Raw genomic sequence first — 57,236 nt, forward strand, 5'->3', positions numbered from 1 at the left:
GCCGGCCGCCCGCACGATCTGCGGCAGCGCCGCGGAGTAGCCGAAGGAATCGGGCAGCCAGACCTCGAGCGGTTCGACCCCAAACTCCTCGATGAAGAACCTCTTGCCGGCCACGAACTGCCGGGCCAGTGCCTCGCCGCCGGGCATGTTGGTGTCAGATTCGACCCACATGCCACCGACCGGCACGAAATTGCCGGCCGCGACGGCCCGCCGTACCCGCTCGAACAGGTCCGGGTAGAACTGCGCCAGCCAGGCGTACTGCTGCGCCGACGAGGCCGCGAACACAAAATCGGGGTGCCGATCGATCAGGTCGAGCGCGTTGGAGAAGGTGCGTGCGACCTTGCGCACGGTTTCCCGCACCGGCCACAGCCAGGCGCTGTCGATGTGCGCGTGCCCGACCGCGTGCACCCGATGGGCGCTCGCGTTGGCCGGGCTCGCGAGTACGTCGGCGAGGGCAGCCCGACCGGCCAGCGCCGTGCCGGCCACGTCGTCGGGGTCGAGCAGGTCGAGGCAGCGTTCGAGCGCGCGCAGAATGTTCGCCCGGCGCGGTTGGGCGGCAGGCAGCTCGCGGCGCAGGCTGTCGAGCGTGACGATATCTTGCGCGAGGTGCCAGACCTGCGTGTCGCGGACCGCGACATCCGCTTGTCGCAGCAGGTAGAGCGGTGCGCTGCCAGCCGTGGCGAGGTCGCCGAGCGGAGTGGGGCTGAAGCTGAAGTCGCCGGCGATGTTGGGGTTGGCGGCAGCCTCGATGTAGAGGTCGATCCGAGTATCGGTCACCGCGACCGTGCGGTTCAACGACTCGATTCCCTTGAGCAGGCGACCGGCGGGGCTGTAGGCGGTTCCCTCGGCCTGAAACCCCGGCACCGCGATCGTGAACCCCAGGTCGATGACGACCTCGATGCGAGTCTCGGCCAGGCCGGCCCACTTCGGCGGCACCAGCCCGCTGAGGTGAAACCAGACGGTGCCCCACGGCCGCCCCCACGGCGAGCCCACGGCGAATGGCGTGAACGGATGCGAGACCGCCTCGGCAAACGAGACCGGCTCCCCCGGCGCCGCCCAGGCGGTGACCGTGAGCGGGGAGGTGGCCCGATAGATCGCCGGCTGCAGCCGCTCGCGAACGAACCGGTTCAGCCGAGCCTCGACGAGTGCGCTGTCGTCATGCATGCTGGCATCCTACGACCGGCGCGCCCCCGCCGCGCTGCCGGTTCACAGCGGATGCCCGTGCGACCCCGGTCAACCGCACGAGCGGGGCGCCGGGCCCACCTTGCGACACCGGGCCCACGATAGATCATGGGCCCGCTTTCCGGGCCCGGGCCCGGAAAGCAGTGGGGGTTTCTGGTGGACACGCACATGGCCCCGTCACCGGAAGTGACGGGGCCATTCGTGCTGCGGAAGCTAGTCCTTGAGGTGGTAGCGCACGCTAGCGAGCTCGGCGCGCAGTGCCGGCGGCACCTTGTCGCCGAACTTGTCGAAGTATTCCTCGGTGAGGTCGCACTCGGCGAGCCAGCTGTTCTGGTCGATCGCGAACAGCTGGTCGACGGCTTCCTTCGACAGGTCGAGACCGTCGAGGTTCAAGCCGTCCTCGGCCGGGAGCAGGCCGATCGGGGTGTCGACGGCGTCGGCGGTGCCCTCGATGCGGCGAATCATCCACTCGAGAACCCGCGAGTTCTCGCCGAATCCAGGCCAGATGAAGTTGCCGTCAGGGCCCTTGCGGAACCAGTTCACCTGGAAGATGGCCGGAGCGTTGGTGCCGAGCTCCTTGCCGACCTTGAGCCAGTGGCCCCAGTAGTCGGCCATGTTGTAGCCGCAGAAGGGGAGCATCGCAAACGGGTCACGACGCAGCTCGCCGACGATGCCGTCAGCGGCCGCGGTCTTCTCGGACGAGATCGTGGCGCCCATGAATACGCCGTGCTTCCAGCTGCGCGCCTGAGCGACCAGCGGGACGTTGGTCGCCCGACGGCCACCGAAGACGATGGCGTCGATCGGCACGCCGCCGGCAGCTTCCCAGTCGTCAGCGATCGACGGGCACTGGGCGGCCGCAACGGTGAAGCGCGAGTTCGGGTGGGCGGCGGTGCGGCCGGACCCGGGAGTCCAGTCCTTGCCCTGCCAGTCGATCAGGTGCTCGGGAGCCTTGTCGGTGAGGCCTTCCCACCAGACATCTCCGTCGTCGCGCAGGGCGACGTTAGTGAAAATGGTGTTGCCCCACATGGTGGAGACGGCCGTGGGGTTGGTGGTTTCACCGGTTCCGGGGGCGACTCCGAAGAAGCCGGCCTCGGGGTTGATCGCCCAGAGACGGCCATCTTCACCCTGGCGCAGCCAGGCGATATCGTCGCCGATGGTCTCGACCTGCCAGCCGGGAATGGTCGGGCGCAGCATCGACAGGTTCGTCTTGCCACACGCCGACGGGAACGCGGCAGCGACGTGGAACACGCCGCCCTCCGGGGAGATCAGCTTGATGAGCAGCATGTGCTCGGCGAGCCAGCCCTCGTCCCGGCCCATCACCGACGCGATGCGCAGGGCGAAGGACTTCTTGGAGAGCAGGGCGTTTCCGCCGTAGCCGGAGCCGTAGGACCACACCTCGCGGGTGTCGGGGAACTGCACGATGTACTTGTCGTCGTTGCAGGGCCATTCCACGTCGGGGCGGGTGATGCCCGACTGGTCGACGAGCGGGTAACCGACGCTGTGCACGGTGTGCACCCACGGGTCGCCGGCCTCGATCATGGTCAGCACGGTCTCGCCCATGCGGGTCATGATGCCCATGTTGAGCACGACGTAGGGGGAATCGGTGATCTCGACGCCGAGCTGCGAGATGGGGCCGCCGAGCGGGCCCATCGAGAACGGCACGATGTACATGGTGCGGCCGCGCATGCTGCCGGCGAAGACGCCGCGCAGTTCGGCGCGCATCGCGGACGGTTCGGCCCAGTTGTTGGTGGGGCCGGCATCCGCTTCATCGGTGGAGCAGATGAACGTGCGGCCCTCGACGCGGGCGACGTCCTTCGGGTCGGTGCGGGCGAGGAAGCTGTTGGGGCGCCATTCCGGGTTGAGGCGGATGAGCTGGCCGGAGGCGACGAGCAGTTTGGAGAGCTCGTTGGCTTCACGCTTGGAACCGTCGCACCAGACGATCGCGTCGGGTTCGGTCAGGCGGGCGATCTCATCGACCCAGGCCTGCAGGTTGGGGTCCGTGCTGCCCGTTCGCTTCGAGTCGGCATCCCCATTGGTCTGGAGGGACGAGTTGGTGAGGGTCATTTTCTGGCCTTTCCGTACGGCTCGGGTAGGTGCAAATTTGTGGAACGTCGGGCTGCGTTGCTGTGTGACGTTGCGTGCGGCCGTAAATTTCGGCTACAAATCAAGGATGGCCCCCTTTGAGAGGCAGAACCTGCGATATTGCTGGTTAAGAATTCGCGTTCTTTAGATATTGTTAAGGAATGTCACCTCAGCCTTCGGATCTGATCACCCTCGGCCATCGCATCCGCCATTTTCGGGGCGAGCGCGGTCTCACCCTCGACCAGCTCGGTGCACGCGTCAGCCTGGCTGGCAGCCAGCTCTCGCTGATCGAGAACGGCCGCCGCGAACCGAAACTCTCCACCCTGCAGGACCTCGCGACCGCGCTGTCGGTCGACCTGACCGAACTCCTGCGCCGGGAGGCACCGAACAATCGAGCGGCGCTCGAGATCGAACTTGATCGGGCCCAAAAAAATCCGCTCTATGGGGCCCTCGGCCTGCCCCTGGTGAAGGTGACCAAGGGGATGCCGCTGCCCGCCATCGAATCACTGCTCGGCCTGCACCGCGAACTGTCCCGCCGGGCCAGCGAGGCCATCGCGACCCCGGAGGAAGCCCGTCGTGCCAATACCGAATTGCGTGAGCGGATGCGTGAACAGGGCAACTACATGCCCGAGATCGAGGAACTGGTCGAGGAACGGGTGCGCGCGAGCGGGCACGTGTCGGGCGCTCTCACGCACCGCGAGGTCAGTGTCATGGCCGATCAGCTCGGTTTCAGCCTCATCTACGTGAACGATCTGCCCAACTCCACCCGGTCGGTCACCGACCTCGCCAACGGACGTATCTACCTGCCGCCGGCCTCGATTCCCGGCGGGCACGGTCTGCGGTCGATGGCGTTGCAGGCGATGGGCCACCGTCTGCTCGGGCACGAACGACCCGCCAGCTACGCCGAGTTTCTCTGGCAGCGGCTCGAGATCAACTATTTCGCGGCGGCCTGTTTGATGCCGCGCGAGGCATCCGTTGCCTTTCTGTCCAACGCGAAGCAGGAACGCGAGCTAGCCGTGGAGGATTTTCGTGATGCCTTCGGCGTAACCCATGAGGCGGCAGCACTGCGGCTGACCAACCTGGCCACCTCGCACCTCGATATGACGCTGCATTTTCTGCGGGTCAACGGCGACGGCGCCCTGCAGAAGGGGTATGAGAACGACGACCTGCCGTTTCCGGTGGACGTCACGGGCTCGATCGAGGGCCAGTATGTCTGCAAGCAGTGGAGCGCGCGCAGCGCCTTCACCCACACCAACCGCACCACCGAGTTCTACCAGTACACCGACACCCCGGCCGGCACGTACTGGTCGGCGACGCAGACCGGTTCAACGGATGCCGGCGAGTTCTCGATCAGCGTCGGAGTCCCGTTCGCGCAGGCAAAGTGGTTTCGTGGGCGGGAGACCACGCAGCGCACGGTGTCGCGTTGCCCCGATGAGTCGTGCTGTCGCCGGCCGAACGCGGACGCGGCCGCGCGCTGGGCCGGACGAGCCTGGCCGAGCGCCCGGCTGCACGCGCACGTGCTGTCACCGCTGCCGTCCGGCACCTTTCCGGGCGTGGACGACTCCGAGGTGTACGCGTTTTTGGAGGCGCACGCGGCGGAGTAACTGGTGGCGCGGCGTTCGGCCCGCCTGGCGCTGACGTTTGTTGCAGCCGCGGCCCGGACTGCTGGCGCGCGTGGCAGGCCAGCCGCGCGCGCAGGTTTCAGGCGCGCAGGCTGCATCCGCTCGTGGTGCGCGCAGGTTGTGGGCGCGCGACCAGAGTTCGCGGAGGTCAGGGCGCCAGGGTGCCGGCCGGCAGGGCGAGTTCGTGCTCGACGATCGTGCGGACGAGGGGCCGCTGGGTGCGGGCGTCGCCGTAGCGCACTGTGGCGTGGGCGGTGAGTCCATCGATGATCCCGAGCAACTGCCAGGCCAGGGCGGGCGCGTCATCGACCGCGTATTCGTCGCGGGTCACGCCCTCCTCGAGCAGGTCGACCAGAAATTTCTGCCAGGCATCCATTTGGCGACCTACCTCGGCGGCGAGCGCCGGGTTTCGCCGACCGAGGCTCCAGGCGTCGAGCCAGACTGCGGTGACCGTGCTGCGCTCAGGGCCGAGCAGGGTATCGATCAGGGCGGCGAGGGCGTGCACCGATGTGCGGCAGGCGCCCAGCTCAGTGGCCACCTCGTCGATCTCGGCCGCAACGATCGCGCCGAAAGTGCTGGCAACCAGCACATTCATGCTGGGCTGGTAGTGCGCGACCAGGGCGGGCGCCACCCCGACGCGAGCGGCGACCGCGCGCACCGTGACGGCGGCAAGCCCCTCGGTCAGGGCGATCTGGCGGGCGGCCAGAGCGATCTCCGCGGCCCGCTCGGCGGGAGTCTTGCGCCGGTTGCGGGCGGAAAGTGTTGACATGGGACCCCAGTGTATATAGTTTGGGACCCAGTTGTTGATCACTTGGTCAATAAGAGCCCCAGGAGAACAAGATGCGCCTGATCGAGGCCCCAGCCAACCCCGCCTCGCCCACCCGGGTGCAGCAGCCCGACCGCCTCCCCCTGCGCGTCGGTCTCGTGCAGCATCGCTGGCACGCCGAGGAGGCGACGCTTCGGGCCGAGCTGGCCGAAGGCATCCATCTGGCGGCCGAGGCCGGCGCCCTCATCGTCTTTCTGCCCGAGCTCACTCTCCGCAAATACCCGGGCAACGTGCGGGCCACCGGAACGCCGAAAGCGGATGCCGAACCGCTCCGGGACGGCCCGACCTTCGCCTTCGCGGCCGCCCAGGCCCGGCTGCACAACGTGATCGTGCACGCCTCGCTGTTCGAACAGCCCACGTCCACCGATGCCCCCGACGACCCACGCGGCTACAACACGGCCATCCTGGTGTCGCCGAGCGGCGAGCTGCTCGGCCGCACCCGCAAGACCCACATCCCGGTCACCGCCGGCTACTACGAGGACACCTACTTTCGGCCGGGGCCGGCCGAGGACGCCTACCCGGTCTACGAGGCGGCCGGAGCACGCCTCGGGCTGCCGACCTGCTGGGACGAATGGTTTCCCGAAGTCTCCCGGCTGTACGGGCTCGGCGGCGCCGAAATTCTGGCCTACCCCACCGCGATCGGGTCGGAACCACTGTTTCCCGGCTTCGACACGCAGCCGATCTGGCAGCAGGTCATCGCGGCCAACGGCATCACGAGCGGACTGTTCATGGTCGTGCCGAACCGGCACGGCGACGAGGGCGACCTCACCTTCTATGGCTCGTCGTTCATCTCCGACCCGTTCGGACGGGTGCTCGTGCAGGCGCCGCGCGGCGAGTCCGTGGCGCTCGTGGCCGATCTCGACCTGGCCCAGCGCGAGGAGTGGCTCACCCTGTTCCCCTTCCTGGCCACTCGTCGGCCCGACAGTTACGGGCGGCTGGCGGCGGCGGTCGACCCGGCGCATCCGTTCGGTTCGGCCGCCACCGGGGCCACCGCATGATCTGGCGGATGCCGGCCGAAACGGCGCCGCAGGACCGCGTGTGGATGGCGTTTCCGGCCGGCGGTTACACGCTCGGCGACACCGCGGCCGAAGCCCACGAGGCGCGCAGCACCTGGGCCGCCGTCGCGCACGCGATCAGCGACTTCGAACCGGTGACCATGGTCGTGGACCCGGCGGCCCGCGCCGGTGCCGTCCGCTACCTGTCGGCCGACATGGAGGTACTCGAGGCTCCGCTCAACGACAGCTGGATGCGCGACATCGGCCCGAGCTTCGTGCACGACGCACAAGGCCGGCTCGGCGCCGTCGACTGGACCTTCAACGGCTGGGGCGGCCAGGACTGGGCCAGCTGGGACGAAGACGAGTCCATCGGCCGTTTTGTCGCGGATGCCGCCGGCGCGACCACCGTGCCATCGACCCTCGTGAACGAGGGCGGCGGCATTCACGTCGACGGCGCGGGCACCGTGTTCGCGACCCACAGCGTGCAACTCGACCCCGGACGCAACCCCGGCGCCACGCGGGCCTCGGTGGAGGCCGAACTGCGGCGCACGATCGGCGCCGAGCATGTGGTCTGGCTGCCGCGCGGCCTCACCCGCGACCAGGCACGCTTCGGCACCCGCGGCCACATCGACATGGTCGCCGCCCTGCCGTCGCCCGGCACGATCCTGCTGCACGCGCAGAACGATCCTGTGCACCCCGACTACCGGCTCACCCGCGAATTGCGGAACCTGCTGGCCGATGCGCACGATGCGGCCGGGCGGCCCTTCACGATCATCGACCTGCCGGCGCCCGCCGCGGTCCGCGACACGGAGGGGTTCGTGGACTACAACTACGTCAACCACCTCGTGGTCAACGGCGGTGTCATTGCCTGCAGCTTCGGCGAGGAACGGGCCGATGCCGTGGCCCACGATCTGCTGGCGGCCGCCTATCCGGGGCGCCGGGTGGTGTCGGTCGACGCACGGCCGCTGTTCGCGCGCGGCGGCGGCATCCACTGCATCACGCAGCAGCAGCCGACCTCGCCCGCCTGATCAGGCCTGATCGGTCAGGAGGCCGTGGCAACCCGCCGATTGTGCCAGGCTCGAATCACGATGAACGGAACCAGCACGGCCGCGATGAGCAGCACGAAAGCCCAGGCGCCGATGTCCGGCGTCATGAGGTTCGCTCCCCAGATCACGAGCGCGACGGCTCCGACGTTCAACAGAACGGATGCCCGCGGCCGGCTCGGCGGGCTGGCGAACAGGGGCAGCGGCGTCGTCGGGTTTGCCCGGGCCACGAGCAGAACACCGAAGGTACCGCAGGCGAACCCGGCGAGTACGAGAATCGTGCCGAAGATGACTGCCATGCGGTTGATCCCCTACTGAGTCGTTACCTCGACCCTACAGTCCTACTTCGGCTGCATCCGAATCGCACCGTCCAGCCGGATGGTTTCCCCATTCAGCATGGGATTCTCAACGATATGCCGCACCAGGAATGCGAACTCCTCAGGGTCGCCCAGCCGGGACGGATGCGGCACCTGGCCGCCGAGGGAGTCCCGCACCGGCTGCGGCAGGCCCTGCAGCATGGGGGTGTCGAAGAGGCCGGGCGCAATGGACACGACCCGAATCAGGCTCTGCGCGAATTCGCGGGCCAGCGGCAGGGTCATCGCGGCGACGCCGCCCTTGGACGCAGCATAGGCCGCCTGCCCGATCTGCCCGTCGAAGGCGGCGACCGAGGCGGTGTTGACAATGACACCACGCTCGGCGCCGCCCTGCCGGTCAGGGTCACCGAGGGGTTCGGTACGCTGCATCGCCGCCGCGGCCAGCCGCACGACGTTGAAGGTACCCACGAGGTTGATGCGAATGGCCCGTTCGAATTCTTCGAGCGGCAGCGGGCCGTCGCGGCCGATCGTGCGGGCACCGGGCGCAATGCCGGCGCAATTGACCACGATGCGCAGCGGCGCCAACGCCACTGCCGCGTCGACGGCGGTCTGCACGTCGCCCGCGCTCGTCACATCGCCGGCCACGAACCGGGCCCGGCCACCGAGCGCGGCGGCGATCTCCTCACCCGGAGCGCCCGGAAGGTCGAGCAACACAACGGAGACCCCGGCTTCGTGCAGCGCGCGAACGCAGGCCAGGCCGAGGCCGGACGCGCCTCCGGTGATGAGGGCGGAGCATCCATTCAGGTTCATTTAAAGCCTTTCGATCAGCGTGGCATTGGCCATGCCGCCGCCCTCGCACATGGCCTGCAGGCCCCAGCGGCCGCCGGTCATCTCGAGGTGGTTGAGCAGGGTGCCCAGCAGGCGGGTGCCCGAGGAACCGAGCGCGTGCCCGAGGGCGATGGCGCCGCCGCGCGGATTGAGGCAATCGGGGTCGGCGTGAAGCTCGCGCAGCCAGGCCAGCGGCACACTCGCGAACGCTTCGTTGACCTCGTAGGCGTCGATGTCGTCGATGCCGAGGCCGGCCCGCGAGAGGATGCGCTGGGTCGCCGGAATCACGCCGGTCAGCATGAGCAGCGGGTCGCTCCCCACCACGGTGAAGCTGTGAAAGCGGGCGCGCGGGTTGAGGCCGAGCTGTGCGGCCCGCTTGGCGCTCATGATCAGGGTTGCCGAGGCGCCGTCGGTGAGCGGTGAAGAATTGCCGGCGGTGACGTGCCAGCCGAGCTTCGGAAACCGGGCCGCGAGGGCGTCGGTGCGAAAGGCGGGGCGGAGGCCCGCGAGCGAGGCGTGCGAGGTGCCGGCGCGAATGGTCTCGTCCTCGCTCACGACGCGGCCATCCGGCCGGGTGACGGCCACGATCTCTCCCCCGAAGTCGCCGCGTTCGACCGCCGCCGCGGCGAGCCGGTGCGAGCGGGCCGCGTAGTTGTCGAGGGCGTCGCGTCCGAGGTTCCATTTCTGGTTGATGAGCTCGGCGGAAACGCCCTGATTGACGAGGCCATCGGGGTAGCGCTCGTGCATGAGCGTGCCGAACGGGTCCTGGGAGCCCGCCGATGACCCGAGCGGAACCCGGCTCATCGACTCGACGCCGCACGCGATGACCACATCAGCGCTGCCGCTCATCACGGCCTGGGCGGCGAAGACGGCCGCCTGCTGGCTGGAGCCGCACTGCCGGTCGATCGTGATACCGGGAACGGTGTCCGGGAATCCGGCGCTCAGCAGGGCCGTGCGGGTCACGTTGTTGCTCTGCTCACCGGCCTGGCCGACACAGCCGCCGATCACATCGTCGATCAGCGCCGGATCGAGGTTGTTGCGGCTGACCAGTTCGCGTAGCACGGTGGCCAGAAGATCAGCCGGATGAATACCGTCGAGCGATCCCCCGGGCTTGCCCCGGCCCGACGGGGTGCGCAGAACGTCGATGATGACAGCTTCATTGCTCATGACCCCAGCCTAGGCCCGCGGGGCAGGCACGTCCCCAGCCCTGATCAGCGGATGCGTGCGAGTTACCCGGACAGCGCCCACATCGCGACGGCACTCGCCGCGGCGACGTTGAGCGAGTCGATGCCGTGCATCATCGGAATCTGCACCACGCTGTCCGCTGCGGCGAGCGCCTCGGGCGTGAGCCCCTCGCCCTCGGCGCCGAGCAGCAGCGCCAGGCGCTCATGCCGGCTGCCGTCGAAGTCGCGCAGGCTGACCGCTCCGTCGCGCAGGGCAAGGGCGGCCACGTGGAATCCATGCCGGCTGAGCAGGGCGCGGGTCTCGGTCCAGCCGCCGACCCGAGTCCACGGCACCTGCAACACGGTACCCATCGACACGCGGATGGCCCGCCGGTAGAACGGGTCGGAGCAGCGGGGCGTGACCAGGATTGCATCCGCTCCGATGGCGCCGGCCGAACGAAAGATGGCGCCGACGTTGGTCGGATCCGACACGTTCTCGAGGATGACGATGCGGCGGGCACCGGCCAGCAGGGCGTCGGCGTCCGGCAACTCCGGCCGGTTCATCGCGGCGATCAGGCCGCGGTGCAGAATGTAGCCGGTGAGGTCGGCCAGCATTTCTCCGGGGCCGACGAACACCGGGACGTCGGCCGCGAAGTCGCCGAGCACCGCGAGCGCCTCGTCGGCCGTGTTGCCGAGCGCGAGCACCGACCGCGGAATGTGACCTGCGCGCAGGGCCCGCCCGAGCACGAGGGCCGATTCGGCGATGTACAGCCCGTGTTCGGTGCCGCGGGCCTTCTTGAGTGCCACGTCGGTGAGGTGGGCGTAGTCGACCAGTCGCGGGTCGCTCAGGTCGTCGATCGCGATCAGGGGCATCCGCAAAGTCTAGCCAAGCGGCCCGCACCCGCCCCGGCCCTTGCCGGCGCGATCACCTCCCTGGCCGCGCCGCCTACCTGTCCGCGCCCCTCTGCACAGACCGTTACAACATGGTGGCTACGAAACCGGAGTGAGCGTGTACTTCGTGGAGAGGTACTCCTGAATGCCCTCGAGCCCGCCCTCGCGGCCCAGACCGGACTGCTTGACGCCACCAAACGGCGCGGCCGCGTTGGAGACCACGCCGGTGTTCAGTCCCATCATGCCGGTCTGCAGTTTGTCGATCATGCGCTGGCCGCGAGCGAGGTCGGTCGTGAACACGTAGCTGATCAGGCCGAACTCGGTGTCGTTGGCGAGGCGCACGGCATCCGCTTCGTCGGTGAACGTGCTGATCGCGAGCACCGGACCGAAGATTTCGTCGCGCAGAATGTCGCTGCCCGGCAAGACGCCGGTGAGCACGGTCGGCGCGTAGAAGGTGCCCTCGCGCTCGATCGCAGCGCCGCCGGTGAGCAGGGTCGCGCCGCGGTTGATCGCGTCTTGCACGAGGGAATCGGCTTTGGCGACGGCTTTGCCGTCGATCAGCGGGCCGATGGTGATGCCGGCCTCTGTGCCACGCCCGATCTGGAACGCCTCGACCTTTTCGGTGACCCGACGGGCAAACTCCACGGCGACGGACTCGTGCACGATGAAGCGGTTGGCCGCGGTGCAGGCCTGGCCGATGTTGCGGAACTTGGCGATGAGGGCACCCTCGACGGCTTTGTCGAGGTCGGCGTCGGCGAAGACGACGAAGGGGGCGTTGCCGCCGAGCTCCATCGAGGTGCGCAGCACGTTCTCGGCGGAGAGCTTGATGAGCGACTTGCCGACCGCGGTCGAGCCGGTGAAGCTGAGCTTGCGCAGCCGCGGGTCGGCGATGATCGGCTCGGAGACCGCGCCCGACTGTGATGTCGTGATGACGTTGACGACGCCGGCGGGCAGGCCGGCCTCTTCGAGCAGGGCCACGAAGTGCAGGGTGGTCAGCGGGGTGAGCGCGGCCGGTTTGACGACGACGGTGCAGCCGGCAGCGAGCGCCGGGGCGATCTTTCGGGTCGCCATGGCGAGGGGAAAGTTCCACGGAGTGATCAGGAAGCAGGGGCCGACCGGGTGCTGGGTGACGATCATGCGACCGGTGCCCTCGGGGTTGGCGCCGTAGCGGCCGCTGATGCGCACGGCTTCCTCGCTGAACCAGCGCAGGAATTCGCCGCCGTAGGCGACCTCGCCGAGTGCCTCGGGCAGCGGCTTACCCATTTCGATGGTCATGAGCAGGGCGAATTCCTGCTTGCGTTCCTGCAGCAGGTCGAAGGCTCGGCGCAGGATTTCGCCACGCACGCGGGCTGGGGTTGCAGCCCAGTCGGCCTGCGCGGCGTCGGCGGCGTCGAGGGCGGCGGCACCATCGGCCACGCTCGCGTCGGCGATGGTCTTGATGACCCGCCCGGTGGCCGGATCGGTGACATCGAGGGTGCGACCTCCGGTTGCGGCGACCCACTGGCCGTTGATGTAGAGCTGGCCCGGCACTCGAGCGAGCAGCTCGGATTCGTTCGTGCGCGCGTCGGTAACAACTGTCATTGCATCTCCCATGCTTGTGTCTGCCCGTCGATCTGACGGTAATAGCCTAGCTGCGCCCACCAACACGGTCGCTGGCAGCGCATGTTTCTCGGGTCAGGTGAACATCAGCGGAACGACCATGCCGACCGTCATCGCCGACATGGCGAGGCCCATGCTGGCGTGTTGGGCGGCCGCCCAGCGTTTCTTCGGTCCCGGTCGGTTGACCAGACCGTGAATAACGAGAACGACCACGAGAACGGATGCTGCGACCAGCACCCAGCCCAGTGGCAGCAGCAGCGACCCGGCCGCCTGCGCGTGCGCCGCGTGCAGTGTCGTGGGGGCCGCGGCATCCGCTGCACGAGACGCTGCACCCGCCGGTACAGCCGGCAGCATGGCGAGCCACATGACCGCCATGAACAGGAGTCCGGCCGCATGTTGGGCTGCGGACCGGCGGACATGGCTCGCTGTGCCGGGCCGGAGGCCGGGCAGGCCCACGAGCATGAGCACCAGCAGCACCGCGGCCCAGGCCAGTGGCGAGAGCAGGGCGCCCGGCAGGGCCATGTCGAGCGTCGAGACGACCATTCCGAGTGCCGCGACCGCGGCGGCGATTGCCCGCCAGGGGCGCCGGGGCCGTCGGACAGCCGCGAGCCCGCAGAGCACGCTCGCGCCGGTGAGCGCGAGAGCGAGTACCATCCACACCGCGCTCCAGAGTTCGATCCCGCCCGCCATTGCGCCCATACCAGCACGCTACGCCCCAACCCTCGCGTCGGGCTTGTCGACCGGCGCACGCTTGGGGTGCACCGGTGCACCGTCACGGTGTGCCGGTGCACCCGCGGCGTTTCCTACAGCGCCATGCCGTAGATCTGGCCGGTGGACTGCTCGGCCTCGTGATCGGGCCCGAGCGGAATGCCGGTGCGGTCGCGCAGCAACAGCGTCGCCGCGAAGGCGATGACGGTCACACCGGCGATGTAGAACGCCACGGACAGTGCCGTTCCGGTCGCCTGCACGAGTGCCGCGGCAACCAGCGGAGCGAACGCGCCACCGAGGATCGCTCCGAGCGCGTAGGTGATCGCGACGCCGGAGTACCGGATCGAGGCCGGGAACATTTCGGTGAAGTACGCAGCCTGCTGCCCATAAGTGAACCCGTTGCCAATGGTGAACAGGGACAGGCCGAGAAACAAGAGCCAGACGTTGCCCGTGTTGACGAGGGGGAACAGCATGAACACCGTGACGAGTTGCACGATCCAGCCGATTATGTAGGTGTTGCGTCGGCCGATCCGGTCGGAGAGACCGCCCGCTATCCAGGTCATCGCCAGCCAGACCACGGCGGAACCGGTGACGGCCAGAAGAACCGGGGTTCGTTCCATGCCGACGAATCCGTTCGGGTCGGTGGCGTAGTTTTGCAGGTATCCACCGGTGGTCATGTAACCCGCGGCACTGTTTCCCGCGAACGTGAGCGCGCCCAGGATGACGAGCAGCCAGTGCTTGCGAAAGAGAACGACGATCGGAACCTTGGTCTGCTGCTTGCGCTTGGCGATCTCTTTGAACACCGGGCTCTCATCGACACTGCGGCGCACGATCATTCCGACGACTATCAGCACGAAGCTCAGCAGGAACGGCACGCGCCAGCCCCACTCGAGGAAGGCCTCACCGGGCGAAATTACGCCGGTCATCAGGGCGAGAATTCCCGAGGCCAGCAGAAGGCCGAGCGGTACGCCGATCTGAGGGAAGGCACCCAGCCGGCCCCGCTTTTTGTCGGGCGCATGTTCGACCGCCATCAACACGGCGCCGCCCCATTCCCCACCGGCAGAAATACCCTGCAGGATACGCAGCAATAGCAGGATGACCGGCGCGGCAACGCCGATCTGCTCGTAGGTCGGCAGCACTCCGATCAACATCGTGGCCGCACCCATGAGAATCAGCGTGATCACGAGCATCGCGCGGCGTCCGAGCTTGTCACCGAAGTGGCCGGCGAGGAAGGCCCCGAGCGGGCGGAACAGAAAACTGAGGCCGACCGAGGCAAAGGAGAGCAGGATGGCGATCTGCGGTCCGGCCGGCTTAAAGAAGAGCTCGGCGAAGATCAGGCCGGCAGCGCTGGCATAGAGGAAGAAGTCATACCACTCGATCGTGGTACCGATGACTGTGGCCATCGCCACTCGTCGCCGATCGGACGAGAGTTTGACGGGCGGTGCTGCTAATGAAACGGATGACATTTACTGTGACTCCTTTGTCATTGTGGGTCGCAAACTCGACCACTATCACGGCTTGCGCCCATGATCGTATATCATATGAGATACGAGCGCAAACCCCCGCTCCGACCGGTGTCGAAGGTTCGATCCCTGTCGAGGCCGAGCTGGACTACCGGGGCGGAATATGCTCCGCGGGGTTGTATCTTTCGCTCGATCGTATATTATTTCAAATACACACGCAGCGCCGCGAGAGGACACCCTATGCAGAACCCCACACCGTTCACCGGCACCCCCGGCAAGGTGATCGCCCTGCATCTCAACTATCCCTCGCGCATCGCTCAGCGCGGCCGTGTACCGGAACAGCCGTCCTACTTTCTGAAGCCCGGCACCTCCGTGAGCGTGTCGGGCACCCCGATCGAACGCCCGGCCGGCACCGAACTGCTCGCGTTCGAAGGCGAGATCGCCCTGATCATCGGCCGCAGCATCCGTCGGGTCAGCCCCGAGGAGGGCTGGGCCGCCGTCTCGGGGGTCACCGCCGCGAACGACTTCGGCGTCTACGACCTGCGCTACGCCGATAAAGGCTCGAACCTCAAGTCCAAGGGCGGCGACGGCTTCACCCCGCTCGGTCCGGCCGTGATCAAGGCCGCCGACATTCAACCGGATGCCTTGCGCGTGCGCACCTGGGTCAACGGCAAGCTCGTGCAGGAGGACACCACGGCTGACCTGGTCTTCCCGTTCGGCCGTCTGGTCGCCGATCTCTCGCAACTCATGACGCTCGAACCGGGCGACGTGATTCTCACCGGAACCCCCGCCGGGTCCTCCGTCGTACACCCCGGTGACCTGGTCGAGGTCGAAGTGGATGCCCCCACCGCGCCCGGCGCGCCCAGCACCGGTCGCCTGATCACACCGGTCGTCGCGGGCACGGTCGCGATGGCCGAATTCGGCGCCGGCCCCAGGATCGACGATCTGCAGCGAGCCGAGGCCTGGGGGTCTGCTGAAGCCGCCGGACTGCCGACATCGACCGGCCCGGCCAGCATTTTGACCGAGGACCTCAAGGCCAAGATCAACTCCGTCGGTACCGCCACGCTCAGCTCCCAGCTGCGCAAGCGCGGTCTCAACAACGTCTCGATCGATGGGCTCCAATCCACTCGTCCGACCAAGCGCCTGGTCGGCCTGGCCCGAACCCTGCGGTTCATTCCCAACCGCGAGGACCTCTTCATCTCCCACGGCGGCGGCTACAACGCGCAAAAACGCGCCTTCGATTCGCTGCGCCCCGACGATGTGCTCGTGATCGAAGCCCGCGGCGAGACCGGCACCGGCACGGTCGGCGACATCCTCGCCCTCCGCGCCCAGGTCAACGGCGCCACCGGTCTGGTGACGGATGGCGGGGTGCGCGACGTGGCCGCCGTCGCCGCCCTCGAGATGCCCACCTACTTCGCCAACGCGCATCCGGCCGTTCTCGGCCGCAAGCACGTGCCGTGGGACACCGACCTCACCATCGCCTGTGGCGGCGCAGCCGTGCAGCCCGGCGATGTGATCGTCGGAGACGCCGACGGCGTCCTCGTTATTCCACCGCACCTGATCGAGGAGATCGTCGACGACGCCATCGAACAGGAACGCGAGGAGACTTTCATCGCCGAGATGGTCGCCGCGGGCGAGGGCGTCAACGGGCTGTACCCGCTGAACGCAACGTGGAAGGCCAGGTACCGGGAATGGCTGAAGTAACCGGCCCCGCGACCGGCCTGAGCAAGTCGCAACTCTCCTATCAGTGGATCAAGGCGCGCATCTCCGACAGCACATTCACCCCGGGCTACCGCCTGGTGCTCGGAGCGATCGGTAAAGAACTGGGGGTGAGCGCCGTCCCCGTGCGCGAGGCGATCCGCCGACTCGAGGCGGAGGGCCTGGTCACCTTCGAGCGCAACGTCGGCGCCCAGGTCGCCATGATCGAGGAGACCGAATACCTCTACACGATGCAGACCCTGAGCGTGGTCGAGGGCGTCGCGACCGCGCTGTCCGCGCCATTCATCACCGCCGCCGACATCGAACGCGCCCGCACGGTCAACCAGGAGATGATCGCCTGCCTCGAAGACCTCAACCCGCATCGGTTCACCGAACTCAACCTCGAATTCCACTCGATCCTGTTCGAGAACTGCCCGAACCCGCACATCCTCGACCTGGTGCACCGCGGTTGGAACCGCATGCAGGTGCTGCGCGACTCCACGTTCAGCTTCGTGCCCGGCCGCGCCCGCGAGTCAGTGGCGGAGCACGAGAACCTGCTGCAGCTGATCGAGTCGGGGGCGGATGCGCTCACGCTCGAGCTGGCCGCGCGCGCCCACCGCACCGGCACACTGGATGCCTTCCTCGCCTTTCAGAAATCGCACCACCCCCACGCCGTATCCGAACCGTCCACGAGAAAGAGTTCCTGACCATGACACAGACGTCTGTCCAGACCACGCACTACATCCCCGCTGAGCTGCCCACCAGCATCCGTCATTTCATCGGTGGAGAATTCGTCGACAGTGTCGGCGGGGAAACCTTCGACGTGCTCGACCCGGTGTCGAACCAGACCTACGCCACCGCCGCCGCCGGCCAGCAGGCCGACATCGACCTGGCCGTCGCCGCCGCAAAGGATGCCTTCGACCACGGTCCCTGGCCGCGCATGCTGCCCCGCGCTCGCGCCCGGGTGCTGCACCGCATCGCCGATGCCGTCGAGGCGCAGGACGCCAGACTCGCCGAGCTCGAGACCTTCGACACCGGGCTGCCGATTACGCAGGCGCTCGGCCAGGCGCAGCGCGCCGCCGAGAACTTTCGGTTCTTCGCCGACCTGATCGTGGCGCAGGCCGATGACACCTACAAGGTGCCCGGCCGGCAGATCAACTACGTCAATCGCAAGCCGGTCGGTGTCGCCGGGCTGATCACCCCGTGGAACACCCCGTTCATGCTCGAAAGCTGGAAGCTCGCCCCGGCGCTCGCCTCCGGCTGCACCGTCGTACTGAAGCCGGCCGAATTCACCCCGCTGTCGGCGAGCCTCTGGGCGGAGATCTTTCGCACGGCCGGGGTGCCAGATGGCGTGTTCAACCTGGTCAACGGCATCGGCGAGGAGGCCGGCGACGCGCTGGTCAAACACCCCGACGTGCCGCTCATCTCCTTTACCGGCGAAACCACGACCGGCCAGACCATCTACCGGAACTGCGCCGCGAACCTCAAGGGCATGTCGATGGAGCTCGGCGGCAAGTCACCCGCCGTGGTCTTCGCCGACGCCGACATCGACGCCGCCATCGACTCGACCCTGTTCGGCGTGTTCTCGCTCAACGGCGAGCGTTGCACCGCGTCGAGCCGCATCCTGGTGGAGCGGTCGATCTACGATGACTTCTGCGCCCGCTACGCGGCCCGCGCCCAGAGCATCGTCGTCGGCGATCCGCACGACCCGAAGACCGAGGTCGGCGCACTCGTGCACCCCGAGCACTACGCCAAGGTCATGAGCTACGTCGAGATCGGCAAGACCGAGGGTCGCCTGCTCGCCGGCGGCGGCCGCCCCGAGGGACTGCCAGAGGGCAACTATGTCTCCCCCACCGTCTTCGCCGACGTCGCACCGACCGCCCGCATCTTTCAGGAAGAGATCTTCGGCCCGGTCGTGGCCATCACCCCCTTCGAAACGGATGCCGAAGCGCTCGCCCTGGCCAACGGTGTGAAGTACGGACTGGCCGCCTACATCTGGACCACCGACCTCGGTCGCGCACACAACTTCGCCCAGTCCGTCGATGCCGGGATGGTCTGGTTGAACTCGCACAACGTGCGCGACCTGCGCACCCCGTTCGGCGGCGTCAAAGCCTCCGGCCTCGGCCACGAGGGCGGCTACCGATCGATCGACTTCTACACCGACTCGCAGGCGGTGCACATCACGCTCGCCCCCGTGCACACGCCCCGTTTCGGCGGCAAGTAACCGCGCGCCCGCCTCGATCTCGATCGCTCGCAAGCTCGCGCCTCGATCAACGAGTCACCGCCGGTCGAGGCGCGAGGAACGAGCGATCGAGACCATCATTCAACCAGCCCCACGCATCCGTTTAAGCACAACCTCAACGAGGAGAACCCCATGACCAATCCGATACCCACCCCCACCGCTACCCCGCCCGACATCCTCCGCTGCGCCTACATGGACATCGTCGTAACCGACCTGGCCAAATCGCGCGAATTCTACGTCGATATTCTCGGCCTCGTCGTCACCGAGGAGAGCGACACCGAAATCTACCTGCGCAGTTTCGAAGAGTTCATCCACCACAATCTGGTGCTGCGCCAGGGGCCCATCGCCGCCGTCGCCGCGATGGCCTTCCGGGTGCGCAGCCCCGAAGACGTCGACCTGGCCGAGGCGTACTACCAGGAGCTCGGCTGCCGCACCGAACGCCGCACCGAAGGCTTCGTCACGGGCATCGGAGACAGCGTGCGCGTTGAGGACCCACTCGGTTTTCCGTACGAGTTCTTCTACTCGACCACCCACGTGGAACGCCTCGCCTGGCGTTACGACCTGCAGGGTCCGGGCGCGCTCGTGCGCCTCGACCACTTCAACCAGGTCACCCCCGACGTCGGCCGTGGCCGCAAATACCTCGAAGACTTGGGCTTTCGCGTCACCGAAGACATCAAAGACGAAGACGGCGTCACCTACGCGGCCTGGATGCGCCGCAAGGACACCGTGCACGACACCGCCCTCACCGGCGGCAACGGGCCACGCATGCACCACATCGCCTTCTCGACGCACGAGAAGCACAACATCATCTATATCTGCGACAAGCTCGGCGCGCTGCGCAAGAGCGACCTGATCGAGCGCGGCCCGGGCCGCCACGGCGTCTCGAACGCGTTCTACCTGTACCTGCGCGACCCCGACGGTCACCGCGTCGAGATCTACACGCAGGACTACTACACCGGCGACCCCGACAACCCCGTCGTCACCTGGGATGTGCACGACAACCAGCGCCGCGACTGGTGGGGCAACCCCGTCGTGCCCAGCTGGTACACGGATGCCTCGCTCGTGCTCGACCTCGACGGCAATCCGCAGCCGGTCATCGAGCGCACCGAGTCCAGCGAAATGGCCGTGACCGTCGGCGCCGACGGCTTTTCGTACACCCGCAAGGACGACGAGCTCGCCGGCTTCAAACTCGGCACGACCCTCTAGGAAGAAGCGCGCATGCTTGACCAGTCAGTCATTGAAGAGATCGCCGACGAACTCGTCGCGGCCGGCCGAACCCGGTCGACGGTTCCCCGGCTCAGCACCCGCTACCCCGGCATGACCGTTGAAGACGCCTACGCCGTGCAGAGCCTGTGGAAGGAACGCGGCATCGCGGCCGGCCGCCGGCTCGTCGGTCGCAAAATCGGCCTAACGTCCAAGGTCATGCAGGTCGCGACCGGCATCACCGAACCCGATTATGGAGTGATCTTCGCTGACGAGGTCTACGAGAATGGCGCGAGCATCCGTTTCGACAGCTTCTCGAACGTACGAATCGAGGTCGAGCTCGCGTTCGTGCTCGGCAAGCCGTTGTCCGGGCCGAACTGCACCCTCTTCGATGTGCTCGATGCGACGGACTACGTGGTTCCGGCGCTGGAGATCCTCAGCTCGCGCATCGAGATGCCCGGCCGCACGATCGTCGACACCATCTCCGACAACGCGGCGATGGGCGGAATGGTGCTGGGCGGCACTCCGGTGAAGATCGGCGACGTGGACCTGCGCTGGGTGTCGGCCCTGCTCTACCGCAACCAGACCATTGAGGAATCCGGGGTGGCCGCGGCCGTGCTGGGCCACCCCGCTGCCGGCGTCTACTGGCTGGCGAACAAGCTGGCCCAGCACGGAACCAGCCTCGAGGCCGGGGAGATCATCCTGGCCGGCTCGTTCACCCGCCCGATGTGGGTGGAGCAGGGCGACACCGTGCACGCCGACTACGGACCATTGGGAGCCATCACATGCCGATTCGAGTAGCAGCAGAGCCGACCTTCCGCGACGTTCTCGCGGACAGCGAACGTGCGCAGATCGGCATGTGGGTGTGTTCCGGCAGCGCGCTGGTGGCAGAGATCTGCGCCGGCAGCGGTCTCGACTGGCTTCTGATCGACACCGAACACAGCCCGAATGGCCTCGAGTCGACACTCAGCCAGCTGCAGGCCGTGCACGGCTACCCGATCGTGCCGCTGGTGCGCGCGCCGATCGGGGATCGGATCATCGTGAAGCAGCTGCTCGACCTCGGCGCGCAGAATCTGCTCATCCCCATGGTCGATACTGCCGAGCAGGCCCGCGACATGGTGGCCGCGGTACGCTACCCGCCGCACGGCGTTCGCGGCGTCGGCAGCGCCCTCGCCCGCGCCTCCCGGTGGAACCGTATCGACGACTACCTGGCCCGCGCCGACGAGACGATCTCACTGTTCGTACAGATCGAGACGACGGATGCTGTGGCCAACATCGCCGAGATCGCCAGCGTCGACGGCGTGGACGGCCTGTTCATCGGTCCCTCCGACCTCGCAGCATCGATGGGCTTGCTCGGCCTGCAGGACCACCCCGACGTCGTCGCTTCGGTCGAGCAGTGCATCCGCACCGTCGCCGCGCTCGGCAAGCCCGTCGGTGTCAATGCCTTCGCGCCCGCGACCGCCGAGCGTTATCTGGCGGCCGGTGCCCGCTTCGTGCTCGTCGGTGCCGACGTGGCCATCCTCGCCCGGGCGTCGGAGACGCTCGCGGCCACCTTCATCAGGCCAACGGGTCAGGCGGGGTCCGAGGTTTTGCGGCCGAGTTACTGAGCGACGGAACTCGTCGACCGAATGCGAGAATAGGAGGGTGTCGATCCCAGAATTCGCCGAGGCCTCCGGCCGCCCCCAGCCGGCACCCGCCGCGCACTCGCAAACGCTGTCGCGCGGCATCCGCGTGCTGGAGATTCTCGCTGAAGCAGACGAACCGATGAGCATCATCGAACTCGCCGCCGCCCTCGACGTGCACCGTTCGATTGCCTATCGCATCCTCCGCACCCTCGAAGATCACGGCCTCGTCGTGCGGGACCCGGCCGGACTGGTGCGGCTCGGCGCGCGACTGGCCGCCCTGGCGCGCGGGGTGTCCCGCGATCTGCAGGCCGCTGCCCGGCCCGTGCTCACCCGCATCGCCAACGAGCTCGGCATGACCGCGTTCGTCGCGGTGCTCGACCAGGGCGAGATCTTCACCCTCGTGAGTATCGAGCCGCGGCAGGCCCACGCGACGGTCGCGCAGCAGCCCGGCACGCGGCATCCGCTGCACATGGGCGCACCGGGAATCGCCATCCAGTCCGGCCTGAGCGCCACGCAGTGGGCCGCACTGGGACACCCGGAAACCCGCCGCAGTGAGGCCGGCGAGGTCGCTGCCCTCGGCTACGCCTCGAGCCACAACGAGGTCATTCCCGGCCTGTCCTCGATTGCCGTTCCTCTGCTCGTGCCCGGGGAATCACCTGCCTCCCTCGCCGTCGTCTATATCTCGAGTCTGCACTCCCCCACCGACATCGGCGCCGCGCTCACCGCCGCCGCACGCACGATAGTCGCCGCGCTGAGTTGACCACGCTCAACTAACTACCGCGCCACGCACAGGCTCTGCATTCCCACACGGTCGACCCAAAATGGCGGGCGCGCAGTTGCGACACCACGCTCGGCTCGTCGGCCTGGGCGTAGTTTTCGCTGTTCTCCGGGGAGCTGGGGTAGCCGTCGGCGGCCCCGCCGTCCGCGATGCGTAGATAGGCGGCGGCAGCAGCGTCCCGAGTGCGGTGCGGCCGTGCGCCCGGGACAATTTCGAGGAGGACATCCCCTCCAAACTAGCGTCCCCGCTTCGGATGCATTCGTCCGCACCCCCATGCAGGGCGCAATTTCGCACTCTGAAACACCGAAAAATAACAATCCCGCACAATACTGACCAATAGGTAGGTAATCTTCGATTTTGCTGTCATACTGCCCCAGTGCCGGTTTTCTCCGCACGATCCACACACACTTTGCAGCAAGACCCGACCCAGCACCGCAGTGAGATACGAGGGAGTATTCCATGGCTATAACGTCCGAGCGCACCAAAGCGAACAGCGCTAAACGGAACGAAGAACGGCGGGTGCTCGCCGGCACCATGGTGGGCACCACCATCGAGTGGTATGACTTCTTCATCTACGCACAAGCCGCCGGTCTCGTCCTGGCCGGCCTGTTCTTCGCCCCCCTGGCCGGCGAGAATGCTCCCCTGGCCCAGCTAATCGCCTGGGCCTCGCTCGGTATCAGCTTCTTGTTCCGCCCGCTCGGCGCCATCGTCGCCGGTCACCTCGGCGACCGGATCGGCCGCAAGGCCATGCTGGTGTTCACGCTCATCATGATGGGCGCGGCGACCGCGCTGATCGGCCTGCTGCCGACCTTCGATCAGATCGGTGTCTGGGCGCCGATCCTGCTGATCGTGCTGCGCATCCTGCAGGGCTTCTCAGCCGGCGGCGAATGGGGCGGTGCCGCCCTCATGTCGGTCGAGCACGCGCCGATCAACAAGCGCGGCTTCTTCGGTGCCTACCCGCAGATCGGAGTTCCGGTCGGCCTCATCCTCGCCACCGGCGTGATGATCCTGGTCACTACCTCGATGAGCGAGGAAACCTTCCTCAGCTGGGGCTGGCGAATCCCGTTCCTCGTCTCCGTGCTGCTCATCGTCGTCGGCTGGGTCATCCGCCGCGCGGTCGCCGAGAGCCCGGTCTTCAAGGAGATGCAGACCCGCAAGAAGGAATCTGCGGCACCGCTCAAGCAACTGTTCAAGAACCACTCGCGTCAGGTCATCCTCACCGCGCTCATCTTCATCGCCAACAACGCGGCCGGCTACATGCTTATCGCGTTCTTCAACTCCTACGCCACCAAGCCCGCTGAAGCTGGCGGACTCGGCATGGAGCGCACCCCGGTACTCATCGCGAGCACCGTCGCGGCATTCTTCTGGCTGGCGTCGACGATGGCCGGCGGGATCCTGTCCGACAAGATCGGTCGCGTGCGCACCTTCCAGTTCGGCTACGCGTTCCTGTTCCTCTGGGCCATTCCCATGTTCCTGCTCATCGACACCGGTGATATCCTCTGGTTCGCACTGGCCATCATCGTCCTGGCAAGCGGGCTCGGCTTCTCCTACGGCCCGCAGGCGGCGCTCTACGCCGAGATGTTCCCGGCCCAGGTGCGCTACTCCGGCGTCTCGATCGGCTACGCCATCGGCGCGATCCTCGGTGGAGCCTTCGCCCCGCTGATCGCGCAGCTGCTGCTCGATGAGACCGGCCAGACCTTCTCGATCGGCATCTATCTCATGGTGCTCGCCGCGATCTCCTTCGTCGCGGTGACCCTCGTGAAAGAGACCCGCGGCGTCCCCCTGGGTATCAGCACGCACGAGTAATCTCCTGCCACACCCAACCGTGCCGCCCGGGTTTCGATCCGGGCGGCACGGTGCTTTTCGTCCCTGCACCGGGAGCTGCTCAGGGCAGGTCGGCCAGGACAAAACAGGACCCCGGCGAGCGAGGTCCTGTTCTGTTCCGAGCGGATGCCCCTGCTGCGTCGTCGACGCCGGGGGATTCTGAAGCCATCCCCCGCTATGCGGTCTAGACCCGGGCATCCTGCGAGCGGTGCTGCACCGTACGGCTCGAATCGATCAAGAAGGCCGCCGCCTTTTCCCCGATGATCATGGCCGGAGCGTTGGTGTTGCCGGTCGTGACCGTCGGCATGATCGACGCATCGGCCACCATCAGACCGGACAGCCCGTGCACCCGAAGATCCGGCCTCACCACGGCCATCGGGTCGATACCCATCTTGCAGGTACCGACCTGGTGGTGGTAAGTGATCGCGGTGCGACGCACGTAAGCCTCAATGTCCTCGTCCCGAACCTCGGGTCCGGGGTAGACCTCTTGCGCACCCCACTCCTCTGAGAGCGCGGTCTGACGCCCGACTTCCCGCACCTCGGCCACCGATGCGACCAGGCTGCGCACGTCATCGGGATGGCTGAGAATATTCGGGTCCATCAGGGCCACAGCGTGCGGATCGGCGCTGGAGAGTTTGAAGGTGCCGCGGCTCTGGGGCGAGACCAGGGCACCCATAAGAGTGAACCCGGTGGCCGGGGCGTCTGTCATCCACTCGTCAGCCATGGGAACGCTGAACGCCAGAGGCTGGGTGTCCGGCACGGTAAGTCCGGGTCTGGTCGTCGTGAACCAATGCACCTGCGTGATCGGGACACCGGCCGGAGGCGCACCGACGTCACGGGTGGTCGTGCGGTAGATCACCGGCACCAGCAAGTGATCGTGCAGGTTTTCGCCGACTCCGGGCAGGTCGAGTACTACGGGGAGACCGAGCGCCTCGAGGTCGCGGGCGGGTCCGATGCCCGAGTGCAACAGAATGCGCGGGGAATCGAGTGCGCCGCCGGCCAGGACCACCTCGCCGCCGCGCAGTTGGTGCAGCCGTCCGTCTTGCTCGTACTCGACCCCGACGGCCCGGTCGCCTTCGATGATGAGGCGGTGTACCCAGGCCCCCGTGGTGATTGTCAGGCCGGGCGTTCCGACGATGTCGTGCAGGTAAGCGCGATAGGTACTCAGACGCTCGCCGTTACGAAAGTTGAGCTGCTCCTGGGCGATGCCCTCCTGGTTGCCTCCGTTGTAGTCGGGATTGCGCGCCAGGCCGAACTGCTCGCCGGCGCGCAGCACGGCATCCTGAATCGGGTGTTTCGGATAATCGGTGGTGACGTCCAGCAAGCCGCCGACACCACGGGTAGCGGATGCCGGCCCGTCATAGTTTTCCAGGCGCTGGTAGATCGGCAAGACGTCGTTCCAGCCCCAACCGGGGTTGCCGCCGGCCTCCCACTGGTCGAAATCGTGGGCCGTACCGCGCACGTAGATCGACGCGTTGAGGGAGTGGGAACCGCCGAGCACACGGCCACGCGGCCAGTGCAGGCGCCGATCGCACGCGTGCTTCTGCGGGGTCGTGAAGTACCCCCAGTCGTCTGGGCTGAGCCACAACTCGCCCAGGCGACTCAGGTCGTGAATGGCGGGGTTCGTATCGGGGCGACCGGCTTCCAGGAGGTGCACGGTCACGCCGGCATCGACGAGGCGCCGGGCCATGATCGATCCGGCCGTTCCGCCTCCCACGATGATCACGTCGGATTGCTGGGTCATGATTTCCTCCTCATTGAGTGTTCTCCCAGTGTGCGTGCACCACCCCGCCACGGGTTTGTCCAGGCACGCAACCATGTTGACCCCACGGGCACAGCTGGGCGCCGGTGGGCGAGACGAGAAACGCCGCACCCGCCCGCCGTGAAGAAGCAGGGAGGTGCGGCGTCGTACCGCCGGGCTTAGCCGTTGATGACCTGCGGCACACCGAGCGCCTTGAGGCCTTCAACGCCGAACTCGAGCCCGTAGCCGGACTGCTTGGACCCGCCGAACGGAATCATCGGGTGCACCGCGCCGTGCGCGTTGATCCACACTGTGCCGGTATCCAGACGTGCGGCGACCGCGCGGGCTGCGACGAGGTCGCTCGACCAGACCGATCCGCCGAGGCCGACGTCGACACTGTTGGCGCGGGCGATGACATCCTCGAGGTCGGTGTAGCGCATGATCGGAAGCGCCGGCCCGAACTGTTCCTCCCGCACCAGTGGGTTGTCGTCGTCAATGTCGGCGATCAGTGTGGTCGGGTAGAAGAAGCCGGGCGCTGCCAGGTCGGGGTTCCCACCGATGAGCACACGCGCTCCGGAGTCCTTGGCGGACTGCACCAGACCGGCGACGATGTCGAACTGCGCCTTGTTCTGCAGCGGACCGAGCACGTTGCTCTCGTCGGTTCCGACGCCCATCGGCATTTTTGCGGCGACCGCTGTCAGTGCATCGCAGACCGCGTCGTAGATGTCGTCGTGCACGTAGAGGCGCTTGAGCGCGGCACAGGTTTGGCCCGTGTTGATGAAGGCACCCCAGAACAGTCCCTCGGCGATGGCTTCCGGGTCGGCGTCGGGCAGCACAATGCCGGCGTCGTTGCCGCCGAGCTCCAGGGTGAGGCGCTTGACCGTGTCGGCGGAGCTCTTGATGATCGCCTTGCCGGTGGCCGTCGAGCCGGTGAACATGACCTTGCCGATGCCGGGGTGCACGGCGAGGCCCGCGCCGATCGCACGGCCGCCGGAGACGACGGTGACGAGACCCTCTGGCAGCACCTGGTTGAGCACGGCCACGAGGGCGAGCACGCTCAGCGGCGTGTATTCGGAGGGCTTGACCACGACGGCGTTGCCCATGCGCAGGGCGGGAGCGATCTGCCAGATCGAGATCATCATCGGCCAGTTCCACGGGCCGATCGCGCCGACAACGCCGATCGGGCGGTAGGTGATCGCGGCGTGGGTGGTGCCATCGTCGATGAGCACCTCCGAGTCGAGCGGGGTCGCCGCCGCGGTGCGCAGCCAGGCGGAGGCGCCACCCACTTCAAAGCGCGCGTTGGGTCCGTTGAGCGGCTTGCCCTGCTCGCGGGAGAGCAGCTGGGCGAGGGCCTCGGACGCGGCATCGATCGCGTCGGCGGCACGCACCATGACGGCGCTGCGCGCCTCGTGGCCGAGTGCGGCCCAGGCTGGCTGGGCCAGCGTCGCTGCGGTGATGGCGGCTTCGAGGTCGTCGACCGTGTGCACCGGGGCGAGGCCGACGACCGCACCCGTTGCGGGGTCAAGAACCTCGCGCGTCTCGCCGGCTGACGGAGTGATGGCGGCGAGCAGCCCGTCGTAGGTGTCGAGTGTCGGGGTTGCCAGGGTGTCGTTCGTTGTCATGAGTCCTCCACTTTGAGTCCAATAAGGCCGGACGGGTTCTCGCCCGTTGTCTGCTTCCACGCTAGGCGCCGCAGCACGCGCGGCACTTGTCCCCGCGCGCGGCGTACTTAGCTTTCGGCGCACACCAGAAGATCAGGAGAGTGACTCCACTGGGTAATTCAAGCCGATGGCGGTCGCGCAATTGGGTACATCCGCTTCGACAGCACGTCACGACCCCAGTGTGCGATCACATCGGAGCGGCCACTCGGAACTAGCCGGGCGTCAGCCGAGAGCTCCGCGAGGCGACCTCCGCACCCGCCTGAACGTCAAGGCGCCAGGCCTCGATCGCCGGAACCAAAAGCAGCACGGCCACAACGACGAACGCCCAGCGGTAACCAAGCTCCACCGCGCCAGGGTCAACCATCGAAGCACCGGCCGTCGTGGCCCGCACGATGAGCGCGGCCACGGCGATGCCGAGCCCGGCGGCCACCTGCTGCAGGGTCGAGGCGAGGGTATTGGCACTGGACGTGAGCGCGGTGGGCACATCGGCGAACTGCACCGAGTTGTACCCACTGAACCCGATCGAACGAAACACCCCGCTCGCGAAGAGCAGCACGGCGATGACGGTGATCGGCGTGGACGGATCGATGAACGCGCACAAAACAAAGACCACAGCACCGCCGATGTTGCTGCCCACGATCACCGTGCGGAATCCGAAGCGGCGGATCAGCGGGCTCGTTGCCGGCTTGATGAGCACGTTGCCCCCGAATACGGCCATCACGAGCAGCCCGGCCTGCACCGCACTCCAGCCGAACCCGGTCTGGAACAGCAGCACGAACAAAAACGGCGCAGCGCCGATCACCAGCCGGTACACACCGCCGCCGACGTTACCCACCCGAAAGGTGGGGATGGTCAGCGCGGTCAGGTCGAGCAGCGGATGCTTCGTGCGTCGCAACCGCAGCACAGCGCACCCGCCGACGACAGCCGCCAGCGCCAGCAGCCCGCCAGCCCACCACCAGTTCGACGTCGCTGACCCGACCTGTTCCATGCCGAGCACGAGCGCGGCGAGCGCCACACCCACCAGCACGAAGCCAGCCCAGTCCAGCCGACGCCGGTACACCGGATCGATCGCTGGCACCAGCCGGAGCGCCGCCAGAAACGCGACGATACCGATCGGGACGTTGATGAGGAAGATCCACTGCCAGCCGACAGTGTCAGCGATCACCCCTCCGACCACGGGCGCGAGCACGGGTGCCAGCAGGGCGGGCCAGGTGAGGTAGGCCATGGCATCCAGCAGGTCACGCTTCTCGATCTGGCGCAGAACGGCCAGCCGCCCAACCGGCACCATCATCGCGCCGCCCACCCCCTGGAGCACGCGCATGGCAACGAGCATCGGCAGCGTCGTGCTGAGTGCACAGAGAGCGGATGCCACGGTGAAGATCACAATCGCCCAGGCGAAGATGCGCTTGGTGCCGAAGCGATCCGCCAGCCATCCGCTCACCGGAACACCGATCGCGAGGGTCAGCAGATAGGCGGTCATGGCGATGTTGATATCGACGGCGTCCACGCCGAGGTCGACCGCCATGGCCGGCGCGGCGGTCTGGATGATCGTTCCGTCGAGGATCTCCATGAAGGTTGTGCCGGCGACGAGCAGGGCGAGGGGCCGGTTGAGGGTCGCCGATCGCATCATGGTCCCATTCTCTCCCAACCCGAAAAGCACGCCGCGCCACCTGACGGTCCGCACTCCGGCCGCGCAAGCCACCATCGCGCGCCACCCGCCCGAGATTCAGGCCAGAAATTGCAGGGCGGCCTGCTGGAACTCGCGCGAAGTCAGCGCCGTGAAGTGGGTGCGGCCCGGCAACTCGAGGTATTGCGCGCCGCGTTCGGCCGCCAGGGCCGCGACCCCGGCCGGAATCGCGTCTGCTCCGCCGGCCACGAACAGCTGCGGGATGCCGGCGGGTACGTCGAGCGTGCACCCCGCGACCCCCCGCACGCAGGCCAGCAGCGCTTCGCGGTCGGCTCCGGCCGCGATATACGGGCCGAGCACCGCCGCGATGGACGGGTCGGCGGGCCGATCGCCGGACATCACGTACCGGTCCAGAGCGCCCCGGTCCCAAGTGTCGAACAGTTCGAGCGGCCCGGCCCCGCCGAGCACGAGGCTGCGCACCCGTTCCGGCACCAGTCGGGCCAGGGCGGCGACAACCCGGGAGCCCATGGAGTAGCCGATCACGTCGACCCGCTCGAGTTCAAGGGTGTCGAGCACGGCCACGAGGTCCGCCGCCAGCTGCCGCGGTGCGTAATCGGCGGCGCGGTGCGGCTTGTCACTGTGGCCGTGGCCGCGCAGGTCGGGGGTGATCGCGCCGCGGCCGGCTTCGCCCAGGGCACGAACCCAGCCGGAGCTACTCCAGGTAGCCGCTGCGGTCGACGCGAAACCGTGCACGAGCAGAACCGGCCGCTCTCCCCCTGTGGCATCGAAGGCCACACGCACACCGTCGATCCTTCTGGCGAACCGGGTCACTCGACGGCGTCGCTCGCGGCGAACACCGCGCCGGCGTGCGCCATCTCGGCGAGAGCGGCCGCGGTGGATTCGGCGGCGACCCCGGCCACCAGGTCCGTCAGTACACGAACGTGCTGGCCGTGTTCGAGGGCGTCGAGGGTGGACGCCCGCACGCAGTAATCGGTGGCGAGCCCGACCATATCGATGTCTGTCACGCCGTGCTCGCTCAGCAGCGACCCCACAGTCTGCCCGGCCTCGGTGGTGCCCTCGAAGATGGAGTAGGCGGGCTTGCCCTGGCCCTTGCGAATGTGGAAGGTCACGGCATCCGTTGTGAGGGCGGGGTGATATTCGGCGCCAGCTGTGCCCGCCACGCAGTGCACGGGCCAGGTCGTGACGTAGTCGGGAGCCGCGTCGCGGGCGAAGTGGCCGCCGTTGTCGTTGCCGATATCGTGCCAGTCGCGCGAGGCGAATACGTATTTATAGGCGAGGGGATGCTGCGCCAACAGCGCGCTCACGCCCGCAGCGACCGCAGCCCCGCCGTCTACGGCGAGCGCGCCGCCCTCGGTGAAGTCGTTCTGAACGTCGATGATGAACAGTGCACGGGTCACGATGTCTCCTTCGAAAATCAGTTGTTAGAGAGATTATTGCCGCAGTGGAAGAAGCCGGTGGCCAGGGTGTCGATGGCGATTTTCGCGTTCGAGCTCACGTTACCTATGGCATAGATGGCGAAGGTAAGCGGGGTGCCGTCGGCGGCATGGATGACGCCCGCGAGGGTGTAGCCGGTGTCGATCCAGCCGGTCTTGGCGAAAACGGCGCCGTCGGCGGCGGAATTGGCTCCGGCGAAACGGTCGCTGTAGGAGAGCGATCCGCGCGGTCCCCCGGCGATCGGCAGGCCGTCGAACAGCACTCCGAGGTTGCCCTCGCGGGCGTTGACCTTGAGAAACAGGGCGGTCAGGTAGGCTGGCGACACGGCATTGTTCGGGCTGAGGCCCGAACCGTCCTTGATGATCATGCCGGTCGTGTCGATGCCGTAGGCGGCCAGACCGCCGACGATGCCCGCCTGCAGCGCGGAGAAAGAGTTGCCTGCACCGTTTTCGATGGCCACGAGGCGCGCGAGCATCTCGGCGAGGGTGTTGTCACTCACAATCAGGGACTGCTGAACAAGGGTCGACACCGTCGCGGACTGCACGGCGGCGAGTTGCGCTGCGCCGGCCGGGGCGGTGGCCTGGCTGATCGTGAGTTGGCCGCCAAGGGCGTCAGCGAAGGCCTGGCCCGCCCGGGCAATCGGGTCTTCACTACGGGCCGAGGTACTGCGGGTGGGGTCATTGCGGTCGCCGTCGACCATGAGCGCGGTGATCTCGGGCATGTAGCCGAGGCCGAGTTCGGTGCGCGCCCAGCCCTCGTCCCAGTCGGGGCCCGAGAAATACGAGGAGTCGAGCACGAGCGAGGTGATCGGCGGGTTGGCCGGATCGGCGGCCCAGGCGACCATGGTCTGGGTGGCGAGGTCGTCGAGGTGGGCGGCGCCGGTGTAGAACGGTTCCTGGCCGGTGGGCAGCCGGGACAGGGTGAGGTCTCCGCCACCGACGAGCACGATCTGGCCCGGTTCGGCGCCCGTCACGACGCGGGTGGTGGCCCGATAGTCGCTGCCGAGCACGCTGAGTGCGGCGGCCGAGGTGAGCACCTTCATGACGCTCGCCGTGCGCGACGACGTCGTTCCGCCGCGGTCGAACAGCACCTCACCGGTGCTGGCGTTGACCACCTGCGCCTGAAATTCGGCGAGCCTCCCATCGGCGGCGAGCCCGGCGACCGAGCAGGTGCGCAGCCGGCTGGCCGTCGTCGCCTCGGCGGGCACCGGCCGGGCCGGGTCGACGGTGGGCGTGGGGCTCGGCGTTGCCGTCGGTGAATTCACAGCGGATGCCGCCGCCGGCTCGTTCGCGCCGGTCTGCGTTCCGGCGAACACGGCCCCACTGCCCAGCAGCACGAAGACGAGGGCGCCCGCGGCGATCAGCCAGGCCCGGCGGTGCCGGTTGAAGACGGCCGCGATCCCGCCGCGCGGGGCACCGCCAGCCGTGCCGGGTTCGGGTGTCTGCACTGGTTCTTCCACCTCCGTATGCTAACCGACGCGCCTTGCAGTCGGGCTATTCGCCCGGGTAGCGCAGTCCGATCCGGGCTCGCACCGCGTCGAGGGTGCGCATGATGGCGACCGATTCCTCGGCCGGCATGACGTCGCTCGAGATCGTTCCGGCGCGAATCAGTGCCTCGGCTGCGACCGCTTCGAAGTGCATCCCGCGCCCGGTGAATTCGGCGGGCAAAAATATCTCGAGCACGGCGCCGAGGGTGTCGAGCACCCGAAAACCGGTCGGCGCGTACCAGACGGCGTCGATGTCGATGCGCCCGTGGGTGCCGATGATCGACGCCGTGGTCGGTCCAAGGGTGTCACTCGCCGAGAACGTCGTGGCGATCTGGCCGCCGGCGTAGCGAAAAATCGTCGCGACCTGGGCATCCGCTCCGGTGGCCTTGAACGAGGCGCTGGCCAGGATCGTGTCGGGTGGCCCGAACACGGCGTGCGCGAAGTTGATCGGGTAGACGCCGAGGTCGAGCAGCGCGCCGCCGCCGAGGGCGAGCGCGTTCAGCCGGTGCTCGGGGTCGTCGGGAAGATCCTGGGTGTGGTCGGCGAGCAGGCTGCGGACGTCGCCGAGGGTTCCGGCGGCGAGAATCTCGCGGATACGCGCCATGTGCGGCAGAAATCTGGTCCACATGGCTTCGAGGACGAGCAGGTTCTTGCTCGCGGCGAGGCCGACGACCTGTCGGGCTTCGTTGGCGTTGAGCGCAAACGGCTTCTCGATCAGCACGTGCTTGCCGGCATTCAGCGCGAGGGCAGCGTGCTCGGCGTGAAACGGGTGCGGCGTCGACACGTAGATGACGTCGACTTCGGGGTCGTTCACGAGGGCTGCATAGCTGGCATGCGCGGTGGGGATGGCGAATTCGGCGGCGAAGGCATCCGCTGTGGCCTGGCTGCGCGAGCCGACGGCCTGCACGGTGTGGCCGTTCTGCACGAGGTCATGGGTGAACAGGTGGGCGATGCCGCCGGTGGCCAGGATTCCCCAGCGAATGAGAGCCGTCATGCCTGCAGTTTATCCACGGGCACCGACACGCGACGTACTGACCTTTATATAGGACAAACTAGAGCGATGATCACCCTGCAGCAGGATGCCGATGGCTTCATCCGCATGAACCGGCACTTTCCCGACAACTCAGTCATCAGCATCAGTTTTACCGACGGGGCCGCGGAGGAATTCACCGGAGCCCAGCTCAACGGCGTCTTCGACGATGCGCTGGCCGAGTTTCGCGGCCAGAACCGCCTCGAGGGCGCGAAGGGATTCTCGCGGGCACCCGCCAAGACCGTGCACCCCACCAAGAACATCACCTTCGTCAAGGTGCACCCCGGAATGGCCCGCTAGCCTCAACCGCCCAGACCCGCACGCGCCCAAATGCTGCTCGCGCGGCCATCGGCGGCTCGCGCGGCTGGCCTACCACCCGAGCCAGCAGCATCCGCTCGCCCATGCAGCAAACGGCCGCGCAACAAGCGGATGCCGGCGCGCTCAGACCGGTTGCGGCGCGAGCGCCGTGAGAGCGGCGAGCTTGTCGACGCCGATCGGTTCCTCCTCGAGCAGCGGAACGATCGCGACCCGATCGGCGCGGGCGAAGACGGCCTCGATCTGGGTGGCTTCGTTGGCGGCACGCGCCTGCAGAAACGGCGTCTCGGGGTGCGCGGCAGCGATGGAATTGTTGACGACCCAGCCCCAGGGCATGATTCCGGCACGCTGGAGATCCTGCTGCAGGCTCTCGGCCTCGAGCACGGGCGTCGTCTCCGCGAGGGTCACGAGGAGCACCTTGGTCAGCGTCGGATCCTGCAGCCGCATCAGCGGGGTCACGAAGGCCATGCTCTCCCCCATCTGGCGGGAGATTTCGCGGTGATACGACCCGGTGGCATCCAGCAGCAGCAGGGTGTGGCCGGTCGGTGCGGTGTCGACGACGACGAATTCGTGACGGGATTCATGTACCGCCTGGGAGAACTGCCGGAACACCGCGACCTCGTCGGTGCACGGCGACAGCAGGTCTTCGGCCAGGGCGGCCCGGCCATCGTCGTCGAGGTTCTTGCCCTTGGTGGCCATGACGTGTTCGCGGTACTCGCGAATCGCCTGCTCCGGGTCGATGCGCGACACGCGCAGCCCGGGCACGCTTCCGTGCAGGGTGTCGATCAGGTGGGCGGCCGGGTCCGTCGTGGTCAGGTGCACGGGGTGGCCGCGCTGGGCGAGGGCAACGGCGAGCGCCGCCGCGATCGTGGTCTTGCCGACGCCGCCCTTGCCCATGCAGAGGATCAGGCCGTGGCCGGTCGGCTCCAGTTCGTCGACGAAGCGGCCGAGCGGGGCCTCCAGAACGTCGACCACGGTGTGGCCTGACACAACGCCAGCACTCTCGGCCTGGAACAGGGTACGCAGCGCGTCAATGCCCATCATGTTGCCGGACTTGAGTTCGAGAACGTCCCGCGGCAGGGCAGCGAGCGAGGTGGGAATGCCGTCCAGCGCCGCCGACTCCCGGTGGCGCACGGCTGTCGCGATCGGTTCCGTTCCCACAGCGGCGGGCAATACACCATTGATCACGACGTAGCCGCCGCGAATGCCGATCTGCGCCAACTCGCCGAAGGTACGGTCAATCTCGCTCAGAGCGGATGCCTGCGCCCGCGCCACCAGCACCAGTCGCGTGCGCTCGGGGTCGGCCAGGGCAGCGACCGCGGCGGCGTACACCGTTTTGTGCTTCTCCAGCCCCGACAGCGGACCGAGGCAGGACGGATCGCCCTTGCCCGCATCGAGGAACTCGGTCCAGGAGCCGGGCAGCTGCAGCAGGCGGATGGTGTGGCCGGTCGGCGCGGTATCGAAGACGATGTGGTCGTAGGTCACCAGCAGGCTGTCATCGGTGAGCAGGTTGGTGAACTCGTCGAACGAGGCGACCTCGGTCGTGCACGATCCAGACAACCCCTCAGCAATGCTCGCGAGCTCGCGCTCCGGGAGCAGCCCGCGAACCGGCGCGATGATGCGTTCGCGGTAGGCATCCGCGGCCTGTTCGGGGTCGATTTCCAGCGCGCTGAGGCCCGGAATCGCGATGATCGGAGTGACCGTGTTGCCGATCGTGAGGCCGAACACCTGCCCGATGTTGGAGGCCGGGTCGGTGCTCACGAGCAGCACGCGCCGACCCCGATCGGCGAGCTCGATGGCCGTGGCGCAGGCGACGGAGGTCTTTCCCACGCCGCCCTTGCCGGTGAAGAACAGAAAGCGGGGTGGGTCTTCCAGGAACTTCATGGAGCTAGCAGCAGCCGGTCGCGCCGCCGCAGCATCCGCTTTCGGATTTCTCGGTCAGGCCGAGCTGTACTCGGTCGGTTGGCGCAGCGAGGCCGGCGAAGGCGAGCAACTGGGCTTTCGACGGGTAGGCGCCGGTCGCCACGGTGACGCCGTCGACGACGGTGAGCGGTAGCCCGGTAGAACCGACGACGTGCATGAAGGCGCGAACAGTCTCATCGGTGGTGAAAGCCAGCGGGTCGGTGGCCAGATTGTGACGCTGGATGTCTGCGCCCTGGTCCTGCAGGCTGCGCACGCTCGCGGTCACCTCGACCAGGGACTGGTCGACGTCGACACCACAGACCCCTGTGTCGCAGCACAGGGCCGGTTCGTAGATTCGGATGGCAACCATGTCGATCTCCCTCGTAATGTCAATTCCACTCACTATATCGATAAGTATCAATGTAGCAGTAGGCTGGTGCCGCCACCTACAGGAAAGGAACAACTGATGACCGAAAAGTCGGAGATCACGGAGTCGGTGCGCGAGCGCTACGCCGCCGCCGCGCTGCAGTTGACGGATGTCTCAAGCACGTCGTGCTGCGTACCCACCGACCTGGGCAACGGCACCGTGTTCGGATCCGTGCTGTACACCGAGGGCGAGAATTCGCAGGTTCCCGAGGAAGCGTTTCTGGCCAGTCTCGGCTGCGGCAACCCCCCAGCGGTCGCCGACCTGCGCGCCGGGGAAAGCGTGCTCGACCTCGGCTCCGGAGGCGGCATCGACGTGCTCCTCTCTGCACGCCGGGTGGGCCCGACCGGCTTCGCGTACGGGCTCGACATGACCGACGAAATGCTCACCCTGGCACGCGCCAACGCGGCAAAAGCCGGCGCCACCAACGTTGAGTTCATCAAGGGACAGATCGAGGCCATTCCCCTGGCCGATGACAGCATCGACGTCATCATCTCCAACTGTGTCATCAACCTCTCGGCCGACAAGAACGCGGTCATCTCCGAGATGTTCCGGGTGTTGAAACCCGGAGGGCGCCTCGGCATCTCCGACGTCGTCGCCGAAGACCAGCTGAGCGCAGAAGACCGGGTCGCGCGCGGCAGCTACACCGGCTGCATCGCCGGAGCCCTATCGAACCGGGAGTACCTCGAGGCCCTGGCCGCAGCCGGCTTCGTCGATGCGAGCGTGGAATACACCCACGAGGTCGCCCGCGAGATGCACGGAGCCATCGTCAAGGCCCTCAAGCCTGCCCTGGCCGCCCGGATTTGAAGCCACTGCGCTGGACAATCCCCGTGGCCCGCGGCCATAATCAAACCCATGGGGGCTATACCGAGTACGACGCAGCGCACCGCCATGCAGTGGGCGGCGCTGAATCTGGGAATTGTTGTTCTGGCACTTGGACTGGTCTGGCTGGTCAGATTCAAATCCACTGTCTGCGCCATCTCCAGCTTTGCACCGTGCCCCGGACCGGAGGCGCGGTTACTTCCCGCCGTGGTGTCATCGGTCGTTCTGGTTCTGTTGCTCTGTGGCGCCGTGGTCGCCGCGTATGTCGTGCCGAGTGATCACCTCCTCACAGTGATGAGCTGGGTGACCTTACTTCTGGCCGTCGCGGGGTTTGTCGGCAGTCTCGTCGTGTTGTTCTCTGCCGGTTTCGTGGTCTGGCCGGTGTGGGCATGACGGGTCCCGATGGCGGCTTCGCGGTAGCGGCTTAACGGTGAAACGGATGCTCCGGCGTGCGGTGACGGGTTTGGCGGCAGTCCTCGTGCTCGCCCTGACGGCGTGTGCGCAGGGTCCGAGCGATCCGGGCGCTGCGAATCTCGATTCCGGTCCCGATACGGGTACCGAATCCACCGCACTGGGCTTGGTTGATCTGTGGCGCGTCTCCGGCGCGGAAGGCGAGGACACGGACACCTGGCTGCGACTGGACGTCCCGGAGTTCCAGCTATGGCGAGACTGCGGCATGATCCAGGGATCGTGGCGCGCGACAGACACGTTGTTCGTGGCGTCCACATACGGGGCCAGCGGCGAGTGCGTCACGGGGTCGACCCTGCCTCGACTGGCCTGGCTGGAGTCCGTCATTGGGTATCGTGCGGCCGGTGACAGCTGGGAGTTGAGCGATGCGCAGGGTGCGGTGGTCGCGACCCTGACCCTGGACGGCGGCCCCGATCCGATCCCGACTGCCGCCGATTTCTTTACCGAGCCGCCGGTGATCACGGACAGGATGCGGGAGGGGCTGCGGCAACCAGCGCCCCTGCCCGGCGGGCTGACCCCGGCCACGCCGGAGATCCTGGCCGCACGATGGACACCGGCTGACCACAGTGGAACAACCGCCCCCCATGTGGTCTTTGAGGCGGACGGCACGTGGACGGGTTCCGACGGATGCAACGGCGGACAGGGCCGTTGGGCAGCCGATGGTACCGGGGCGTTCCTGGCTACACCCGGGATATCGACGCTGATGGCGTGCGAGGGCGCGCCGGTCCCGTCTTGGGTGACCGAGGCCAGATGGGCCATTATCGACAACGAGTCACTGCGACTGCTCGATGCGAGCGCAGCTGAGCTCGGCCGGCTCGAACGCGATTGAACGGTTCGCGGGCCATCGCGGGAGCCCCGTCTGTCGGCGCAAATGACGAATTCAGCACAACCCGCTGTTGAGGCCATCTCAGGACCCGTGCTGGCAGCATATTCAGTGGAGCCGCCTGTCAGAATCGAACTGACGACCTTCTCATTACGAGTGAGATGCTCTACCAACTGAGCTAAGGCGGCGATACCAGAACGCCCCATAAGGCACTCGGTGACACAGCAGCCAAGCCTAGTCGTTTCTGCGAGTGATTCTGTACACCTCGGCGAATGAGGCGTTCACGCGCTCCGAGAGCGGGCTCGCACCGTCGCCCTCCGCCCAGCACCGCCAGGCGTGCCGGATGGCGGCCACGGCCACCAGGGTGAACAGCAGGGCGCGCTGGTTCAGCTCGGCGGTGTCGCCTTCGAGGGCGGTGTCGTCGGCTACAGCGGGGGCATCCGCTCTGAAACGTCGCTCGATGATCTGCTGCAGCTGGTCTTCGAAGTCGCGCAGGGTGGCCATGCGCATTCCGAACAGGTAGGCGTTTTCTTTCATGACCGTGCGACGCAACTGGTGGATCTCCCGGTCGGCCTCGGTGCGCTGCAGGCTTTTGGAGAGCAGTACGGCCAGATCGGCGAGCACGTCGCTGTCCGGTCCGCCGGCGACGAAAACCTCGATATCTTCAGCGGATGCCAGTCCCGGTGCGTCGCCGATCAGCGCGGCGTCTTTCGAGGGGAAGTAGTTGAAGAAGGTGCGCGGCGACACGTTGGCAACCCTGCTGATGTCCTCGACGGTGACGTGGTCGATACCGCGTTCGCGCGACAGGGTCAGCACGGCATACTGGATGGCCCGTCGGGTGGCGAGGCGTTTGCGCTCCCGCAGTCCAGGCGCTTCAGTTTCGATCGACATGCCGCAATTATTTCACAGCGTGCAAACTACTGACACTGCGGGTCTGCTAGCACTGGGGGTCGGCGGCCGGCACGATTCCGTCGACGAGATAGGAGTCGACCGCATCATTCACGCAGGAGTTCGACTTGTTGTAGGCGGTGTGGCCCTCCCCGGTGTAGGTCACCAGGCTGCCGCTGTCGAGCTGTTCGGCCAGCTGCTGCGCCCAGACATACGGGGTAGCCGGGTCGTTGGTAGTGCCGACGACGAGGATAGGTGCCGCCCCGGCCGCATGGATCTCGGCGCGTTCCCCGGAGGATTTGTACGGCCAGTCGGCGCAGCCGATGTCGCCGAAGCTCATGAACCGGCCGATCACGGGGGCCGCTGCCTCGAGCTCGGCGGCCTGGGCGCGCATCGCGGTCGGGTCGGCGTTGTAGGAATAGTCGATGCAGTTGATCGCCATGAACGACTCGGTCGAGTTGTCGGTGTAGTTACCTTCGTCGTCGCGGCCGTTGTAAGCGTCGGCGAACTGAAAAGCTACGTCGGCGCTGCCGTGCAGCACCGTGTCCAGCATTTCGCTCAGTTGCGGCCACGCGGTTGCCTGGTACAACGGGTAGATGATCGCGGTAAGCAGTGCGTTTCCGCCCAGCGGGCGGCCGTCCGTGGCCGTAATGGGACTCGCGTCCACCGATTCGAGCAGCGCGCCGATCGTGGTCATGGCGCTGTCGACGCTGCCGCGGAACGGGCAGTCCTGCCCCGCGAGGCAATCGGTGAGGTAGGCGCGCAGGGCATTCTCGAAGCCAACCGCCTGGGTCTTGGTCACTTCGAAATTACTGGTCGAGGGGTCGACCGCGCCGTCGAGCACGAGGCGGCCGACCTTCTCGGGAAAAAGCTCGGCGTAGGTGGCTCCGAGAAAGGTGCCGTACGAGTAGCCCAAATAGTTCAGATGGGTGTCACCGAGCACGGCGCGCAGCAGGTCGAGGTCGCGGGCGGCGCTCTGGGTGTCGACCGTGCCGAGTAGCGGCCCGGTCTGTTCGGCGCATGCAGCCGCGAAGGCGTCGGCGGAGGCTGCCAGTTCGGCGATCCAGGCGTCCGTTCCGCGTTCTGCTGTTGCCAGTCCGTAGAGGTATTCGTCCATGTCGGCCGAGTCGTAACAGGAGACCGCCGAGGAGCGCCCGACACCACGGGGGTCGAAACCGACGACATCGAAGCTCGCCTGCAGGGTGGCATCGGTGGCGTAATCGAGGGAATCCTTGATGAAATCATAACCGGAACCGCCCGGTCCGCCGGGGTTGACCAGCAGCGATCCGATCCGGTCGCCGCCGGTGGCGACGTGGCGAACCAGGGCGAGCGACACGTCACCGGCGGTCGGGTCGGCGTAGTCGAGCGGCGCGGTGGCTTCGGCGCACTGCAGGCCGTCGCCACAGTCGTCCCACTGCAGCACCTGGCTGTAAAACGGGGCGAGGTCGTTCCGGACCTGTTCGTTGGTGGGGGTGGACTCGGCGGGGCCGGCATCCGTCGAGAACAGGGAGGCGCATCCGCTGAGAGCGAGGGTGAGGGCCAGGGCGGCGGTCGTGGCACTGGTGGCGCGGATGTTGCGGTTCAACGGATTCCTCTTTCACGAAGAGCGGATGCTGCGGGTCAGGCTACCGAAGGCGGCTGGGAGTCACTGTGGTTGATGTCACTGTGGTTGATGTCACTGTGGTTGATGTCACTGTGGGCGGCGGATCGCCGAGACGAGCATCGCCTCGAGGGCGAGGGCCGGGGCAACGTTGCCCTGGATGCGCTGGCGCGCCACCGCGATGGCGTCCATCGTGGCGACCGTCGCGGCGGGGGCGCTGGACCTGCTCGCGGTGCGCAGCTCGTCGAGCAGTTCGAGGTTGATCACGGACTGGTCGCGGCCCAGCTGCACCATCATCACGTCGCGGTAAAGCGAAGCGAGGTCGACCAGGATGCGGTCGATGCCGTCGCGCAGGCTGCGCACCGCCCGACGCTTTTGGTCGTCTTCGAGCGCCTTGATCTGACTGCGCAGCCCCGGCGGAACCGATTGCCCGGCCTCGACCCCGAGCGAGCGCAACATGCCGTCGCGCTCGGCGGCATCCAGCTCGATCGTTATCGCTTTGGCGTCATCACCGGCGATTGCGAGCAGCCGCGCCGCCGCGTTGACCGCCGACGACACCGAGCGGATGCCCAGCGCCGTGCGCAGGGTCTCCTCGCGTCGCGCCCGCGCGTCGGCGTTGGTCGCGAGCCGCCGGGCCATTCCGATGTGGCTCTGGGCGAGGCGGGCACTGAGTTCGGCGACGACCGGGTCGACGCCGTTGCGCCGCACGAGCAGGTCGGCAACATCGGCCACGCTCGGTACGCGCAGGCGCACGGTGCGCACGCGCGAGCGGATGGTGGGGAGCAGGTCGGCCTCGCTCGGTGCGCACAGAATCCACACGGTGCGTTCGGGCGGCTCTTCGAGGGCTTTCAGCAGCACATTGGAGGTGCGCTCGACCATGCGGTCGGCATCTTCGACGACGACGACCCGGTAGCGACCGACCGACGGAGAATATTGCGAGCGGGCGACGGCTTCCTTGACCGATTCCATCTTGATGATGACGCCCTCGGTGGTGAGCACGCTGAGGTCGGGGTGGGTGCGTGCGTCGACTTGCCGGGCGGCCGCAAGGTCTTCGGCGGGCGTGCCCGGGCTGAGCAGGGCTGCCGCGAAGGCGAAGGCGAGGTTCGAGCGACCGGAGCCGGGCGGCCCGGTGATGAGCCAGGCGTGTGTCATGGAGGTGGACTCGGCGCTGGAGCTGCCCTGGGTACTGGGCACCCGTTGCGCCGCTGCCCGGAAGATGGCGATCGCGTCGGCCTGTCCCGTTAGGTTGTCCCACACTGCCATGAGTCAAGGGTAACCCGCCCCGCCGACAGGCCGTGTCCTCCGCGGGCCTTCTCCCGACCGGGCCCGGGCCCGGAAAGTGGGCCCATGATTGATCATGGGCCCACTTTCATAAGATGGGCCCGGTTGCAAGAGGTGGGCCCGGTTGCAAGAGGTGGGCCCGGTTTCCGGGCCCGGGCCCGGAAGGTCAGAGGAGCGGCGCCACCCGTGCCCGAATGATGGCGGCGATCTCGTCGGCGGGAGCTGCGGCATCCACTATCAGGAACCGGTTGGGCTCGGCGTCGGCCAATTCAAGGAACGCATCGCGCACGCGGGCGTGAAAGTCGTTCGCCTCGGCCTCAAGGCGGTCGAAGACTTTGTTGTCGGCGTCGAGCCGGGCGCGGGCGGTGCGCGAGTCGAGGTCGAGCAGCACGGTCAGGTCGGGCAGCAGTCCTTCGGCGGCCCAGAGCGACAGGTCGCGCACCTCCGTGGCGCCGAGTACGCGTCCGGCGCCCTGGTAGGCGACCGAGGAGTCCAGGTAGCGGTCCTGCACGATCACGTCCCCGCGGGCGAGGGCCGGCCGCAGCTTGGTGCCGACGTGCTGGGCCCGGTCGGCGGCGTAGAGCAACGCCTCGGCGCGCGGATCGACCTCGCCGCGGTGGTGCAGCACGATCTGTCGAATCTCAACGCCGACATCCGTTCCGCCGGGCTCGCGGGTGCGCAGCACGGTGCGCCCCCGCTCTTCGAGCCAGTCGGTGAGCAGCAGCGCCTGCGTGGTCTTGCCCGATCCGTCGCCGCCCTCAAGGGTAATGAACAGACCGGTCACGGCGCGATCATCGTCGCGGCAGCGAATTCAGCGGCCGAACTGGCCGTCTTCGCTGCCGGCTTCTTGACCGCCGGCTTCTTCGCGGCGGGCTTCTTGACCGCCGGCTTCTTCACCGGCACGGGTGTGCCGGCCAATGCGGCCTTCGCTGCCGCGTTCGCGGCCCGAGTAGCGGCCGCCTTCTTGGCGGTGGCCGCTTTGGCCGCCGCGGTAGGTGCCTTCTTGACGGCCGGCTTCTTGACGGCTGCCTTCTTAGCCGGTGCCTTCTTACGCGGTGCGGCCGGACCCTTGGCCCGCTTGTCGGCAAGCAGCTGCACGGCCCGGTCGAAGTCGATCTCCTCGATGTCCTCCGACTTGGGAATCGTCGCGTTGGTGACCCCGTCGGTCACGTACGCGCCAAACCGGCCGTCCTTGATCTTGATCGCCTTGCCGCTTTCAGGGTCGGGCGCTTCGAATTCCTTGAGGGCGCTCGAGGCCCGGCGAGCACCGTACTTGGGCTGGGCGTAGAGCTCGATCGCGCCCGGCAGGTCAATGTCGAAGATCTGGTCCTCGCTCGTGAGCGACCGGGTGTCGATGCCCTTCTTCAGGTACGGTCCGAATTTGCCGTTCTGGGCCAGAATCTCGGTGCCGGTCTCCGGGTCGAGCCCGACGACGCGCGGCAGGGCGAGCAGGCGCAGGGCCGTTTCGAGGTCGACCGTGGCCAGGTCCATCGACTTGAAAATGGATGCTGTGCGCGGCTTGTCCGCGGCAGCCACCTTTTTCGCGGCCGGCTTGCGCTTCGGCTTGGCCAATGCTGCGGTAGAACTAGTGACCTCGCCGGTGACGGAGTCAACGGTTTCGACCGGAGCGGCCACGACGGCAGCAACAACGGGTTCGACCGGTGCCGGCGCGAGCTCGGTGACGTATGGCCCGAATCGACCGTCCTTCGCGACGACCTCCTTGCCGTTGTCCGGGTTGAGGCCGATCACGCGGTCGGTGACGACCGGGGCGTCGATAAGCTCACGGGCCTTGGTCGCGGTCAGTTCGTCGGGGGCGAGTTCCGGTGGGATGTTCACGCGGCGGGGCGGGGCATCCGCTGCAGCGTCGGGGTCGATGACCTCGAGGTAGGGGCCGTACTTGCCGATGCGCAGGGTGATGTCGTCGCTGATGGTGACCGAGTTGATCACGCGCGGGTCGATCTCGCCGAGGTTGTCGATGACCTGGCGCAGGCCGCGGTGCTTGTCGCTGCCGAAGTAGAAGCTGTTGAGCCAGTCCAGACGGTTGGCTTCGCCGCCGGCGATGCGGTCGAGGTCGTCCTCCATCTCGGCGGTGAAGTCGTATTCGACCAGGTCGCCGAAGAACTCTTCAAGCAGGCGCACGACCGAGAACGCGATCCAGTTGGGGACGAGCGACTGGCCGCGCGGCGTGACGTAGCCGCGCTCGGTGATGGTCGAAATGATCGAGGCGAACGTCGACGGACGACCGATGCCGAGCTCTTCGAGCTTCTTGACCAGGCTGGCCTCGGTGTAGCGGGCGGCCGGGGTGGTCTCGTGCCCCTTGGCTTCAAGATCGAGCAGGGCCAGGCTCTGGCCCTCTTCGAGCGGGGGCAGCTTGGACTCGGTCGCTACGGCCTCCGCGTTGCGCTCCTCGTCCTTCGACTCTTCGTAGGCGAGCATGAAACCGCGGAACGTGATGACCGTTCCACTGGCTCCGAATTCAGCGAGCGCGCCCGACGCCGAAGGGTGCTCCGACGTGCCGGTCGGACCGGCCGCGATCGTCACGGAGGCGGTCGAACCGGTGGCGTCCTTCATCTGCGAGGCGACGGTGCGCTTCCAGATCAGGTCGTAGAGCTTGAAGTCATTGCCGCGCAGGCTCGACGCGAGCGAGGCCGGGGTGCGGAAGGTGTCGCCGGAGGGGCGAATGGCCTCGTGCGCTTCCTGCGCGTTCTTGCTCTTGCCCTTGTAGGCGCGCGGGGCATCCGGAACCGTCTCGGCCCCGTACAGCGCCGCGGCCTGGGTGCGGGCGGCCGTGAGGGCCTGTTGCCCGAGCGATGGCGAGTCGGTACGCATATAAGTGATGTACCCGTTTTCGTACAACGACTGGGCGACACTCATGGTCTGGCGGGCGGTGAAGCGCAGCTTGCGCGCCGCTTCCTGCTGCAGGGTCGAGGTCGTGAACGGCGCGGCGGGGCTGCGACGGTACGGCTTGGAGGTGACCTTGGTGACCTCGAGCTTCACGCCGGGGGTCTGCAGCGCGGTCGTCAGCGCGTGCGCGGCATCGGCGTCGAGGGTGACGGCCTTCACGGTGGGCTTGAGCGCACCGGAATCGTCGAAGTCGCCACCGGTGGCAATGCGCTCACCGTTGAGGCGCACGAGCTTCGCGTCGAAGGCCTGGTCGGTTTGTGAAGCGGATGCCGCCAGTCGCGCCAGCAGGTCCCAGTAGCCGGCGGAGACGAACGCGAGGCGTTCCTTCTCCCGGTCGACGACGAGGCGGGTCGCAGCGCTCTGCACGCGGCCGGCGGAGAGGCCGGGGCCGACCTTGCGCCACAGCACCGGGGAAATCTCGTAGCCGTAGATGCGGTCAAGGATGCGCCGGGTCTCCTGCGCGTCGACGAGGGCGGTGTCGAGGTCGCGGGTATTGTCCTTGGCGGCGAGGATGGCATCCTTGGTGATCTCGTGGAACACCATGCGCTTGACCGGGACTTTGGGCTGCAAAACCTGCAGCAGGTGCCAGGCAATGGCCTCGCCCTCGCGGTCCTCATCAGTTGCGAGCAAGAGTTCGTTCGCATTCTTGAGGGCCCGCTTGAGCTCGCTGACCGTCTTCTTCTTGGCGTCGCTCACGACGTAGTACGGCTCGAAACCGTTGTCGACATCGACCGAGAACCGGCCGAGAGCACCCTTCTTGAGCTCGGGCGGCAGGTTTTTCGGCTCGATCAGATCGCGAATGTGACCGACCGAAGACAAAACTTCATAGCCGTCGCCGAGATACGCGGCAATCGACTTCATCTTGGTCGGTGATTCAACAATGACCAGCTTCTTAGTGCCTGGCACCAGACTCCTCTTTATACGTAGTGGCCACATGATGGGCCAAGGCACACCATACACACCGGAATGGAGTGCGCGCCTAATCGACAGGCGCTCCTCGGCGCGTCCCGCTCGCACACACGGCACTCCCAGCCGTCGCCCAGTTCGCTCTGGGCATGCACGACAACAATCCCAAACCCTTGCTGTTTGCCCACCCAAGTGCAGAATAGACCCATGGGTACAATGACGGCCACATACACCGCGAAGTTGACGGATGGGCCCCTTCAGGGCAAGACAATCACGACAACCTTTCTCGATTCGGGTGATCCGCAGCCCCGCATCGAGATTCCGGCCGATTCCGGCAAGCGCTATCTCTACGCGCGCGGCGCCGGCCTCGAGTTCGAGGGTTCTGACTCCCCGGGCCGCCCGAGCGCGGTCGAGTACCGCTACCTCGAGGTGCTCCTCTCCTAGCTCGCGCCCGGCTTACCCGGTCAGTTCACCCGCCCGGGTCGCCCGACGGCGGCCCGGCCCGGGCACTCGCCGAGATGTCGATGCCGTGCACCCGACGCCGCACCGAAACGGATGCGATCAGCCCCGTCACCGTACAGTGCGTGACGGCCGTCTCATTCAGCGTCGCCGCGGCATCCGCTGCCGCGCAGGGGTAGCCAGCGATCGCCCCGGATGCGGTGTCGGCAGCAGCGAGTGCCGCCGCGTCGGCCGCATTCGCGACGGACCGGCCGACGGCGAGCAGCCCGAGGATCGACACGATCAGGGTCGTCAGCAGTACGGTGCCCGCGAGCACCGCGAGGGCAAGGATCGACCCCGCCCCGCGCTCGGCAGGTCGGCCCTCGGCGCTGCCTCTCATAAGCCGCCGGCCAGGGCGCAGGAGTGCGCTTCGAGGGTCAGGCCCACGAATATTCCCGGCAGCCCCTGCGCAGTGGCTCGGGCACAGACGAACTCCCCGCGACGATCCGACGACAGGCTCGCCCCCACTACCGCACTGTGCACGAGCCCGGCGGCTCGCCCAGTGCTATCCCCGCGGGCGAGCGCACGCGCGGCGCTGGCGGCGGCATCCGTCAACCGCACCTGCACTCCGACCACCTGAACGGCACCGAGGCAACAGGCCAGAACGAGCACGACGGCCGGCAGCGCCGTGGCGAATTCTGCCGTCGTGCTGCCCCGAGAGCCCCGAGTGCCTCGAAGGCCCCAGCGACTCCGAAGCCCCCCAAGACTCCGGCTACCCGATGCTGAGGGCACGTCGCACCAGGTCGGTGAGTATTCCCCGCACTTCGTCGCTGCGCAGGATGACAATAAGCAGCCCGGCGAATCCGACCGCGGCCATGGTGGCCACAACGTATTCCGCGGTCGCGGCTCCGGTCTCGTCGGCCAGACGTCTCAGCGCAGCGCGGCCGGGCGCGGCCGCTTCAGCAAGAACTGCGGGTCTCACCGGCGCTGCAGTTTCTGCCAGCGCTGCTGGCACAGCCATCTTTGTATACACAGACTCGTCTCCTTCGGCGTCCATCGACGCGGGTTGGGCGGCACGAGCACGTTCACTCTGCTCCCGTCGGATCGTCCGCGCCGCGGCATTCGCCCATCTGTGGATAGGTTCAGAACGTCGTCAGGGTGGAGGACAGCACGCTGATCAGCAGCGGCACCACCCCGACGAGCATGAACGCGGGCAGCACGCACAGGCCGAGCGGCAGCATCAGCGTCACCGAGAGCGTCGCGGCCCGGCGCTGCCCAGCACTGCGGGCATCGCGACGCAGTTGTTCGGCCTCGCTGCGCAGCAATTCCGCGGCGGGGACCCCCGCGCGCATCGACAGGTCGAGCACCCGATCAATGGGATCGACGTGGGAATCGGATGCGATGCCGTAACGCCCTGCCGCGGCCTGCACCAGGGCCCGCGAACGGTCGACCGACCCGCCGCCGGACATGGCAATCGCCATGAGCTCCAAGCGCAGCCCGGGCGTCAGCTCTGTCGGGGCGGCCCGGCGCACGAGCGCGCGGCTCCACCACGCGGCGGCGAGCATCAAGAGCGCGCCGCCAGCGAGGCAGACCAGCCCCGGCACGGTCGCAAACAGGGTGCGCAGGGAGTCGAAACCCATCAGGCTGCCGAAGAGAACGCCGATCACCGGCAGCACCATGACCAGCCGGGCCGTCGCTCGCGGGGCGGCCAAGGCCACCTCCAGGTCGCGCTGCACCTGGGCGAGTTCGCGCAGCGACGCGGCGAGCTCTCGCAGGCATCCGGCGAGCGGCGCACCCGCCTGGGTCGCCACCTGCCAGGCCGCGGCGAGTCCGAGCCACGCGCGCTCGGCCTGCCCCGCCCCCTCTCCCCTTCGGCCGGCGCGGGCCGACGCCGGCCCGCGCCGATCGCCACCAGTCGGCGGGTGATCCCGCGCTTGCCGGTGCGCCTGGCCGGCGATCGCGTCGGCCACACTCTCGCCGCGGGTCGCTGCTCGGGCTGCAGCCCGCAGGATGCCCGTGGTCGCCGAATCAGCCCGGCTGGCCGGCGGTCGGCTGTACCTCCGCCCGGCCGTAATCGGCTCGGCACCCGAACCGGACGGCGCATTTCGGGCCGGCAACAAATACCCCCAGGCCGACACCGGGGAGACGCCGGCCGACAGCAACACCGCGAGCCGCTGCGTGACCGCCGCGACTTCCTCGATCGGCGGCACCGCTTCAGCCGACATCAGACCGCCTCGATCGACAGCCGGTCACGGCCATTAAGGGTGAACCGGCCCACCGCGTCGAGCCGTCGCACCCCGTCGGTGCGTTCCAGGTGCAGCACCAGCCCGATCGCGCTCACCGTCTGCCGGGCCACGGCCGCGGCGCTCATCCCGGCAAGCGCACCGAGCGCTTCCAACCGGGCCGGAACATCTTCGAGCGAATTCGCGTGCAGCGTGCCGGCTCCCCCGTCGTGCCCGGTATTGAGGGCGGCGAGCAACTCACGAATCTCAGAACCGCGGCACTCCCCCAGAACGAGCCGATCCGGGCGCATGCGCAGCGCCTCTCGCAACAGCGCCTCCAGGCCGATGCGCCCCGCTCCCTCCAGATTGGCCTGCCGGGCTTCCAGCGCGACCACGTGCGGATGCCGGATGCGCAGCTCGGCCACATCTTCGATCGCGACAATGCGCTCGTCGGACGGCGCTTCACCGAGCAGCGCGGCCAGCAGGGTCGTCTTTCCACTCCCGGCGGCACCGGTGATGAGCAGGTTCTGACGGCCTCGCACCGCAGCACGCAGACGGCTCAGCCGGGCAGCGGATGCCTCCCCCACGCCGAACAAGCCAGCATCAGCGAGCGCACCGAGGCTGCGGTCTGCGGCGTGCGGCAGCCGAATCGAGAGCAGCGTTCCCGTACTCGACACCGGCGGCAGCACAGCATGCACCCGGATACCGTCGGCCAGACGAACGTCGACGCACGGGCTCGCCTCATCGATGTGCCGACCGCCGAGGGCGATCAGCCGCACAGCCAACTCCCGCACTGCGGCCTCACCGAGTTGCCACGCGGGCGCGAAGGCGAGGCCCTGCCCGGCATCGATCCACAGCCCGGAGTCGCCGTTGACGAACAGGTCCGTGGTTTCGGGGTGTGCGGCGTAGCTGGCCAGCGGTCCGAGCGCGCGCACGTTCAGGCGGTGATCGCCGACCGTAGTCGGTTCAGCGGCAGGCCTGGTGGCCGTGCTATGCCGAGCGGCGTTCGCGGGCGGCGACACAGCAGATTTCGCACCGACGAACGTCGGCGTGCCAGGATCTGCCCACGGCGCCACGGCCGGAACAGCGTAGGAGGGAACGGCAACGAAGGGCTGACCCATGCTTCGACGCTAGGGCCCCGCGACCTCGCGCCGGCGGCTGCCGCAGATTCTGTGGACAGCCTGCGGGGCCTCAGGCTTGGGGAGGAGGCGCGTTAAACAGAAGGGGCGGCACCTATTGGGGGGAACAGGTGCCGCCTAGCACCACGCAGATTGGGGGGAACCGTACGCGATGCTGGTCAAAACTTTCGTTCAGACGTATTTCAGTTTACGCAGCCGCGCTCAAATTGCAAGTCCAATGTCCTCATTTGAGAGGACACTCGGCCGGGGGGTAAAAAATGCCCCTGAAACAGGGGCCCCGTTTCTCAGTATTTCGGTTGTGTATACAGAGATTGACCCGGAACCGGTAGGGTTCAGGTGAGCTGGCAATGTCCTGCATGCACGTAACGCAAAGGAGCGAATTACACATATGACGGTTAAAATTGACACCCTCCTGCACGAATCGCGTCGATTCGCGCCCACTCCCGAGTTCGCCGCACAGACAGCAGCGACACCAGGCCTGTACACCGAGGCCCAGAAGGACCCCGCCACCTTTTGGGCTGATCAGGCCCGTAATCTGTTGCATTGGCACAAGCCATTCACCAAGACCCTTGACTGGACCAACCCGCCGTTCGCGAAGTGGTTCGAAGACGGCGAACTCAATGTCGCCTACAACTGCCTCGATCGCCACGTTCTCGCCGGCAACGGCGACCGCGTCGCGCTCTACTTCGAGGGTGAGCCCGGTGATTCGCGCAGCTATACCTACGCCGAACTGACCACCGAGGTCAAAAAGGCCGCCAACGTGCTGCTCGGGCTCGGCGTCACGGCCGGTGACCGCGTAGCCGTCTACCTGCCGATGATTCCCGAGGCCGTTATCTCCATGCTCGCCGTCGCCCGCATCGGCGCCGTGCACTCCGTCATCTTCGGTGGGTTCAGCGCGGAGAGCCTGCGCTCGCGCATCGACGACGCCAATGCCGTGCTCGTTATCACGGCCGATGGCGGCTATCGCAAGGGCAAGATCAGCGCCCTGAAGCCGGCCGTGGACGCCGCCCTGCAGAGCAATGACTCCTCGGTGAAAAACGTGCTCGTGGTCAAGCGCACCGGCCAGGACGTGCAGTGGAATGACCGCGACATCTGGTGGTCCGACGCTATGGAGACCGCATCACGCGAGCACGAGGCGCAGGCTTTCCCGGCCGAGAACCCGCTCTTCATTCTGTATACATCGGGCACGACCGGCGCGCCCAAGGGCATCCTGCACACCAGCGGCGGCTACCTGACGCAGAACGCTTTCACCCACCAGAACGTCTTCGACCTCAAGCCCGAAACGGATGTCTACTGGTGCACCGCCGACGTCGGCTGGATCACCGGACACAGCTACGTGGTCTACGGACCGCTTGCCAACGGTGCGACCCAGGTGCTCTACGAGGGCACCCCCGATTCCCCGCACACCGGCCGCTGGTGGGAAATCATCGAGAAGTACAAGGTCTCGATTCTGTATACAGCGCCGACGGCCATTCGTACTTTCATGAAGCTCGGCCGGCAGATTCCGCAGAAGTTCGATCTGTCGAGCCTGCGCGTGCTCGGCTCGGTGGGCGAGCCCATCAACCCCGAGGCGTGGATGTGGTACCGCGAGGTCATTGGCGGTAACCTGACGCCGATCGTCGACACCTGGTGGCAGACCGAGACCGGATCGATCATGGTTTCGGCCCTCGCCGGTCTCACCGAGACGAAGCCGGGTGCCGCTCAGGTTCCGGTGCCGGGCATCACCATCGATGTGCTCGACGACGACGGCCAGCATGTCGGCCACGGCAACGGCGGGCTCCTCGTGGTCACGCAGCCCTGGCCGGCCATGCTCCGCGGCATCTGGGGCGACCCAGAGCGCTTCAAGGAGACCTACTGGGACAAGTTCGAGGGCACCACCGGCGCGAAAGACGGCCCGCTGTACTTCGCCGGCGACGGCGCTCGTCTCGACCACGACGGTGACATCTGGCTGCTCGGCCGCGTCGACGACGTCATGAACGTGTCGGGCCACCGTCTGTCCACCGCTGAGATCGAGTCGTCCCTTGTGGCCCACTCGCTCACGGCTGAGGCTGCCGTGGTCGGGGCCGCCGACGAGACGACCGGTCAGGCCGTCGTCGCGTTCGTGGTGATCAAGTTCAGCCAGGCCGAGATCGCCTCCCACGAAGACATCGTGGGCATTCTGCGGGCGCACGTGGCCCAGCAGATCGGTGCCATCGCCCGCCCGCGCGACATCTACATCGTCGACGAACTGCCGAAGACCCGCTCGGGCAAGATCATGCGCCGCCTGCTGCGCGACGCAGCCGAAGGGCGCGACGTCGGCGACGTGACGACCCTCGCCGACACCATGGTGATGAACACCATCACGTCGCAGATGAAGAAGTAGCCAGCCGAATAAGAGTTGAGGCCGTTCCCGGAAGGGAGCGGCCTCAGCTGTTTCTTCTCACAATTGCGCATAACTCCTGCAATTCGTGGCCCGGCTCAGCGAGAGCCTTGATTTTCAGCGGATGCTCCGCGCGGCCGTCCCGAATTGCAGGAGTTATGCACGGGGTTACGCGAACGCGACGACAAACTCGATCTCGACCGGGGCATCGAGCGGCAGCACGGCAACGCCGACGGCGGAACGCGCGTGCCGCCCGATGTCGCCGAAGATCAGGGCGAGCACGTCGGAGGCGCCGTTGACCACGGTCGGCTGGCCGGTGAACGACGGGTCAGACGCAACGAAGCCGGTGACCTTGACCACCTGGGTGATGCGGTCGAGCGACCCGATCACGCTCTTGATGGCGGCGAGACCGTTGAGCGCGCAGGTGCGGGCGTACTCCTGGGCGTCGGCAGCGGGCACGAGGCCGTGGCCGTCACCGACCTTACCGGCGGCGGGCAGCGCGCCAGACACCATCGGCAGCTGGCCGGCAGTGTAGACGAACCCGTTGCTGATCACGGCGGGCAAGTACGCGGCAACGGGGGGCACTACGTTGGGCAGTACCAGTCCGAGTTCGGCCAGGCGTGCTTCGATTTTCGACACGATTATGCCTCTTCCTTGGGCGCGAGCGGGCGTTTCAGATAGGCAACGAGACCGCCTTCTGGGCCGGGGACAACCTGCACGAGTTCCCACCCGTCGGTGCCCCAGTTGTTCAAAATGGCGGCCGTGTTGTGGATCATCAACGGCGTTGTGAGGTATTCCCAGGCGGGCATGTGACTCCTATTGAGGCGGGCATTCAGATTTGTCGCTTACGCTCAAGTCTATGTCTGCCAAAAATCGAACCGTGAGCGGGGCTCTGGGGGGCCTCCTGGGTATCGTCGGAATGAGTGCCGTTGCCGGCATTCTCGTGACCGCCGCCGTCGCCCCAGCCGTTGCCCTGTCCGGCATGGCCGCCACGAACACCATCAACGTGTTCGACAGCCTGCCCGAGTATCTCTCCATCGATCAGCTCTCCCAGAAGAGCAACATCTATGCATCGAGCAACCCGGACGATCCGGTCGGCAGCCGCGTGCTCCTCGCTTCGTTCTACGAGCAGAACCGGGTGGACGTCGCGTCCGACGCGATCAGCCAGTTCGTGAAGGACGCCGCGATTGCCGGTGAAGACCCGCGTTTCATGGAACACGGCGGCGTAGACATCCAGTCGAGCTTCAACGGCGCCGTGCAGACCCTGGCCGGCGGCGAAACCCGGGGTGGCTCCTCCATCACCCAGCAGTATGTGAAGAACGTACTGATTCAAAAATGCGAGGTCATGACCGACGCCGACGCGGCGAAGTCTTGCTATGACGACGCCACCAAGACCACGGCCGACCGCAAGCTGCGCGAGATGCGCCTCGCGATCGGCCTCGAGAAGAAGTACGAAAAAGCAGACATTCTTCGCGGCTACCTCAACATCGCCGGTTATGGCGGAACGGTCTACGGCATCGAAGCCGCCGCCAACTACTACTTCAACACCACAGCACTCGCCTTGACCCTGCCGCAGGCGGCGAGCCTGGTCGCGATCGTGAACAACCCGGTCAAGTTTCAGCTCGACCGGCCAGACAGCGAGACCAACGGTGCGGCCAACGGCTATGCGGCGAACAAGGTGCGCCGCGACTACATCCTGACTGAGATGCTCAAGTACGACAAGATCGTGCAGGCTGACTATGACGCCGCGATCGCGGCGCCCATCGAGCCCGTGATCACCGTGCCGAGCACCGGCTGCCAGACCGCCGGAGGCAGCGCCTACTTCTGTGACTACGTCACCAAGATTCTGAAGTCCGATCCCACCTTCGGAGCGGATGCTGAAGCCCGCCTCGCGAACTTCCAACGCGGCGGCTTCGACGTGTACACCACGCTCGACCTCGAACTGCAGGGTGCCGCCGAGAATTCCCTGAACAAGTACGTTCCCAAGACGTATCCCGGCTGGGACGTCGGCGGGGTCGTTTCGAGCGTCAAGGTCGGTACCGGTGAGGTGCTCGCCATGGCGCAGAACAAGGATTACAGCCAGGTGGAGCAACCCGCCGGCAGCAACTTCACGAGCATCAACTACAACACCGACCGCGCCACGGGCGGTTCCAGCGGTTTCCAGCCCGGTTCAACTTACAAGGTCTTCACACTGGCCGAGTGGCTCAAGGAGGGACACGCCCTCACCGAGCGAGTTGACTCACGAGTCAAAGCGAACTGGGGAACTTTCCAGGACAGCTGTCTTGGTCCGCAAAACTACGGCACGGGGTTCAGCCCGCGCAATGACGGCGGCGAGGGCGGCTCCAATGAGACGGCGCTGCACTCGACCACCCGGTCGATCAACACCGGCTTCATCGGCATGGCCAAGAAGCTCGACCTGTGCGGGATCAAGAAGACCGCTGAGGCCTTCGACGTGCACGCGGCCGACGGCGGCGACCTCGGCCAGAACGCGTCGTCGGTCATCGGCACGAACTACGTCGCCCCGCTCACCATGGCCGTCGCGTTCGCCGGCATCGCCAACAACGGCATGACCTGCACCCCCATCGTCATTCGCAGCATGATCGGTTCCGGCGGAGCCGAGCTGCCGATCCCCAAGTCGACGTGCACGCAGTCGGTCACGCCGGAGGTAGCCGCTGGCATGCAGTACGCCATGGCGACCACGACGACCGGCAATGGAACAGCCGCCTCATCGGGCTCGCGCACCTCGCCCAAGGTGCCTATCATCGGCAAGACTGGAACCACCGACTCCGCCAAAGACACCTGGATGAGCGGTGCCAGCAGCAAGGTCGCCACCGTTGTCGGCGTGGTCAACGTGAGCGGGACGTTTAAAAACCAGCGCTTCACCAAGCTCAACGGAACCCAGGCGTCCCTCGTCCGCCACCTCATTTGGCCCCAAGTCATGAGCGTCGCCAACGCCAAGTACGGTGGAGACGCCTTTCCGGAGGCCACGTCGAGCGTGATCAACGCCGTCGCCATTCCGGTTCCCGACGTGCGCGGCAAGTCCATGGCCGAAGCGAAAACGACCATCGAGGCGGCCGGATTCTCCTTCGTCGACGGCGGTGCGACGACCTCGGAGATGCCGGCCGGTACCGTGGCCAACACGGATCCGGCGGGCGGTTCCGCATCCACTCGCGGTGCGACGATCACGGCATTCTCGAGCGACGGTACGGGAGTCACCATCCCCACCGGGATCATTGGCAAGTCCGAAACGGATGCCCGAACGACGCTCACCGGCGCGCCCTACAGCTTCACCGTAGCCAAGCTCGAGCAGGCGGTGACCGACAAGGCGCAAGACGGCAAGGTTGTCGCCATTCAGCCTGGTGAGGGCACGGCCGGCCGCCCCGGTGACGCCGTGACCATCGTCATCGGCAAATACACAGCGCCAGCGCCAGCGCCAGCAGCGACCGAAAAGAACCCCAAAGAGTGACCGCCCTTCGCCGCCTCGGCGGGGGCGGACGGCTCGTCGGCACGTCGCTCGCGGCGGCGGGCGCGCTCAGCCTCGCCGCCTTCGCCTGGGGTGCGCTCGTGGAGCGCACCCGGTTCACACTGCGGGAGGTGAGCGTACCGGTGCTCGCGCCGGGCTCAGCATCCATTCGGGTGCTGCACCTCTCCGACCTGCACATGGCGCCCTGGCAGAAGAACAAGCAGGAGTGGGTGCGCAGCCTCGCCGCGCTGAAGCCCGACCTCGTGGTCGACACCGGAGACAACCTTGGGCATGAAGACGGCGTCAGGGGCATCGAGTACGCCCTCGCCCCGTTCCGCGGCATCCCCGGTGTCTTCGTCAACGGGTCCAACGACTTTGTGGGACCGCAGCTCAAGAACCCGTTCACCTATTTCGGCGGGCCGTCGAGTCGACGCACCATTCGCGGGGAGGAACTCGACACCGACGCTCTGCGCCGGGTCTTCGCCGATCTCGGTTGGACCGACATCAACAATGCGGCCGAGTCCCTCGACCTGAAAGATACCCACGTGGAGTTCTTCGGCGTCGACGACCCGCACATCGGTCGGGACCGGCTCGATCTGATCACGCGCGCGATCGACGACCTGCGGGCCAACGATCCGCTCGGCGACGATGTCTGGCCCGACCCGGAAGAGGCCGCAGCCCCGCGGTCAACGCTCACCGTTGGCGTGGCGCACGCGCCGTACCAACGCGTGCTGAACTCCTTCGTGAATCACGGCGCCCAGCTGATTCTGGCCGGACACACCCACGGCGGCCAGGTCTGCGTGCCCGGTTTCGGCGCTCTCGTGACCAACTGCGATATTCCGCGCCGCCAGGTGAAGGGGTTGAGCCTCTGGAACCACGGCCTGCGCACCGCTTTTCTGAACGTCTCGGCTGGCCTCGGTACCTCGATTTATGCGCCCGTGCGCTTCGCCTGCCCGCCCGAGGCGACCCTGCTCACGTTGACCGCGGCCTAACTGCCCGCTCAATTCGTCGTGGGACGCATTGAGCGCCTATACTGATTGAGGCCCACGGGCCATCGGGGTATGGCGCAGCTTGGTAGCGCGCGTCGTTCGGGACGACGAGGTCGCAGGTTCAAATCCTGTTACCCCGACAGCAGTGGCAATAACAACAACACCGCGAACAACTGTGAAACCCCCACTCAAGCCGAGTGGGGGTTTTGTTGTAGGATCTCCTGTGACTTCCACGCCCGCCACCCCCACAGCACCCGTCGTTCCGCGCCGGGCCTGGCAGGCCTTGATCGTGTTGCTCGCCGGCATGTTCATGGCGTTGCTCGATACGACGATCGTGAACGTCGCGCTGCCGAGTATTCGCACCAGCCTCGATGCCAGTGAGGCGACCCTGTCGTGGATCATCTCCGGCTATGCCCTCGCCTTCGGCCTCGCGCTCATTCCGGCGGGCCGGGTCGGCGACCGCATCGGCCACAAATGGGTCTTCTTCACCGGCCTGGCCCTGTTTACGATGGCGAGCCTCGCCTGTGGGCTCGCGCAGAACGACCTGCAGCTCATCGTGGCCCGCGTCGTCCAGGGCCTGGCCGGCGGCATGTTCGTGCCGGCCGTGACCGCCGTCATCCAGCTGATGTTCCCGCCCACGGCCCGCGGCAAGGCTTTCGCGATCATGGGCTCGGTCATCGGCGTCTCCACCGCGCTCGGCCCCATCGTCGGCGGGCTCATCATCGAGGCTTTCGGGGCCCCGAACGGCTGGCGCCTGGTGTTCTGGGTGAACCTGCCGATCGGCGTTCTCGCACTCGTGACCACCGTCTTCCTGCTGCCCAGCGGGGCCGCGCTCCCCCAGAAGGCGCAGGTCTCGCGGGCGGGCATCGACTGGCTCGGCCTCCTGCTCATCTCCGCCGGCCTGGTCGCACTCCTGGTGCCGCTCATCGAGGGCGAGGATCAGGGCTGGCCGCTGTGGACCTTCCTCACCCTCGCTGCCGGAGCACTGCTCGTGGTTGCCTTCGGCGTCTGGGAAGTGAATGTCGCCAAACGTGACGGCAGCCCGCTCGTGCCTCCGCACCTGTTCTCCCACCCGGCGTTCACCGGCGGCGTCATTCTTGCCCTGGTCTACTTCGCGGCCTTCACCAGCATCTTCTTTACGATCTCCATTCTCTGGCAGGCCGGGCTGGGTCACAGCGCGCTCGAGTCGGGCCTCGTCTCGATTCCG

Annotated in this window: 51 protein-coding genes and 2 tRNA genes (2 of these 53 running past the window's edge); 21 read left to right on the top strand and 32 right to left on the bottom strand. The window is 67.1% G+C overall.

Annotated elements, in window-relative coordinates:
- Positions 1–1,164: the beginning of an alpha-mannosidase gene (locus tag E3O06_RS08660; RefSeq protein WP_134502784.1), read on the bottom strand. The gene continues 1,875 nt to the left of window position 1, outside the view; 1,164 of the gene's 3,039 nt are visible here — the first part of the coding sequence; its start codon is at positions 1,162–1,164; the stop codon falls past the left edge of the window.
- Positions 1,165–1,395: 231 nt separating this feature from the next.
- Positions 1,396–3,246 carry a phosphoenolpyruvate carboxykinase (GTP) gene (locus E3O06_RS08665; RefSeq protein ID WP_134502786.1) on the bottom strand — a complete coding sequence of 617 codons (1,851 nt, stop codon included), beginning with the start codon at positions 3,244–3,246 and terminating at the stop codon, positions 1,396–1,398.
- A 179-nt stretch (positions 3,247–3,425) separates the two neighbouring features.
- Between E3O06_RS08665 and E3O06_RS08670 the strand changes: the two genes are divergently transcribed.
- On the top strand, positions 3,426–4,868 hold the full coding sequence (locus tag E3O06_RS08670) for an XRE family transcriptional regulator (RefSeq protein ID WP_134502788.1): 1,443 nt from the start codon (positions 3,426–3,428) through the stop codon (positions 4,866–4,868).
- 166 nt (positions 4,869–5,034) lie between these two features.
- On the opposite strand, the gene E3O06_RS08675 is transcribed toward E3O06_RS08670, so the two are convergent.
- Positions 5,035–5,655: a TetR/AcrR family transcriptional regulator gene (locus E3O06_RS08675; protein WP_134502790.1), complete on the bottom strand. Its 621-nt coding sequence runs from the start codon at positions 5,653–5,655 to the stop codon at positions 5,035–5,037.
- A 71-nt stretch (positions 5,656–5,726) separates the two neighbouring features.
- Between E3O06_RS08675 and E3O06_RS08680 the strand changes: the two genes are divergently transcribed.
- Positions 5,727–6,710 carry a nitrilase-related carbon-nitrogen hydrolase gene (locus tag E3O06_RS08680; RefSeq protein ID WP_134502791.1) on the top strand — a complete coding sequence of 328 codons (984 nt, stop codon included), beginning with the start codon at positions 5,727–5,729 and terminating at the stop codon, positions 6,708–6,710.
- 8 nt (positions 6,711–6,718) lie between these two features.
- Positions 6,719–7,735 (top strand): agmatine deiminase family protein, encoded by a 1,017-nt coding sequence (locus E3O06_RS08685; RefSeq protein ID WP_241980001.1) that lies wholly within the window; start codon positions 6,719–6,721, stop codon positions 7,733–7,735.
- A 14-nt stretch (positions 7,736–7,749) separates the two neighbouring features.
- On the opposite strand, the gene E3O06_RS08690 is transcribed toward E3O06_RS08685, so the two are convergent.
- The 7 genes from E3O06_RS08690 to E3O06_RS08720 form a co-directional block, all read right to left on the bottom strand.
- Positions 7,750–8,049 (bottom strand): hypothetical protein, encoded by a 300-nt coding sequence (locus tag E3O06_RS08690; protein ID WP_134502795.1) that lies wholly within the window; start codon positions 8,047–8,049, stop codon positions 7,750–7,752.
- A gap of 42 nt (positions 8,050–8,091) precedes the next feature.
- Positions 8,092–8,874, bottom strand: coding sequence for a 3-hydroxyacyl-CoA dehydrogenase (locus E3O06_RS08695; protein WP_134502797.1), 783 nt, complete (start codon positions 8,872–8,874; stop codon positions 8,092–8,094).
- Positions 8,875–10,059 (bottom strand): thiolase family protein, encoded by a 1,185-nt coding sequence (locus tag E3O06_RS08700; protein ID WP_134502799.1) that lies wholly within the window; start codon positions 10,057–10,059, stop codon positions 8,875–8,877.
- 62 nt (positions 10,060–10,121) lie between these two features.
- Entirely contained in the window at positions 10,122–10,928 is an 807-nt protein-coding gene (locus E3O06_RS08705; RefSeq protein WP_134502801.1) for a TrmH family RNA methyltransferase, read from the bottom strand.
- 117 nt (positions 10,929–11,045) lie between these two features.
- Positions 11,046–12,527 (bottom strand): NAD-dependent succinate-semialdehyde dehydrogenase, encoded by a 1,482-nt coding sequence (locus tag E3O06_RS08710; protein WP_134502803.1) that lies wholly within the window; start codon positions 12,525–12,527, stop codon positions 11,046–11,048.
- Between the two features lie 93 nt (positions 12,528–12,620).
- Positions 12,621–13,244 carry a hypothetical protein gene (locus E3O06_RS08715; RefSeq protein WP_134502805.1) on the bottom strand — a complete coding sequence of 208 codons (624 nt, stop codon included), beginning with the start codon at positions 13,242–13,244 and terminating at the stop codon, positions 12,621–12,623.
- A gap of 104 nt (positions 13,245–13,348) precedes the next feature.
- Positions 13,349–14,719, bottom strand: coding sequence for an MFS transporter (locus E3O06_RS08720; RefSeq protein WP_134502806.1), 1,371 nt, complete (start codon positions 14,717–14,719; stop codon positions 13,349–13,351).
- A 237-nt stretch (positions 14,720–14,956) separates the two neighbouring features.
- Between E3O06_RS08720 and E3O06_RS08725 the strand changes: the two genes are divergently transcribed.
- The 8 genes from E3O06_RS08725 (at position 14,957) to E3O06_RS08760 (ending at position 24,068) form a co-directional block, all read left to right on the top strand.
- Complete coding sequence (locus E3O06_RS08725; RefSeq protein WP_134502808.1) at positions 14,957–16,420, top strand: fumarylacetoacetate hydrolase family protein; 1,464 nt, start codon at positions 14,957–14,959, stop codon at positions 16,418–16,420.
- Positions 16,408–17,121 carry a GntR family transcriptional regulator gene (locus E3O06_RS08730; protein ID WP_134502810.1) on the top strand — a complete coding sequence of 238 codons (714 nt, stop codon included), beginning with the start codon at positions 16,408–16,410 and terminating at the stop codon, positions 17,119–17,121. The genes E3O06_RS08725 and E3O06_RS08730 overlap by 13 nt, the downstream gene beginning before the upstream one ends.
- Before the next feature lie 2 nt (positions 17,122–17,123).
- Positions 17,124–18,638, top strand: coding sequence for a 5-carboxymethyl-2-hydroxymuconate semialdehyde dehydrogenase (hpaE, locus tag E3O06_RS08735; protein WP_134502812.1), 1,515 nt, complete (start codon positions 17,124–17,126; stop codon positions 18,636–18,638).
- A 150-nt stretch (positions 18,639–18,788) separates the two neighbouring features.
- A complete protein-coding gene (gene hpaD / locus E3O06_RS08740; RefSeq protein WP_134502814.1) occupies positions 18,789–19,862 on the top strand; it encodes a 3,4-dihydroxyphenylacetate 2,3-dioxygenase in 1,074 nt (357 codons plus the stop codon).
- Positions 19,863–19,874: 12 nt separating this feature from the next.
- The gene (hpaH, locus tag E3O06_RS08745) at positions 19,875–20,660 is read left to right on the top strand and encodes a 2-oxo-hept-4-ene-1,7-dioate hydratase (protein WP_134502816.1); all 786 of its coding nucleotides are present in this window, start codon (positions 19,875–19,877) and stop codon (positions 20,658–20,660) included.
- On the top strand, positions 20,645–21,466 hold the full coding sequence (locus E3O06_RS08750; protein ID WP_134502818.1) for an aldolase/citrate lyase family protein: 822 nt from the start codon (positions 20,645–20,647) through the stop codon (positions 21,464–21,466). Before hpaH ends, E3O06_RS08750 begins: the two co-directional genes overlap by 16 nt.
- A gap of 37 nt (positions 21,467–21,503) precedes the next feature.
- A complete protein-coding gene (locus tag E3O06_RS08755) occupies positions 21,504–22,244 on the top strand; it encodes an IclR family transcriptional regulator (protein ID WP_241980002.1) in 741 nt (246 codons plus the stop codon).
- Between the two features lie 477 nt (positions 22,245–22,721).
- Positions 22,722–24,068, top strand: coding sequence for an MFS transporter (locus tag E3O06_RS08760; protein ID WP_134502820.1), 1,347 nt, complete (start codon positions 22,722–22,724; stop codon positions 24,066–24,068).
- A gap of 202 nt (positions 24,069–24,270) precedes the next feature.
- Here the strand turns inward: E3O06_RS08760 and E3O06_RS08765 are convergent, their stop codons facing one another.
- The 7 genes from E3O06_RS08765 to E3O06_RS08795 form a co-directional block, all read right to left on the bottom strand.
- Positions 24,271–25,830 (bottom strand): GMC family oxidoreductase, encoded by a 1,560-nt coding sequence (locus E3O06_RS08765; RefSeq protein WP_134502822.1) that lies wholly within the window; start codon positions 25,828–25,830, stop codon positions 24,271–24,273.
- Positions 25,831–26,006: 176 nt separating this feature from the next.
- Complete coding sequence (locus E3O06_RS08770) at positions 26,007–27,449, bottom strand: aldehyde dehydrogenase family protein (protein WP_134502824.1); 1,443 nt, start codon at positions 27,447–27,449, stop codon at positions 26,007–26,009.
- A 250-nt stretch (positions 27,450–27,699) separates the two neighbouring features.
- Positions 27,700–29,118 (bottom strand): MFS transporter, encoded by a 1,419-nt coding sequence (locus E3O06_RS08775; protein WP_134502826.1) that lies wholly within the window; start codon positions 29,116–29,118, stop codon positions 27,700–27,702.
- A 96-nt stretch (positions 29,119–29,214) separates the two neighbouring features.
- Entirely contained in the window at positions 29,215–29,916 is a 702-nt protein-coding gene (locus E3O06_RS08780; protein ID WP_134502828.1) for an alpha/beta fold hydrolase, read from the bottom strand.
- 26 nt (positions 29,917–29,942) lie between these two features.
- A complete protein-coding gene (locus tag E3O06_RS08785) occupies positions 29,943–30,533 on the bottom strand; it encodes an isochorismatase family protein (protein WP_134502830.1) in 591 nt (196 codons plus the stop codon).
- A gap of 17 nt (positions 30,534–30,550) precedes the next feature.
- Complete coding sequence (locus E3O06_RS08790; protein ID WP_134502831.1) at positions 30,551–32,029, bottom strand: D-alanyl-D-alanine carboxypeptidase/D-alanyl-D-alanine-endopeptidase; 1,479 nt, start codon at positions 32,027–32,029, stop codon at positions 30,551–30,553.
- A 34-nt stretch (positions 32,030–32,063) separates the two neighbouring features.
- Positions 32,064–33,050 (bottom strand): Gfo/Idh/MocA family protein, encoded by a 987-nt coding sequence (locus E3O06_RS08795; protein ID WP_134502833.1) that lies wholly within the window; start codon positions 33,048–33,050, stop codon positions 32,064–32,066.
- Between the two features lie 66 nt (positions 33,051–33,116).
- On the opposite strand from E3O06_RS08795, the gene E3O06_RS08800 reads away from it, so the two are divergent.
- On the top strand, positions 33,117–33,386 hold the full coding sequence (locus tag E3O06_RS08800) for a hypothetical protein (protein WP_134502835.1): 270 nt from the start codon (positions 33,117–33,119) through the stop codon (positions 33,384–33,386).
- Positions 33,387–33,527: 141 nt separating this feature from the next.
- Here the strand turns inward: E3O06_RS08800 and arsA are convergent, their stop codons facing one another.
- Positions 33,528–35,285, bottom strand: coding sequence for an arsenical pump-driving ATPase (gene arsA, locus E3O06_RS08805; RefSeq protein ID WP_134502837.1), 1,758 nt, complete (start codon positions 35,283–35,285; stop codon positions 33,528–33,530).
- Between the two features lie 4 nt (positions 35,286–35,289).
- Positions 35,290–35,673, bottom strand: a complete 384-nt coding sequence (gene arsD, locus E3O06_RS08810; protein WP_134502839.1) for an arsenite efflux transporter metallochaperone ArsD — start codon at positions 35,671–35,673, stop codon at positions 35,290–35,292.
- A 96-nt stretch (positions 35,674–35,769) separates the two neighbouring features.
- On the opposite strand from arsD, the gene arsM reads away from it, so the two are divergent.
- The 3 genes from arsM to E3O06_RS08825 are packed head-to-tail and all read left to right on the top strand — an operon-like array spanning position 35,770 to position 37,846.
- Positions 35,770–36,534: an arsenite methyltransferase gene (gene arsM / locus E3O06_RS08815; RefSeq protein ID WP_134502841.1), complete on the top strand. Its 765-nt coding sequence runs from the start codon at positions 35,770–35,772 to the stop codon at positions 36,532–36,534.
- Positions 36,535–36,582: 48 nt separating this feature from the next.
- Positions 36,583–36,942 carry a hypothetical protein gene (locus E3O06_RS08820; protein ID WP_134502843.1) on the top strand — a complete coding sequence of 120 codons (360 nt, stop codon included), beginning with the start codon at positions 36,583–36,585 and terminating at the stop codon, positions 36,940–36,942.
- Positions 36,943–36,988: 46 nt separating this feature from the next.
- Entirely contained in the window at positions 36,989–37,846 is an 858-nt protein-coding gene (locus tag E3O06_RS08825) for an META domain-containing protein (protein ID WP_134502845.1), read from the top strand.
- 106 nt (positions 37,847–37,952) lie between these two features.
- Here E3O06_RS08825 and E3O06_RS08830 read toward each other — a convergent pair.
- The 6 genes from E3O06_RS08830 to topA form a co-directional block, all read right to left on the bottom strand.
- Positions 37,953–38,028: transfer RNA gene (locus tag E3O06_RS08830), tRNA-Thr, on the bottom strand.
- Positions 38,029–38,074: 46 nt separating this feature from the next.
- The gene (locus tag E3O06_RS08835) at positions 38,075–38,731 is read right to left on the bottom strand and encodes a TetR/AcrR family transcriptional regulator (protein ID WP_134502847.1); all 657 of its coding nucleotides are present in this window, start codon (positions 38,729–38,731) and stop codon (positions 38,075–38,077) included.
- Positions 38,732–38,777: 46 nt separating this feature from the next.
- Positions 38,778–40,313: an alpha/beta hydrolase gene (locus E3O06_RS08840; protein ID WP_134502849.1), complete on the bottom strand. Its 1,536-nt coding sequence runs from the start codon at positions 40,311–40,313 to the stop codon at positions 38,778–38,780.
- Between the two features lie 105 nt (positions 40,314–40,418).
- Positions 40,419–41,591: a DNA polymerase III subunit delta' gene (locus tag E3O06_RS08845; protein WP_134502851.1), complete on the bottom strand. Its 1,173-nt coding sequence runs from the start codon at positions 41,589–41,591 to the stop codon at positions 40,419–40,421.
- Positions 41,592–41,775: 184 nt separating this feature from the next.
- The gene (gene tmk, locus E3O06_RS08850) at positions 41,776–42,393 is read right to left on the bottom strand and encodes a dTMP kinase (RefSeq protein ID WP_134502853.1); all 618 of its coding nucleotides are present in this window, start codon (positions 42,391–42,393) and stop codon (positions 41,776–41,778) included.
- On the bottom strand, positions 42,390–45,419 hold the full coding sequence (gene topA / locus E3O06_RS08855; protein ID WP_134502857.1) for a type I DNA topoisomerase: 3,030 nt from the start codon (positions 45,417–45,419) through the stop codon (positions 42,390–42,392). The genes tmk and topA overlap by 4 nt, the downstream gene beginning before the upstream one ends.
- Before the next feature lie 207 nt (positions 45,420–45,626).
- On the opposite strand from topA, the gene E3O06_RS08860 reads away from it, so the two are divergent.
- Positions 45,627–45,863 carry a hypothetical protein gene (locus E3O06_RS08860; protein WP_105033547.1) on the top strand — a complete coding sequence of 79 codons (237 nt, stop codon included), beginning with the start codon at positions 45,627–45,629 and terminating at the stop codon, positions 45,861–45,863.
- A gap of 25 nt (positions 45,864–45,888) precedes the next feature.
- Here the strand turns inward: E3O06_RS08860 and E3O06_RS08865 are convergent, their stop codons facing one another.
- From E3O06_RS08865 to E3O06_RS08885, 5 genes are all read right to left on the bottom strand, one after another.
- Entirely contained in the window at positions 45,889–46,257 is a 369-nt protein-coding gene (locus E3O06_RS08865; RefSeq protein ID WP_134502860.1) for an Rv3654c family TadE-like protein, read from the bottom strand.
- Complete coding sequence (locus E3O06_RS18255) at positions 46,254–46,649, bottom strand: TadE family type IV pilus minor pilin (RefSeq protein ID WP_277612250.1); 396 nt, start codon at positions 46,647–46,649, stop codon at positions 46,254–46,256. The genes E3O06_RS08865 and E3O06_RS18255 overlap by 4 nt, the downstream gene beginning before the upstream one ends.
- Positions 46,630–46,791: a DUF4244 domain-containing protein gene (locus E3O06_RS08875; protein ID WP_241980019.1), complete on the bottom strand. Its 162-nt coding sequence runs from the start codon at positions 46,789–46,791 to the stop codon at positions 46,630–46,632. The genes E3O06_RS18255 and E3O06_RS08875 overlap by 20 nt, the downstream gene beginning before the upstream one ends.
- A gap of 208 nt (positions 46,792–46,999) precedes the next feature.
- Positions 47,000–48,082: a type II secretion system F family protein gene (locus E3O06_RS08880; protein ID WP_134502863.1), complete on the bottom strand. Its 1,083-nt coding sequence runs from the start codon at positions 48,080–48,082 to the stop codon at positions 47,000–47,002.
- Entirely contained in the window at positions 48,082–49,200 is a 1,119-nt protein-coding gene (locus E3O06_RS08885; protein WP_134502866.1) for a TadA family conjugal transfer-associated ATPase, read from the bottom strand. Before E3O06_RS08885 ends, E3O06_RS08880 begins: the two co-directional genes overlap by 1 nt.
- A 406-nt stretch (positions 49,201–49,606) precedes the next feature.
- On the opposite strand from E3O06_RS08885, the gene acs reads away from it, so the two are divergent.
- The gene (gene acs, locus E3O06_RS08890) at positions 49,607–51,580 is read left to right on the top strand and encodes an acetate--CoA ligase (RefSeq protein ID WP_134502869.1); all 1,974 of its coding nucleotides are present in this window, start codon (positions 49,607–49,609) and stop codon (positions 51,578–51,580) included.
- A gap of 165 nt (positions 51,581–51,745) precedes the next feature.
- Here acs and E3O06_RS08895 read toward each other — a convergent pair whose 3' ends face one another.
- Both E3O06_RS08895 and E3O06_RS17525 read right to left on the bottom strand, forming a co-directional pair.
- On the bottom strand, positions 51,746–52,216 hold the full coding sequence (locus E3O06_RS08895) for a RidA family protein (RefSeq protein ID WP_134502872.1): 471 nt from the start codon (positions 52,214–52,216) through the stop codon (positions 51,746–51,748).
- A gap of 2 nt (positions 52,217–52,218) precedes the next feature.
- Positions 52,219–52,386: a Sp36 family protein gene (locus E3O06_RS17525; RefSeq protein ID WP_166788150.1), complete on the bottom strand. Its 168-nt coding sequence runs from the start codon at positions 52,384–52,386 to the stop codon at positions 52,219–52,221.
- Between the two features lie 71 nt (positions 52,387–52,457).
- On the opposite strand from E3O06_RS17525, the gene E3O06_RS08900 reads away from it, so the two are divergent.
- The 4 genes from E3O06_RS08900 to E3O06_RS08915 all read left to right on the top strand — a co-directional run.
- Complete coding sequence (locus E3O06_RS08900; RefSeq protein WP_241980004.1) at positions 52,458–55,043, top strand: transglycosylase domain-containing protein; 2,586 nt, start codon at positions 52,458–52,460, stop codon at positions 55,041–55,043.
- Entirely contained in the window at positions 55,040–56,032 is a 993-nt protein-coding gene (locus E3O06_RS08905) for a metallophosphoesterase (protein ID WP_134502877.1), read from the top strand. Before E3O06_RS08900 ends, E3O06_RS08905 begins: the two co-directional genes overlap by 4 nt.
- A gap of 63 nt (positions 56,033–56,095) precedes the next feature.
- A tRNA-Pro gene (locus tag E3O06_RS08910) sits at positions 56,096–56,169 on the top strand.
- Positions 56,170–56,252: 83 nt separating this feature from the next.
- Positions 56,253–57,236 carry the 5' portion of an MFS transporter gene (locus E3O06_RS08915; protein WP_241980005.1) on the top strand. It continues 510 nt past the right edge of the window, so the window shows 984 of its 1,494 coding nt (coding positions 1–984); it begins with the start codon at positions 56,253–56,255; its stop codon lies off the right edge, out of view.

This window comes from Cryobacterium glaciale (assembly GCF_004402535.1).
GTDB lineage: Bacteria > Actinomycetota > Actinomycetes > Actinomycetales > Microbacteriaceae > Cryobacterium > Cryobacterium glaciale.

Excerpts from the sequence above, each read along its gene's own strand:
- E3O06_RS08665 (WP_134502786.1), bottom strand. The coding sequence starts at position 3,246 with ATGACCCTCACCAACTCGTCCCTCCAGACCAATGGGGATGCCGACTCG.
- E3O06_RS08670 (WP_134502788.1), top strand. The coding sequence starts at position 3,426 with ATGTCACCTCAGCCTTCGGATCTGATCACCCTCGGCCATCGCATCCGC.
- E3O06_RS08675 (WP_134502790.1), bottom strand. The coding sequence starts at position 5,655 with ATGTCAACACTTTCCGCCCGCAACCGGCGCAAGACTCCCGCCGAGCGG.
- E3O06_RS08680 (WP_134502791.1), top strand. The coding sequence starts at position 5,727 with ATGCGCCTGATCGAGGCCCCAGCCAACCCCGCCTCGCCCACCCGGGTG.
- E3O06_RS08685 (WP_241980001.1), top strand. The coding sequence starts at position 6,719 with ATGCCGGCCGAAACGGCGCCGCAGGACCGCGTGTGGATGGCGTTTCCG.
- E3O06_RS08690 (WP_134502795.1), bottom strand. The coding sequence starts at position 8,049 with ATGGCAGTCATCTTCGGCACGATTCTCGTACTCGCCGGGTTCGCCTGC.
- E3O06_RS08695 (WP_134502797.1), bottom strand. The coding sequence starts at position 8,874 with ATGAACCTGAATGGATGCTCCGCCCTCATCACCGGAGGCGCGTCCGGC.
- E3O06_RS08700 (WP_134502799.1), bottom strand. The coding sequence starts at position 10,059 with ATGAGCAATGAAGCTGTCATCATCGACGTTCTGCGCACCCCGTCGGGC.
- E3O06_RS08705 (WP_134502801.1), bottom strand. The coding sequence starts at position 10,928 with ATGCCCCTGATCGCGATCGACGACCTGAGCGACCCGCGACTGGTCGAC.
- E3O06_RS08710 (WP_134502803.1), bottom strand. The coding sequence starts at position 12,527 with ATGACAGTTGTTACCGACGCGCGCACGAACGAATCCGAGCTGCTCGCT.
- E3O06_RS08715 (WP_134502805.1), bottom strand. The coding sequence starts at position 13,244 with ATGGGCGCAATGGCGGGCGGGATCGAACTCTGGAGCGCGGTGTGGATG.
- E3O06_RS08720 (WP_134502806.1), bottom strand. The coding sequence starts at position 14,719 with ATGTCATCCGTTTCATTAGCAGCACCGCCCGTCAAACTCTCGTCCGAT.
- E3O06_RS08725 (WP_134502808.1), top strand. The coding sequence starts at position 14,957 with ATGCAGAACCCCACACCGTTCACCGGCACCCCCGGCAAGGTGATCGCC.
- E3O06_RS08730 (WP_134502810.1), top strand. The coding sequence starts at position 16,408 with ATGGCTGAAGTAACCGGCCCCGCGACCGGCCTGAGCAAGTCGCAACTC.
- hpaE (WP_134502812.1), top strand. The coding sequence starts at position 17,124 with ATGACACAGACGTCTGTCCAGACCACGCACTACATCCCCGCTGAGCTG.
- hpaD (WP_134502814.1), top strand. The coding sequence starts at position 18,789 with ATGACCAATCCGATACCCACCCCCACCGCTACCCCGCCCGACATCCTC.
- hpaH (WP_134502816.1), top strand. The coding sequence starts at position 19,875 with ATGCTTGACCAGTCAGTCATTGAAGAGATCGCCGACGAACTCGTCGCG.
- E3O06_RS08750 (WP_134502818.1), top strand. The coding sequence starts at position 20,645 with ATGCCGATTCGAGTAGCAGCAGAGCCGACCTTCCGCGACGTTCTCGCG.
- E3O06_RS08760 (WP_134502820.1), top strand. The coding sequence starts at position 22,722 with ATGGCTATAACGTCCGAGCGCACCAAAGCGAACAGCGCTAAACGGAAC.
- E3O06_RS08765 (WP_134502822.1), bottom strand. The coding sequence starts at position 25,830 with ATGACCCAGCAATCCGACGTGATCATCGTGGGAGGCGGAACGGCCGGA.
- E3O06_RS08770 (WP_134502824.1), bottom strand. The coding sequence starts at position 27,449 with ATGACAACGAACGACACCCTGGCAACCCCGACACTCGACACCTACGAC.
- E3O06_RS08775 (WP_134502826.1), bottom strand. The coding sequence starts at position 29,118 with ATGATGCGATCGGCGACCCTCAACCGGCCCCTCGCCCTGCTCGTCGCC.
- E3O06_RS08795 (WP_134502833.1), bottom strand. The coding sequence starts at position 33,050 with ATGACGGCTCTCATTCGCTGGGGAATCCTGGCCACCGGCGGCATCGCC.
- E3O06_RS08800 (WP_134502835.1), top strand. The coding sequence starts at position 33,117 with ATGATCACCCTGCAGCAGGATGCCGATGGCTTCATCCGCATGAACCGG.
- arsA (WP_134502837.1), bottom strand. The coding sequence starts at position 35,285 with ATGAAGTTCCTGGAAGACCCACCCCGCTTTCTGTTCTTCACCGGCAAG.
- arsD (WP_134502839.1), bottom strand. The coding sequence starts at position 35,673 with ATGGTTGCCATCCGAATCTACGAACCGGCCCTGTGCTGCGACACAGGG.
- arsM (WP_134502841.1), top strand. The coding sequence starts at position 35,770 with ATGACCGAAAAGTCGGAGATCACGGAGTCGGTGCGCGAGCGCTACGCC.
- E3O06_RS08820 (WP_134502843.1), top strand. The coding sequence starts at position 36,583 with ATGGGGGCTATACCGAGTACGACGCAGCGCACCGCCATGCAGTGGGCG.
- E3O06_RS08825 (WP_134502845.1), top strand. The coding sequence starts at position 36,989 with ATGCTCCGGCGTGCGGTGACGGGTTTGGCGGCAGTCCTCGTGCTCGCC.
- E3O06_RS08835 (WP_134502847.1), bottom strand. The coding sequence starts at position 38,731 with ATGTCGATCGAAACTGAAGCGCCTGGACTGCGGGAGCGCAAACGCCTC.
- E3O06_RS08845 (WP_134502851.1), bottom strand. The coding sequence starts at position 41,591 with ATGGCAGTGTGGGACAACCTAACGGGACAGGCCGACGCGATCGCCATC.
- E3O06_RS08860 (WP_105033547.1), top strand. The coding sequence starts at position 45,627 with ATGGGTACAATGACGGCCACATACACCGCGAAGTTGACGGATGGGCCC.
- E3O06_RS08865 (WP_134502860.1), bottom strand. The coding sequence starts at position 46,257 with ATGAGAGGCAGCGCCGAGGGCCGACCTGCCGAGCGCGGGGCGGGGTCG.
- E3O06_RS08880 (WP_134502863.1), bottom strand. The coding sequence starts at position 48,082 with ATGTCGGCTGAAGCGGTGCCGCCGATCGAGGAAGTCGCGGCGGTCACG.
- E3O06_RS08885 (WP_134502866.1), bottom strand. The coding sequence starts at position 49,200 with ATGGGTCAGCCCTTCGTTGCCGTTCCCTCCTACGCTGTTCCGGCCGTG.
- acs (WP_134502869.1), top strand. The coding sequence starts at position 49,607 with ATGACGGTTAAAATTGACACCCTCCTGCACGAATCGCGTCGATTCGCG.
- E3O06_RS17525 (WP_166788150.1), bottom strand. The coding sequence starts at position 52,386 with ATGCCCGCCTGGGAATACCTCACAACGCCGTTGATGATCCACAACACG.